Origin of the sequence: Variovorax sp. 22077 (genome assembly GCF_052044195.1) — a bacterium.
GTDB classification, from domain to species: Bacteria; Pseudomonadota; Gammaproteobacteria; order Burkholderiales; family Burkholderiaceae_C; genus Variovorax; species Variovorax atrisoli.
Genome location: NZ_JBQEQC010000034.1, coordinates 1 through 52,722, shown reverse-complemented (window position 1 = coordinate 52,722; position 52,722 = coordinate 1). Strand labels below are relative to the sequence as shown.

General features: G+C 68.7%; 54 protein-coding genes and 1 pseudogene. 33 read left to right on the top strand and 22 right to left on the bottom strand.

Features of this window, described 5'->3' with window-relative positions; all coding sequences use genetic code 11:
• Window positions 1-77: 77 nt before the first annotated feature.
• Window positions 78-986 carry a DUF808 domain-containing protein gene (locus tag ACTJLF_RS32110; protein ID WP_019654946.1) on the top strand — a complete coding sequence of 303 codons (909 nt, stop codon included), beginning with the start codon at window positions 78-80 and terminating at the stop codon, window positions 984-986.
• A 49-nt stretch (window positions 987-1,035) separates the two neighbouring features.
• Here the strand turns inward: ACTJLF_RS32110 and ACTJLF_RS32105 are convergent, their stop codons facing one another.
• Entirely contained in the window at window positions 1,036-1,248 is a 213-nt protein-coding gene (locus tag ACTJLF_RS32105) for a hypothetical protein (RefSeq protein WP_126186024.1), read from the bottom strand.
• A 33-nt stretch (window positions 1,249-1,281) separates the two neighbouring features.
• Window positions 1,282-2,469: a YncE family protein gene (locus ACTJLF_RS32100; RefSeq protein WP_354326285.1), complete on the bottom strand. Its 1,188-nt coding sequence runs from the start codon at window positions 2,467-2,469 to the stop codon at window positions 1,282-1,284.
• Between the two features lie 93 nt (window positions 2,470-2,562).
• On the opposite strand from ACTJLF_RS32100, the gene ACTJLF_RS32095 reads away from it, so the two are divergent.
• The 3 genes from ACTJLF_RS32095 (at window position 2,563) to ACTJLF_RS32085 (ending at window position 4,171) form a co-directional block, all read left to right on the top strand.
• On the top strand, window positions 2,563-2,835 hold the full coding sequence (locus ACTJLF_RS32095; protein WP_019654949.1) for a DUF2164 domain-containing protein: 273 nt from the start codon (window positions 2,563-2,565) through the stop codon (window positions 2,833-2,835).
• A 75-nt stretch (window positions 2,836-2,910) separates the two neighbouring features.
• On the top strand, window positions 2,911-3,333 hold the full coding sequence (locus tag ACTJLF_RS32090; protein WP_019654950.1) for a hypothetical protein: 423 nt from the start codon (window positions 2,911-2,913) through the stop codon (window positions 3,331-3,333).
• Between the two features lie 40 nt (window positions 3,334-3,373).
• Window positions 3,374-4,171 carry an enoyl-CoA hydratase/isomerase family protein gene (locus ACTJLF_RS32085; protein WP_132755387.1) on the top strand — a complete coding sequence of 266 codons (798 nt, stop codon included), beginning with the start codon at window positions 3,374-3,376 and terminating at the stop codon, window positions 4,169-4,171.
• A gap of 108 nt (window positions 4,172-4,279) precedes the next feature.
• Here the strand turns inward: ACTJLF_RS32085 and ACTJLF_RS32080 are convergent, their stop codons facing one another.
• Both ACTJLF_RS32080 and ACTJLF_RS32075 read right to left on the bottom strand, forming a co-directional pair.
• Window positions 4,280-5,383, bottom strand: a complete 1,104-nt coding sequence (locus ACTJLF_RS32080; protein ID WP_440884684.1) for a M14 family metallopeptidase — start codon at window positions 5,381-5,383, stop codon at window positions 4,280-4,282.
• Between the two features lie 37 nt (window positions 5,384-5,420).
• Window positions 5,421-6,761: an MFS transporter gene (locus ACTJLF_RS32075; RefSeq protein ID WP_440884683.1), complete on the bottom strand. Its 1,341-nt coding sequence runs from the start codon at window positions 6,759-6,761 to the stop codon at window positions 5,421-5,423.
• Between the two features lie 147 nt (window positions 6,762-6,908).
• Here ACTJLF_RS32075 and ACTJLF_RS32070 point away from each other — a divergent pair, with 147 nt between their 5' ends.
• Entirely contained in the window at window positions 6,909-7,811 is a 903-nt protein-coding gene (locus tag ACTJLF_RS32070) for a LysR family transcriptional regulator (protein ID WP_019654954.1), read from the top strand.
• Here the strand turns inward: ACTJLF_RS32070 and ACTJLF_RS32065 are convergent.
• On the bottom strand, window positions 7,808-8,464 hold the full coding sequence (locus ACTJLF_RS32065; RefSeq protein ID WP_440884682.1) for a glutathione S-transferase: 657 nt from the start codon (window positions 8,462-8,464) through the stop codon (window positions 7,808-7,810). The two genes, ACTJLF_RS32070 and ACTJLF_RS32065, sit on opposite strands and share 4 nt — an antisense overlap.
• A 69-nt stretch (window positions 8,465-8,533) precedes the next feature.
• Here ACTJLF_RS32065 and ACTJLF_RS32060 point away from each other — a divergent pair, with 69 nt between their 5' ends.
• On the top strand, window positions 8,534-9,403 hold the full coding sequence (locus ACTJLF_RS32060; RefSeq protein ID WP_440884681.1) for a helix-turn-helix domain-containing protein: 870 nt from the start codon (window positions 8,534-8,536) through the stop codon (window positions 9,401-9,403).
• A gap of 53 nt (window positions 9,404-9,456) precedes the next feature.
• Window positions 9,457-10,359, top strand: coding sequence for an SDR family oxidoreductase (locus ACTJLF_RS32055; protein WP_440884680.1), 903 nt, complete (start codon window positions 9,457-9,459; stop codon window positions 10,357-10,359).
• Between the two features lie 36 nt (window positions 10,360-10,395).
• Here ACTJLF_RS32055 and ACTJLF_RS32050 read toward each other — a convergent pair whose 3' ends face one another.
• Window positions 10,396-10,839, bottom strand: a complete 444-nt coding sequence (locus ACTJLF_RS32050) for a hypothetical protein (protein WP_440884679.1) — start codon at window positions 10,837-10,839, stop codon at window positions 10,396-10,398.
• Window positions 10,840-10,939: 100 nt separating this feature from the next.
• On the opposite strand from ACTJLF_RS32050, the gene zigA reads away from it, so the two are divergent.
• A complete protein-coding gene (gene zigA / locus ACTJLF_RS32045; RefSeq protein ID WP_440884678.1) occupies window positions 10,940-12,133 on the top strand; it encodes a zinc metallochaperone GTPase ZigA in 1,194 nt (397 codons plus the stop codon).
• 216 nt (window positions 12,134-12,349) lie between these two features.
• Here zigA and ACTJLF_RS32040 read toward each other — a convergent pair whose 3' ends face one another.
• Window positions 12,350-12,823, bottom strand: a complete 474-nt coding sequence (locus ACTJLF_RS32040) for a Fur family transcriptional regulator (protein WP_020723089.1) — start codon at window positions 12,821-12,823, stop codon at window positions 12,350-12,352.
• A gap of 203 nt (window positions 12,824-13,026) precedes the next feature.
• On the opposite strand from ACTJLF_RS32040, the gene ACTJLF_RS32035 reads away from it, so the two are divergent.
• The 7 genes from ACTJLF_RS32035 to ACTJLF_RS32005 all read left to right on the top strand — a co-directional run bounded on the left by ACTJLF_RS32035 (window position 13,027) and on the right by ACTJLF_RS32005 (window position 18,943).
• Window positions 13,027-14,037: a Bug family tripartite tricarboxylate transporter substrate binding protein gene (locus tag ACTJLF_RS32035; RefSeq protein WP_354421374.1), complete on the top strand. Its 1,011-nt coding sequence runs from the start codon at window positions 13,027-13,029 to the stop codon at window positions 14,035-14,037.
• A gap of 135 nt (window positions 14,038-14,172) precedes the next feature.
• Window positions 14,173-14,835 (top strand): alpha/beta hydrolase, encoded by a 663-nt coding sequence (locus ACTJLF_RS32030; protein WP_132755368.1) that lies wholly within the window; start codon window positions 14,173-14,175, stop codon window positions 14,833-14,835.
• 30 nt (window positions 14,836-14,865) lie between these two features.
• Window positions 14,866-15,183, top strand: coding sequence for a putative quinol monooxygenase (locus ACTJLF_RS32025; RefSeq protein WP_440884677.1), 318 nt, complete (start codon window positions 14,866-14,868; stop codon window positions 15,181-15,183).
• Between the two features lie 137 nt (window positions 15,184-15,320).
• Window positions 15,321-16,880, top strand: coding sequence for a glutamate--cysteine ligase (gene gshA / locus ACTJLF_RS32020; RefSeq protein WP_126186012.1), 1,560 nt, complete (start codon window positions 15,321-15,323; stop codon window positions 16,878-16,880).
• A 150-nt stretch (window positions 16,881-17,030) separates the two neighbouring features.
• The gene (locus ACTJLF_RS32015) at window positions 17,031-17,957 is read left to right on the top strand and encodes an SDR family NAD(P)-dependent oxidoreductase (RefSeq protein ID WP_019654965.1); all 927 of its coding nucleotides are present in this window, start codon (window positions 17,031-17,033) and stop codon (window positions 17,955-17,957) included.
• Window positions 17,958-18,057: 100 nt separating this feature from the next.
• Window positions 18,058-18,477, top strand: coding sequence for a nuclear transport factor 2 family protein (locus ACTJLF_RS32010; RefSeq protein WP_132755362.1), 420 nt, complete (start codon window positions 18,058-18,060; stop codon window positions 18,475-18,477).
• Window positions 18,467-18,943, top strand: coding sequence for a MerR family transcriptional regulator (locus ACTJLF_RS32005; protein ID WP_440884676.1), 477 nt, complete (start codon window positions 18,467-18,469; stop codon window positions 18,941-18,943). The genes ACTJLF_RS32010 and ACTJLF_RS32005 overlap by 11 nt, the downstream gene beginning before the upstream one ends.
• Here the strand turns inward: ACTJLF_RS32005 and ACTJLF_RS32000 are convergent.
• The 3 genes from ACTJLF_RS32000 to ACTJLF_RS31990 form a co-directional block, all read right to left on the bottom strand.
• Complete coding sequence (locus ACTJLF_RS32000; RefSeq protein WP_019654968.1) at window positions 18,930-19,289, bottom strand: HPF/RaiA family ribosome-associated protein; 360 nt, start codon at window positions 19,287-19,289, stop codon at window positions 18,930-18,932. The genes ACTJLF_RS32005 and ACTJLF_RS32000 overlap by 14 nt on opposite strands.
• 103 nt (window positions 19,290-19,392) lie before the next feature.
• Window positions 19,393-19,821: a CBS domain-containing protein gene (locus tag ACTJLF_RS31995; protein ID WP_019654969.1), complete on the bottom strand. Its 429-nt coding sequence runs from the start codon at window positions 19,819-19,821 to the stop codon at window positions 19,393-19,395.
• 144 nt (window positions 19,822-19,965) lie between these two features.
• Window positions 19,966-20,589, bottom strand: coding sequence for a cell envelope protein SmpA (locus tag ACTJLF_RS31990; RefSeq protein WP_440884675.1), 624 nt, complete (start codon window positions 20,587-20,589; stop codon window positions 19,966-19,968).
• A gap of 226 nt (window positions 20,590-20,815) precedes the next feature.
• Between ACTJLF_RS31990 and ylqF the strand changes: the two genes are divergently transcribed.
• From ylqF to ACTJLF_RS31975, 3 genes are all read left to right on the top strand, one after another.
• Window positions 20,816-21,772, top strand: a complete 957-nt coding sequence (gene ylqF, locus ACTJLF_RS31985) for a ribosome biogenesis GTPase YlqF (RefSeq protein WP_440884674.1) — start codon at window positions 20,816-20,818, stop codon at window positions 21,770-21,772.
• A gap of 46 nt (window positions 21,773-21,818) precedes the next feature.
• A complete protein-coding gene (locus ACTJLF_RS31980) occupies window positions 21,819-22,400 on the top strand; it encodes a Crp/Fnr family transcriptional regulator (protein WP_440884673.1) in 582 nt (193 codons plus the stop codon).
• 64 nt (window positions 22,401-22,464) lie between these two features.
• Window positions 22,465-23,067: an anthrone oxygenase family protein gene (locus ACTJLF_RS31975; RefSeq protein WP_440884672.1), complete on the top strand. Its 603-nt coding sequence runs from the start codon at window positions 22,465-22,467 to the stop codon at window positions 23,065-23,067.
• Here ACTJLF_RS31975 and ACTJLF_RS31970 read toward each other — a convergent pair.
• Window positions 22,974-23,795, bottom strand: coding sequence for a hypothetical protein (locus ACTJLF_RS31970; RefSeq protein ID WP_440884671.1), 822 nt, complete (start codon window positions 23,793-23,795; stop codon window positions 22,974-22,976). The genes ACTJLF_RS31975 and ACTJLF_RS31970 overlap by 94 nt on opposite strands.
• Window positions 23,796-24,013: 218 nt before the next feature.
• On the opposite strand from ACTJLF_RS31970, the gene ACTJLF_RS31965 reads away from it, so the two are divergent.
• The 6 genes from ACTJLF_RS31965 to ACTJLF_RS31940 all read left to right on the top strand — a co-directional run bounded on the left by ACTJLF_RS31965 (window position 24,014) and on the right by ACTJLF_RS31940 (window position 30,866).
• Complete coding sequence (locus ACTJLF_RS31965) at window positions 24,014-24,469, top strand: Fur family transcriptional regulator (protein WP_132755351.1); 456 nt, start codon at window positions 24,014-24,016, stop codon at window positions 24,467-24,469.
• Window positions 24,470-24,561: 92 nt separating this feature from the next.
• A complete protein-coding gene (ykgO, locus tag ACTJLF_RS31960; RefSeq protein WP_019654976.1) occupies window positions 24,562-24,711 on the top strand; it encodes a type B 50S ribosomal protein L36 in 150 nt (49 codons plus the stop codon).
• Window positions 24,712-24,845: 134 nt separating this feature from the next.
• The gene (locus ACTJLF_RS31955; protein WP_440884670.1) at window positions 24,846-25,553 is read left to right on the top strand and encodes an ABC transporter ATP-binding protein; all 708 of its coding nucleotides are present in this window, start codon (window positions 24,846-24,848) and stop codon (window positions 25,551-25,553) included.
• Window positions 25,554-25,717: 164 nt separating this feature from the next.
• Entirely contained in the window at window positions 25,718-27,118 is a 1,401-nt protein-coding gene (locus ACTJLF_RS31950) for an ABC transporter permease subunit (RefSeq protein WP_440884669.1), read from the top strand.
• Between the two features lie 12 nt (window positions 27,119-27,130).
• Window positions 27,131-28,636, top strand: a complete 1,506-nt coding sequence (locus ACTJLF_RS31945; RefSeq protein WP_206169210.1) for an ABC transporter permease subunit — start codon at window positions 27,131-27,133, stop codon at window positions 28,634-28,636.
• A 49-nt stretch (window positions 28,637-28,685) separates the two neighbouring features.
• Window positions 28,686-30,866, top strand: coding sequence for a TonB-dependent receptor (locus ACTJLF_RS31940; protein WP_440884668.1), 2,181 nt, complete (start codon window positions 28,686-28,688; stop codon window positions 30,864-30,866).
• A 10-nt stretch (window positions 30,867-30,876) separates the two neighbouring features.
• On the opposite strand, the gene ACTJLF_RS31935 is transcribed toward ACTJLF_RS31940, so the two are convergent.
• The gene (locus ACTJLF_RS31935) at window positions 30,877-32,520 is read right to left on the bottom strand and encodes a DUF4139 domain-containing protein (RefSeq protein ID WP_416491725.1); all 1,644 of its coding nucleotides are present in this window, start codon (window positions 32,518-32,520) and stop codon (window positions 30,877-30,879) included.
• Between the two features lie 224 nt (window positions 32,521-32,744).
• Here ACTJLF_RS31935 and ACTJLF_RS31930 point away from each other — a divergent pair, with 224 nt between their 5' ends.
• Window positions 32,745-33,200 carry a PaaI family thioesterase gene (locus ACTJLF_RS31930; protein WP_019654982.1) on the top strand — a complete coding sequence of 152 codons (456 nt, stop codon included), beginning with the start codon at window positions 32,745-32,747 and terminating at the stop codon, window positions 33,198-33,200.
• Here ACTJLF_RS31930 and ACTJLF_RS31925 read toward each other — a convergent pair.
• Window positions 33,103-34,359 (bottom strand): acyltransferase family protein, encoded by a 1,257-nt coding sequence (locus tag ACTJLF_RS31925; protein ID WP_440884667.1) that lies wholly within the window; start codon window positions 34,357-34,359, stop codon window positions 33,103-33,105. The genes ACTJLF_RS31930 and ACTJLF_RS31925 overlap by 98 nt on opposite strands.
• 164 nt (window positions 34,360-34,523) lie before the next feature.
• Here ACTJLF_RS31925 and ACTJLF_RS31920 point away from each other — a divergent pair, with 164 nt between their 5' ends.
• The 4 genes from ACTJLF_RS31920 to ACTJLF_RS31905 all read left to right on the top strand — a co-directional run bounded on the left by ACTJLF_RS31920 (window position 34,524) and on the right by ACTJLF_RS31905 (window position 38,923).
• The gene (locus ACTJLF_RS31920) at window positions 34,524-35,477 is read left to right on the top strand and encodes a LytTR family DNA-binding domain-containing protein (protein WP_132755337.1); all 954 of its coding nucleotides are present in this window, start codon (window positions 34,524-34,526) and stop codon (window positions 35,475-35,477) included.
• A gap of 151 nt (window positions 35,478-35,628) precedes the next feature.
• Window positions 35,629-36,831, top strand: coding sequence for an ammonium transporter (locus ACTJLF_RS31915; protein WP_019654985.1), 1,203 nt, complete (start codon window positions 35,629-35,631; stop codon window positions 36,829-36,831).
• 67 nt (window positions 36,832-36,898) lie between these two features.
• On the top strand, window positions 36,899-37,876 hold the full coding sequence (locus ACTJLF_RS31910) for an MBL fold metallo-hydrolase (RefSeq protein WP_126186000.1): 978 nt from the start codon (window positions 36,899-36,901) through the stop codon (window positions 37,874-37,876).
• 111 nt (window positions 37,877-37,987) lie between these two features.
• Window positions 37,988-38,923, top strand: a complete 936-nt coding sequence (locus tag ACTJLF_RS31905; protein WP_440884666.1) for a succinylglutamate desuccinylase — start codon at window positions 37,988-37,990, stop codon at window positions 38,921-38,923.
• A 10-nt stretch (window positions 38,924-38,933) separates the two neighbouring features.
• Here ACTJLF_RS31905 and ACTJLF_RS31900 read toward each other — a convergent pair whose 3' ends face one another.
• The 3 genes from ACTJLF_RS31900 to ACTJLF_RS31890 are packed head-to-tail and all read right to left on the bottom strand — an operon-like array spanning window position 38,934 to window position 40,823.
• Window positions 38,934-39,257 (bottom strand): hypothetical protein, encoded by a 324-nt coding sequence (locus tag ACTJLF_RS31900; protein ID WP_440884665.1) that lies wholly within the window; start codon window positions 39,255-39,257, stop codon window positions 38,934-38,936.
• An 18-nt stretch (window positions 39,258-39,275) separates the two neighbouring features.
• A complete protein-coding gene (locus tag ACTJLF_RS31895; protein WP_440884664.1) occupies window positions 39,276-40,187 on the bottom strand; it encodes a peptidoglycan DD-metalloendopeptidase family protein in 912 nt (303 codons plus the stop codon).
• 60 nt (window positions 40,188-40,247) lie between these two features.
• Entirely contained in the window at window positions 40,248-40,823 is a 576-nt protein-coding gene (locus tag ACTJLF_RS31890; protein ID WP_019654991.1) for a pseudouridine synthase, read from the bottom strand.
• A 92-nt stretch (window positions 40,824-40,915) separates the two neighbouring features.
• Between ACTJLF_RS31890 and ACTJLF_RS31885 the strand changes: the two genes are divergently transcribed.
• Entirely contained in the window at window positions 40,916-41,224 is a 309-nt protein-coding gene (locus ACTJLF_RS31885) for a hypothetical protein (RefSeq protein ID WP_019654992.1), read from the top strand.
• A gap of 23 nt (window positions 41,225-41,247) precedes the next feature.
• Here ACTJLF_RS31885 and ACTJLF_RS31880 read toward each other — a convergent pair whose 3' ends face one another.
• Window positions 41,248-43,065 (bottom strand): glutamine--tRNA ligase/YqeY domain fusion protein, encoded by a 1,818-nt coding sequence (locus ACTJLF_RS31880; RefSeq protein WP_132755327.1) that lies wholly within the window; start codon window positions 43,063-43,065, stop codon window positions 41,248-41,250.
• 151 nt (window positions 43,066-43,216) lie between these two features.
• On the opposite strand from ACTJLF_RS31880, the gene ACTJLF_RS31875 reads away from it, so the two are divergent.
• The gene (locus ACTJLF_RS31875) at window positions 43,217-43,564 is read left to right on the top strand and encodes a hypothetical protein (RefSeq protein ID WP_019654994.1); all 348 of its coding nucleotides are present in this window, start codon (window positions 43,217-43,219) and stop codon (window positions 43,562-43,564) included.
• Window positions 43,565-43,656: 92 nt separating this feature from the next.
• On the opposite strand, the gene ACTJLF_RS31870 is transcribed toward ACTJLF_RS31875, so the two are convergent.
• The 5 genes and pseudogenes from ACTJLF_RS31870 to ACTJLF_RS31850 form a co-directional block, all read right to left on the bottom strand.
• On the bottom strand, window positions 43,657-44,496 hold the full coding sequence (locus tag ACTJLF_RS31870) for a LytR/AlgR family response regulator transcription factor (protein ID WP_440884663.1): 840 nt from the start codon (window positions 44,494-44,496) through the stop codon (window positions 43,657-43,659).
• Window positions 44,497-44,529: 33 nt separating this feature from the next.
• Complete coding sequence (locus ACTJLF_RS31865) at window positions 44,530-45,600, bottom strand: sensor histidine kinase (protein WP_354421348.1); 1,071 nt, start codon at window positions 45,598-45,600, stop codon at window positions 44,530-44,532.
• Window positions 45,597-45,896 carry a 2TM domain-containing protein gene (locus ACTJLF_RS31860; RefSeq protein ID WP_019654997.1) on the bottom strand — a complete coding sequence of 100 codons (300 nt, stop codon included), beginning with the start codon at window positions 45,894-45,896 and terminating at the stop codon, window positions 45,597-45,599. The genes ACTJLF_RS31865 and ACTJLF_RS31860 overlap by 4 nt, the downstream gene beginning before the upstream one ends.
• Window positions 45,893-46,843: pseudogene (locus ACTJLF_RS31855) on the bottom strand (sterol desaturase family protein). The gene ACTJLF_RS31860 and the pseudogene ACTJLF_RS31855 overlap by 4 nt, the downstream one beginning before the upstream one ends.
• 50 nt (window positions 46,844-46,893) lie before the next feature.
• Window positions 46,894-47,415, bottom strand: coding sequence for a DUF6622 family protein (locus ACTJLF_RS31850; RefSeq protein WP_440884662.1), 522 nt, complete (start codon window positions 47,413-47,415; stop codon window positions 46,894-46,896).
• Between the two features lie 402 nt (window positions 47,416-47,817).
• Between ACTJLF_RS31850 and ACTJLF_RS31845 the strand changes: the two genes are divergently transcribed.
• Both ACTJLF_RS31845 and ACTJLF_RS31840 read left to right on the top strand, forming a co-directional pair.
• Complete coding sequence (locus tag ACTJLF_RS31845; protein WP_440884661.1) at window positions 47,818-49,434, top strand: efflux RND transporter periplasmic adaptor subunit; 1,617 nt, start codon at window positions 47,818-47,820, stop codon at window positions 49,432-49,434.
• A gap of 73 nt (window positions 49,435-49,507) precedes the next feature.
• Window positions 49,508-52,627 (top strand): efflux RND transporter permease subunit, encoded by a 3,120-nt coding sequence (locus ACTJLF_RS31840; protein ID WP_019655001.1) that lies wholly within the window; start codon window positions 49,508-49,510, stop codon window positions 52,625-52,627.
• Window positions 52,628-52,722 lie beyond the last annotated feature (95 nt).

The window sequence follows — 52,722 nt, the reverse complement described above, 5'->3', positions numbered from 1 at the left end:
GCCTGCGTACGGGTATTGCCGGGGCGCGACACGGCTGCGGATAAGCTCGCCGCTTCCCTTACAGCCCCAATCTGCCCATGGCCTCCAGCCTGCTCCTGCTGCTCGACGACATCGCCACCGTTCTCGACGACGTATCGGTCCTCACCAAGGTGGCCGCCAAGAAGACGGCCGGCGTCCTCGGCGACGACCTCGCGCTCAACGCGCAGCAGGTCACCGGCGTCAAGGCCGACCGCGAGATTCCGGTGGTGTGGGCCGTGTGCAAGGGCTCCTTCGTCAACAAGGCCATCCTCGTGCCGGCCGCGCTGGCCATCGGCACCTGGCTGCCCTGGCTGGTGACGCCGCTGCTGATGATCGGCGGTGCATTCCTCTGCTTCGAAGGCGCCGAGAAGCTGGCGCACAAGTTCCTGCACAAGGACGAACACGACACCGACACGCAGCGCCACGAGAAGGCCATGGCCGAAGCCTCGGTCGACGTGGTCGCGATGGAGAAGGACAAGATCAAGGGCGCGGTGCGCACCGACTTCATCCTCTCGGCCGAGATCATCGCCATCACGCTGGGCACCGTGCAGGGCCAGCCCTTCACCACGCAACTGACCGTGCTGGTGGGCATCGCCCTGATCATGACCATCGGCGTCTACGGCCTGGTGGCCGGCATCGTGAAGCTCGACGACGCGGGCCTCTACCTGAGCCAGCGCGCGAGCGCGGGCGCGCAGGCCCTGGGCCGCGGCATCCTGGCTGCGGCGCCGTGGCTCATGAAGGCGCTGTCGGTGGCCGGCACGGCCGCGATGTTCCTCGTGGGCGGCGGCATCCTCGTGCACGGCGTGCCGGCACTGGGCCACGCGGTCGAAGACTGGGCCAAGGCCACGGGCGGCGTGTTCGGCACGCTGGGTTCGATGGGCGTGAACGCCGGCGTGGGCCTCGTGGCCGGCGCGATCGTGCTGGCGGTCGTGGAACTGGTCGGCAAGATGCGCGGCAAGAAGCACTGAGGCGCCGCCACTTCGATGGACGAAACCCGCCACGAGGCGGGTTTTCTTTTTACTGGCGCTTCCTGCCGAGCTTCAACAGCTCGACCACGATCAGCACCACCCCCAGCACCAGCGCGAACCAGCCCACCAGATAGGCCCCCGCCACCATCTCGAACCAGCGCGTGCCCTGCAGGAAGCGCGGCCCCAGCAGGACGGCGGCGCCGATCACGAGGCAGAGGATGCCGCGCTCGAGGGTGCGGAGTTGTCGTTTGGGCTGGGCCATGGGTCTTCGTTCTTTCGGGGAAATGCTGATTCGTCAGTGCGTCATTTTCCCGCGCATCGCCGCCGGATGGCCCTGCAGCTGGAACGATTTGCCCGTCGGTACCAGCGTATCCCCATCCAGCCGCAGGATCGTGACATCCTGGTCGATGAAGTTGCCCACGTACAGGTACTTCCCATCGGCGCTCCACACCGCGCCCTCGGGCAGCCCGCGCACCACCACCTCGTTGGCACGCGTGACCTTCTTGCCGTCGATCTTCAGCAGTACCACCGAGCCGTTGCGGTTGTAGAAGTAGGCGTTCTTCGCTGCGTTGCTGCCGCGCAGGATCACGGCCACCGCATGCTTGCCGGTCGGGCTCACGGCCAGGCCCTCGGGGCCGTCGCCGACGACCACCTTGTCGACCACGCGCGGCGGCGCCGCTTCCATGTCGATCACGCTGACCGTGTCGACCTGGCCGTCGGAAGCGCCCGAGTTGCCGTTGTCGGCGGTGAGCGCGAGCTTGCCGTCGGGCGTCACGTCGACGTTGTAGGGCCACAGGCCGGCGGCGAGGTCGACCTTGTTGTAGCTGACCTTCTCGCCGTTCACGTCCAGCAACGCGATCTTGTGGCTCGGGAACTTGGCCGCGAGCGCGCGCCTGCCGTCGGGCGTGAAGCGCACATGCGCCACCGAGTCGCCCATGGCCACCGTGTCGACGAGCGTGACCTTCTTGCCCGCGATGCGCAGCACGCTCACCGAGTTGTCGGCGCGGTTGGCCACCAGGGCGAGATCGCCCGTGCGGTTGATCGAAAGGCCCGAAGGCTGCTTGCCCACCTGCAGTGTGTCGAGCAGCTTGGGCGGCGTGGTGGTCAGGTCGATCACGAAGAGCCGGTTGTCCGGCACCTGCTTGCGTGCGCCGTTCTCCTCGACTACGTTGAGCGAGTTGGCGACCAGCGCCAGCGTCTCGCCGGGCGTGATCGCGAGGTTGGTGGGCGGGCCGGCGATGGTGTTGTCCAGCTGCAGCGTGCCGAGCACCTTGGGCGCGAGCGGATCGGTGCCGATGTCCAGAACCTGCACCGTGTCGCGGCCCATCGGGCCGAGGATCACCGCGCCGGCGTCGTTCCACGACTGCTTTTCGTCGTTGGCCACCAGCATCAGCTGGCGTTGGGGCACGGTGGGGGTGAGGTTCGTGCAGCCAGCGAGGAACGCGAGGGCAAGGGCCCCGAGCGCGGTGGAACGCAACTTCATGGGTGTCTCCGGTATGTGTTGTTGTGACGGCGCATGGTAGCGAAGGAGGCGGGCGGCACAATCGGCCGACCGATCCAACCGCCCGAAAAGCCCATGACCATCGAGATCCCGAAAGAAGCCCGCCAGCAGGCCATCACCTCCATCGAGCGCTACTTCCGCGAGAACATGGACGAGCCCATCGGCAACGTCGCTGCCGGTGCGCTGCTCGGCTTCTTTCTGGAGGAGATCGGGCCGCTGGTCTACAACCGGGCGGTGGCCGAGGTGCAGGAGCGGCTGCAGGCGCGCATCTCCGAGATCGACCTCGAGGTGCACGAGGACGAGTTCCAGTACTGGCGCAAGTTCGACAGGCAGAAGAAGGGCCGCTGACGAAGTCTTCGGGCGTGGTGCCCGCGCATCGCGGCGGGTTCAGAAATGCTTCAAAACGTTGCAGAATTCGGGGCCATGCCCTTCCACCGCACTTCCCGACACCGCGCAGCTTCCCTGGTTCTGCGCACCCTTTCGGCCCTGCCGCTCGTGCTCGCCGCCTCCCTCGCCACCGCGCAGCAGGACCCTTCCGGCTTTCCGCTCGATTCGGTCGGCTACCTCAACGAGGAGCTGCCCCGCATGGAGGCCGCCATCGCCGCGAAGGACCGCAGCTTCTTCCACGGCGCAATGGTCCGCACGGTGGCGTTCTCGGAGCGCTGGGGCTTCAAGAGCAAGGCAAATCCCGAGCTTGCTGCTTACTCGATGTGCACCGCGGCCGTGATGGACTACGCTGTGGTCGGCATGTGCAGGCTCGCGCCGTCCGAGGAGTGCGAGCCCGGGCTGGCCTCGCGCTTCGACGCGAACGTGCAGCGCTGCCGCGAAGTGGCCGCCAGGAAATAGACACCCGGAAGACGGAAGACCAACGAGAGAGACATCCGCCATGGACTACGCCCGCTACAAGACCCTCGCCATCGAGCGCCGCGGCGCGAACGGCGCGGTGCTCGACATCCGCATGCTGGCGGCCAACGGCAAGCTGCCCACGGCGGGCCATGACGGCCACCGCGAACTCGCCGAGATATGGCGCGACGTGTCCGCCGACGAAAGCGTGCGCTGCGCCGTGCTGCGCGGCGAGGGGCTGGGCTTCTCGGGCGGCGGCGACCTGGGCATGGTGCAGGACATGACCACCGACGACGCGGTGCGCCAGCGCGTGTGGCGCGAGGCGAGAGACCTGGTCTACAACATCGTCAACTGCGACAAGCCGATCGTGAGCGCGATGCACGGCCCCGCGGTGGGCGCGGGCCTGGTGGCCGGGCTGCTGGCCGACATCTCCATCGCCGCGAAGAACGCGAAGATCGTCGATGGCCACACCCGCCTGGGCGTGGCGGCCGGCGACCACGCGGCCATCGTCTGGCCGCTTCTGTGCGGCATGGCCAAGGCCAAGTACCACCTGCTGCTGTGCGAGCCGGTGAGCGGCGAGGAGGCAGAGCGCATCGGCCTTGTATCGCTCGCGGTGGAAGAGGCCGACCTGCTGCCGCGCGCCTACGAGGTGGCCGACCGCCTCGCAGCCGGCAGCCAGAGCGCCATCCGCCTCACCAAGTACGCGCTGAACAACTGGCTGCGCCAGGCCGGTCCGACCTTCGATGCCTCCCTGGCGCTCGAATTCATGGGCTTCGCGGGAGCGGACGTGCGCGAGGGTGTCGCTTCACTGCGCGAGAAGCGGGCGCCGAACTTCGGCTGAGGTTTCGATTTTTCGCGAGACACCGGGGAACCGGCTTTGCCGGGCCGCAGGTGTCGTCCCCTGAAAGGGGGGTGGCGAAGCGACACGAAGGCGCGCGAAGACTGGAGGTCAGCTCGCCTTCAACCCCTGCAGCGTCTGCAACAGCACCACGCGCGTCTGCCCCAGGATCATTCCCTTCCACTCGTCGTTGTCGCAGTAGAAGGCGTCGCGCAGCCGCGTGCGGATCTCACGCTTCTGCGCCTCGGGGGCCTCGGGATGGCGGCGCAGCCAGGTGTCGGCGCGCAGGCGGTCCAGCACCTCGCCGTCGGGCAGGGTGCCGAACTCCAGGCCCATGGGCGCGATCTTCGCGTTCGGGCATTCGTCGTACGCGGTGGAGATCACAGGGCCTGATACATCGGCCGAGGCGGAGTCGCCTGCGAAGGGGGCGAACACGTCGGCGCCCCACCATGCGTGGGCGCGCGCCAGGTCGTCGGGGGTGTTGCGGCCGGGGTAGATCTTCTCGCCGTGGCCGTAGGGACCCAGGCCGGTGTGCACGTCGATCCAGCCCAGGTGCGTGGCCGAGGCGGCGTACTTGCGCAGGATCTTGCGGATGGTCCCGTTGCTCCACGAAGGCGCGGTGCCGCCGTAGAACAGGCCGTCGGGCGAGGTGTACTGGCCGCGCGTCACGGCGGCGCGGAAGGCGCGCATGCCGTGCTTCGCCACGTATGCGGCCACGGCCGCCTCGTCGGCGGGCGTCGGCGGCCAGGTGGCTGGCAGCACCAGGGGCTCGACCTCGGCGTACTCGGCGTTCACCGGAAGCGGCGCATTGAAGTCGATGTGGTTGCGGTTCAGGTCGATGTTGTCTTCGTTCGTGCGATGCAGGTGCGAGAAGCCGTGCGGGTTGATCGCGTGCACCAGCAGCAGCGAGACGCCGGCCTGCTCCAGCCGCGAGAGCAGGTCCGCGTCGTTGAGCGTGGCGATCTGCGTGCCCGAGCCGCAGAAGCCTTCGGGGCCGTGCGTGCCGGAGCTCACGAGCAGCACTTTCTTCGCGTCGATGGCGCCGACCAGCGCGACGTCGGTGGCCAGCTCTTCGCCGAGCGCGCCCTTGTGAGCCTCCATCACGAACGACTCGACGGCGGCGCCGCGCTGCGCGGCGGCCTCGAGGAACTTGGCGCGGGCCTCGACGTAGGTGCCCGAGAAGAACCGCGCGGCGGCAGTGGGTTGTGCTTGCATGGGGTGGGAACTCCTGTGCTTGGAATGATGAAGGCCGTCAGGTGTTTGCGTTCGCGTGGGCGCCGGCGGCGTCGATGTCGCGGCCCGTATGGTCGCGCAGCCAGAGCAGGCCCAGCAGCGAGACCACCGTCATCGCCACCAGGTACCACGCCGGCGCGAGCTTGCTGCCCGTGGCGTTGAGCAGCCAGGTGCTGATGAAGGGTGCGAAGCCGCCGAAGAGGGCCACGCCCACGCTGTAGACCAGCGACATGCCGCTGGCGCGCACCGCCTTAGGGAACATCTCGGGCAGCATCGTGATGCCCGGCACCGTCTGCACCACCAGCCCGAAGCTGAACACGCCGAGCACCACGAACAGCACCGTGGGCGTCGGCGAGGCATTGAGCCACAGGAAGCCGGGGTAGATCAGCAGCGCCAGCGCGACGCGGCTCCAGACGATCAGCGTCTTGCGGCCCACCACGTCCGACAGCTTGCCGACGAAGGGTGCGAAGGCGAACGAGATCAGGCCGGTGGTCGCCGCGCCGAAGAGCGCCACCGATGGCGTGAAGCCGAGTTCGCGCACGGCGTAGGTCGGCATGTAGAAGGTCACGACATACGCAGCCGTGGTGCCGCCGACCAGCGAAAGAATCGCCGCGAGCACCGTCCTGCCGTGCCGCGTGCAGACGATCTTCAGGCTGCTCTCGCGCGGCGCGGCGGCCTCCTGGGGCGAGATGTGCAGCGATTCCTCCAGGTGGCGGCGGATGTACATGCCCACGGGCGCGATCAGCATGCCGATGACGAAGGGAATGCGCCAGCCCCAGCTCTGCATCGATTCGGCCGACAGCGTGAAGGTCAGGAGGCCCACCACGACGGCTCCGAGCATCACGCCCAGGCCCTGGCTCGCGAACTGCCAGCTCGCCATGTAGCCGCGGTTGGCCGGGGTGGCGTGCTCCACCAGCAGCGTGGTCGATGCGCCCACTTCGCCGCCGGCCGAGAAGCCCTGGATGAGCCGCGCCAGCACGATGACGATGGGCGCCGCGACGCCGATCGACGCGTAGGTGGGCGTGAAGGCGATCATGGCGCAGCCCAGCGCCATCAGGAAGATGGTGAGCGTCATGGCCTTCTTGCGGCCCGCGCGGTCGGCATAAGCGCCGATGACGATGCCGCCCAGCGGCCGCATGATGAAGCCGACGCCGAAGCTGGCCACCGTCAGCAGCAGCTGGCCGTAGGAGCTGAACGTGGGGAAGAACAGCTTGCCGATCACGAGCGCCAGGAAGCCGTAGACGGTGAAGTCGAAGAATTCCAGCCCGTTGCCGATGGTGGTGGCCACGATGGTCTGGCGGCGGCGCGCAGGGGAGGAGGGGGACGAGGAGGGCGCGGGCCGGTTGCTTGGGGTGCTCATGTGTCTCCAGTGGTGGATTGGCTTTTTTGGAATGGGTCTTCGCGGGTGTCGGTCGAAGGTCTGCGGGCCTGGCCGCGCCGGATGCTAGAGACTCACTGCTGTCATGAAAAGACAATAATTGGGCGTCGAAGATAACTTTTGGTTTTCATGAAACCCAACCAGCTGCATGCCTTCGTGGCCGTGGTCGAGCAGTTGAGCATCCGCGCCGCCGCGCGCGTGCTGGGCATATCGCAGCCGGCCGTCACCAAGATCGTGCGCGAGCTGGAGCGCGAGGTCGGCGCGCCACTGGTGGAGCGCAGCGTCAAGGGCGTGCAGCTCACCGAGTTCGGCAAGGCCTTCGCGCCGCGCGCCCGGCTGCTGCTGGCCGACATGCAGCGCGCCCGCGACGAGATCGCGCAGATCCGCGACGGGCTCACCGGCAAGGTGGCGCTGGCCGTCAGCACCTCCTTCGCGCTCACGGTGCTGCCGGCGGCCTTCAAGGACTTCCATGCGCGCTTGCCCGCCGTCGACGTGCAGTTCAGCGAGACCGTGCTGCCCTGGATGCTGGCGCGCCTGCGCGAGGGCTCGCTCGATTTCGCGGTGGCGCACGTGGTGCCGGGGCGGCTCGATCCGCAATTCGAGGCGATGGAGCTCTTCCCGGTGAAGCTGGTGGTGGGCATGCGCGAGCGCCATCCGCTGCGCGGCAGCCGCTCGATCCGCGAGCTCTACAAGGCCGAATGGATTCTTCCGGGTGACGACCACTTCAGCGGCCGCGAGGCCGTGTCGCCCTTGCTGCCGCTGGGGCTGCCGCCGCCGGCGCGAGTGATCCAGGGGCAGTCGGTCACGGTGGCGCTGGCGCTGGTCGGGCAGATGGACCTGGTCGGCCTGTTCGTCGAGCCGCTGGCCACGCTGACTTTCAAGCGCCACGGCATCCGCCGCGTCGAGATAGAGGAAGAGCTGCCTGTGCTGAACGTCTGCGTCATCAAGCGGCGCGGACAGCTGCTGACGCCGGCCGCGCAGCATTTCGTCGAATGCATCCAGCGGGCCTCGGCGGCGGCGATGGCTGGCTAGCGCGGCGGAGGGAAGTCGACGCCGGCCTGGCCCGGCTTCCAGGGCTCGTACTTGTGCATGGCGCGCTCGAAGAGCTCGCAGGCGATCCAGCTCGACAACCAGGCCCGCAGGCGCGGCCAGGGCTGCGAGTCGAACCATGCCTGATCGACCATCGCGAACTGGCGCACGAAGGGCATGACGGCTGCATCGGCCAGCGTCGCGTGCGAGGCGGCCAGCTGCGGCGATGCGCTCAGCCTGGCTTCCAGGTCGCGCAGGAAGGCGGAGCCGCGCTCGCGTGCGGTCTCGCCGCCGTCCGCGTGGCGCTCGGGATACTTGTAACGGTCGAGCTGGGGCTTGAACTCGTCGTCGCACCTCGCGACCAGCGCGAGCATGTCCTGCAGCGTGCCCGTGCCGGGCTGAAGCCAGCGCAGCGGGTCGCCGCGGCGCAGGGCCCACAGCATCACGTCGAGGCTCTGCTCCAGCACCGATCCGTCTTGCGCGATCAACACCGGCACCGTGCCCTTGGGCGAGGCCGCGAGCATCTCGGCCGGCTTGTTCCGAAGCACCACCTCGCGCAGCTCGCAGCGCTGCCCTGCGGCGACCAGCGCGAGGCGCGCCCGCATCGCATAGGGGCAGCGGCGGAACGAGTAGAGAACGGGCAGGGCGAAAGGCATTCGGTTCTGAGGGGCGGAGCTGGGGATTTTCGGGCATGCCAGGACCGGTTTTCCCGACAATCGGACCCCATGGCCGATCGCCTCTTCCTCCGGCTCGACGACGACCCGCTGCACGGGCCGGAATCGGGCGCGCCTGCCGGCACGCTGCGCGCATTTCCGGTGGCGGCAGCGCTGCGCGGGCATGTCTCGCACCTCATGCTGTGCCGCGAGAACCTTGCCGAGGGCCACGAGGTGCGCGAGCGCGTGTTGCCTGACGGCGCCGTGCGGCTGATCTTCAACTTCGGCGATGCCCCCTTCGTCGGGGACGAGCAGGGGCAGGCGGTGGAGGCCGTCGGTGCCTCGACCACGCCGGTCGTGTTGTGCATGCGGCGGAAGGTGGAGGGCCTCTCCGTCACCCTCCGCCCTGGTACCGCCGCCGCGCTGCTGGGACTGCCGGCCGGAGAGATCGGCGGTACGGCGGTGCATCTCGACGAGCTCTGGCAGGGCGAAGGCGTGGAACTGCTCGAACGCATGACCGAAGCGCGTGACGACGCGGCGCGGGTGGCACTGCTGCAGGCCGTGCTGCTGCGCAGGCTCCGCGATGGCGATGCCGGGGGCAACGCTGCCGCCATGCGAGCGGCGCAGCTCATCGCAGACGCCGATGGGCGGCGTCCGTTGCGCGAGGTGGCTGCCGCCGTCGGCGTGGGTGAGCGGCGCCTGCAGCAGCTCTTCCATGCCCACGTGGGGCTTTCGCCGCGCGCATGGAGCCGGCTTGCGCGCCTGCACGGCTGCCTGCGCGCACTGCGCCAGCAGCCCTCGCCGGCCTGGGCCCAGGTGGCGCTGGAGGGTGGCTTCTACGACCAGTCGCACCTGGTCAATGAGTTCCGCGCGTTGTGCGGCGTCACGCCGACCGAGTTCCTCGACCAGGCGGCTTCGGGTTCTTCCAAGACGGCGGGTTGAGTGCTGGCTATCTTCATCCGCTCTCAGGCAAAAGGATCGAAGGAGCCATCAGGATGAACGACGAAGAAAAGACGCCAGGCCGACCACTGAAGGACTGCGTGGCGGTCGTGACCGGCGCGAGCCGCGGCGCGGGGCGCGGCATCGCGGTGGAGCTAGGCGCGGCCGGCGCCACCGTGTACGTCACAGGCCGCAGCACGCGTGAGCGGCCCGCCGACACCTACGGCCAGCTGATGGCCCTGTCGGACCTGGCGGCGCTGCCCGGCAGCATCGACGACACGGCGGACGAGGTCACGCGCATGGGCGGGCGCGGCATTGCGGTGCGCTGCGACCACACCAGGGAGGACGACGTGGCCGCGCTCTTCGCCCGCGTTGAGCGCGAGGCAGGCCACATCGACCTGCTCGTGAACAACGCCTGGGGTGGCCACGAGACCTTCAACGGCGTGTTCGAGGCGCCGTTCTGGGAGCACCCGCTGTCGAACTGGGACTCGATGTTCGACCGCGGCGTGCGCAACCACCTTCTGGCCAGCCGCTGCGCCGCACCGCTGATGGTGCGGCAGAAGAAGGGCCTGATCGCCACCACCACCTTCTGGGACCGCGGCCGCTACGTGCGCGGCAGCCTCTTCTACGACCTGGCCAAGGCGTCGATGACGCGGCTGGCCTTCGGCATGGCGCAGGACCTGAAGCCGCACGGCGTGGCCTCAGTGGCGGTGTCGCCCGGCTGGATGCGCACGGAGTTCGTGCTGGCCGCCTACAAGACCGACGAGGCCCGCTGGCAGGAACGCTCCGAGCTTGCTCGCACCGAGTCGCCGCACTATCTCGGGCGGGCGATCGCTGCGCTGGCCGGCGACCCGCACGTGATCGACAAGAGCGGCGAGGTGCTGCGCGTGGCCGACCTTGCGCGCGAATACGGCTTCACCGACATCGACGGGAGGCAGGTGGCGGCGTTCGAGATGTAGCGCCACCGGCTCCGGCCGGCCGGGCGAATACTGCGCTCAGTACGAACGCAGGGCGATTCCCCATCGCCCGTCGATGCGCAGCACGATCCACAGGTTGACGTGCGTGCTGAGCACCGCGCCCGCCGCGTCGCGCCGGGTATAGGTGACGACGAAGTGAACCTTGTCGTTGGCGATCAGCACCGGCTCCTTCTTCTCGTACCGGGTGAGGGCCCAGCCAGTGGCTTTCAGCTTCTCGAAGAAGTCGTGCGGATGTCGGCCCGGCTCGGCCCACTCGAGCCGCTGCGCGCCCGACAGCATCACGTGCGGGAAGTGCAGCTCGGCATCCATGCCGCTGGTGTCCGATGCGTTGAAGGCGGCGGTGAATCGGTCGAGGCAGGCCGAGGCGGCATCCACCTGCGCGGCACGGGGTTCGCCGGAGGGCGGTGGGGCGACGAAGGCGGAGAAGTCGGAGAAGTCGGAGAAGTCGGAGCGGCCGGTCATGCCGCCGATGGTAGGCCAGGGCGCTGGCGCCCCGATAAACGCAACGCAGTTGCATTGGATTCATATAATGCAATTCTGTTGCATATATGGAGCCCGCCCCATGGCCGACCGCCTCCCCGTTACCGTGCTTTCCGGCTTTCTCGGCGCCGGCAAGACCACGTTGCTGAACCACATCCTCAACAACCGCGAAGGCCGGCGTGTGGCCGTCATCGTCAACGACATGAGCGAGGTCAACATCGACGCCGCCCTGGTGCGCGAGGGCGGGGCCGCGCTCTCCCGCACCGACGAGAAGCTGGTGGAGATGAGCAACGGCTGCATCTGCTGCACGCTGCGCGAAGACCTGCTGCTTGAGGTGAGGCGCCTTGCGAAGGAGAAGCGCTTCGACCAGCTAGTGATCGAATCGACCGGCATCTCCGAGCCGCTGCCCGTGGCCGAGACCTTCACCTTCGCGGGGGAGGACGGCAAGAGCCTGTCCGACGTCGCGCGGCTCGACACCATGGTGACGGTGGTCGATGCCTTCAACTTCCTGCACGACTACGGCTCGCCCGACAGCCTGGGCCAGCGCGGCCAGTCGCTGGGCGACGAGGACACGCGCACCGTGGTCGACCTGCTGATCGAGCAGATCGAGTTCTGCGACGTGCTGGTGGTCAACAAGACCGACCTCGTCACGCCCGAGGAGCGCGAGCGGCTGATGGCGATCTTGCGCAGCCTGAACCCGCGTGCGCGCATCGAGGTGTCGGAGTTCGGCCGCGTCGCGCTCGACCGCGTGCTCGACACCGGCCTCTTCGACTTCGAGCAGGCCGAGCAGGCGCCCGGCTGGCTGGCCGAGCTGCGCGGCGAGCACGTGCCCGAGAGCGAGGAATACGGCATCCGCAGCTTCGTCTACCGCTCGCGACTGCCTTTCCACCCCATGCGCTTCTGGAAGCTGGTGCAGAGCGAATGGGAGGGCGTGGTGCGCTCCAAGGGCTTCTTCTGGCTTGCCAGCCGCGCGACGCGCGCCGGCTCGTGGTCGCAGGCCGGCGGCGCCTGCCGCTACGGCGCGGCGGGCTTCTGGTGGGCGGCGGTGCCGCGCGAGCACTGGCCGACCGATCCGCAGGCCCTGGAGATCATCCACAGGAACTGGGACCCTGCCACCGGCGACGCCCGCCAGGAACTGGTGCTGATCGGCATCGGCATGGACGAGGATGCCCTGCGCGCCCGGCTGGACGCCTGCCTGCTCACTGAGCAGGAGATGCGCTTCGGCGCCTCGTGGTGGCAGAACTTCCCGGATCCGTTCCCGTCCTGGAACCAGTGAGCTGATATCTCTGCGGTAATGCCGCGGAACCGGCTTTGCCGGGCCGCAGGCATTGCCCCCTGCCAGGGGGTTGGCGAAGCGACACGAAGTGCGCGCAGCCTGGGGGTGAGGCCAAGGTTTCCGCGGAACCGGCTTTGCCGGGCCGCAGGCATTGCCCCCCTGCAAGGCGGTTGGCGAAGCGACACGCAGCGCGCGCAGCCTTGGGGGGCTGCCTTGTTACCTCGCGCAGTCGCCGCAGGTGCCGTGAAGGGTGAGGGCGGTGTGGCGCGTGTCGATGCCCTGCTTGCGCAGCGCCCGGCCCAGCCGCCCCATCACCTTCGGCAGTTCCGGGTCGGAGGGCAGGGCCAGCACCTTGTGGCACTGGTCGCATTCGAAGGTGTTGCCCGACTCGGCCTCCACGTGGCGCGAGAAGCGGTTGACGCGGTCGGCGCCCACGCGGCGGTCGCACAGGCCGGCCTCGACGAGGCGGTCGAGCACGCGGTAGACCGTCACCCGGTCGGGCGCCTCGCCGGCGGCGGCGGTGTAGGCGGCGGCCACTTCCTCGTGCGTCAGGGGCTGCGAGCTGTGCTCCAGCAGCTCTAGCACGGTCTGGGCGGCGCGCGTCACGCGCAGGCCGCTCTCGCGCAGCAGGGTTTCGCTGTCGAACGGGGCTGCGCGCTGGGGCTTCGGATGCGAGGTCGGGGTCTTCATGCGGTCTTCTTGCGAAACGCCATTGTGTTGCATCCCGGGGCGGCGAGGGTAGGGGCGGAGGAAATGACCTGCCTGGCGAAGTTCCGCCCGGCCCGGGCGCATATGCCGGAATGCGCCTAAGCATCTGACGAATGGGTCGTTCGCCTGCGCGCCGCGGCGCGACAGAATCGCGCCCTTTGTCTTCTGCGATCGAAAGTCCCCCCATGCGTGCCCCCCTGCGTGCCCATTCTTTCCTGTCGAAGCTGCTCAAGCCGGTCCTGCTGCTGGGAGCCTGTGCTTCCCTGGCGGCGGCGGTGCAGGCGCAACCGGCGGGGGCGGCCTATCCGTCGAAGCCCGTGCACATCACCGTGGCGAACACGCCCGGCAGCTCGCCCGACGTGCTGGCGCGCTACCTGGGACAACGGCTGTCGGAGCAGTGGAAGCAGCCGGTGGTCGTCGACAACCGCGCGGGCGCGGGCGGCATCCTGGCGGCCGACGGGCTGGCCAAGGCGCAGCCCGACGGCTATTCGCTGCTGGTGGGCGCCGACGGGCCGATCACCATCCTCCCGAACCTCCAGCCCGGCCTTCCCTATGACGCGCGGCGCGACCTGGTGCCGGTGGTGTCGCTCGGGCAGATCGACTTCGTGCTGGTCGCCAATCCGAAGACGGGCTTCCGCACCGTGGCCGACTTCGTGCGTGCGGCCAAGGCCAGGCCGGGGCACATCAACTACGCCTCCGCCGGTAACGGCAGCCCGCAGCAGCTGAGCATGGAGCTGCTCAAGCAGAAGGCGGGCATCTATGTCACCCACATCCCGTACCGCGGCGGCCCGCTGGGCATGCAGGACGTGATCGCGGGGCAGGTCGACGTGATGTTCATCGCGGTCGGGCCGGCGCTGCCGCACATCCGCAGCGGCCGGCTGGTGGCGCTGGGCACCAGCGGCGAGAAGCGCCATGCGCTGCTGCCCGAGGTGCCGACCGTGGCCGAGAGCTACAAGGGCTATCGCTCGGGCACGTGGTTCGGCCTGTTCGCGCCGGCGCGCACGCCGCAGCCGGTGCTCGACGCCATCGCCTCCGAGGCCGGGCGCATCGTGCAGGCCCCGGCCGCGCGCGCCGAACTCGCTGCGCAGGGCATCGAGGCCACGGGCTATGCGCAGCGCCAGTTCCAGACGCAGGTGGCAGCCGAGTACGAGCGCTACGCGCAGATCGTCAAGGCCGTCGGCATCAAGGCCGAATAGCAACGTTTCGCGCCCGGAGGTAACGGCGTGGCCGCACATCGAAACGATGTGCAAGTCGGCCTACCGCCCGTTTCGGAGCGCCGGACCGGGATGCGCTAAGGTCCGGGCATCCGTTCCCGAATACCCTTGCCGACCATGTCACGTCCTCCCATCGAGATCGAAACCGCCCCCAACCCCACCGCCACGGTGATCGTGATGCACGGCCTCGGCGCCGACGGCAACGACTTCGTGCCCATCGCCGGTGAACTCGACCTCTCGGCCGTGGGGCCGGTGCGCTTCGTGTTCCCCAACGCGCCCGTCATGCCCGTGACCATCAACGGCGGCTATCAGATGCCGGCCTGGTACGACATCTCGGTGGCCGACCTCCAGGTGCAGGAGGACGAAGCCGGCCTTCGCCGCTCGCAGGCGACCATCGAGGCCATCATCGCCAACGAGAAGGCCCGTGGCATCGCCGCCGGCCGCATCGTGGTGGCCGGGTTCTCGCAGGGCTGCGCGATGGCCCTGATGACCGGCCTGCGCCACACCGAGCGGCTCGCCGGCATCGTCGGCCTCTCGGGATACCTGCCGATCGCGGCCACCACCGCGGCCGAGCGGCATGCAGCCAACCACGAGACGCCGGTGTTCCTCGCCCATGGCCGGCAGGACCCGGTGGTGCCCTACGCGGCCGCCGTGCGCACGCGCGAGGCGCTCTCTGCGCTGGGCTACGCCGTCGAGTGGCACGAATACGCCATGGCGCACTCGGTATGCATGGAAGAAATCGCCGACCTCAACCGCTTCCTGCTGCGGGTGCTCGGCTGAGCCCGAACGAGTACGAACAAGGAGCCAGCGATGATCCTCGTCATCGGCCACGCCGTGGCCAAGCCCGACACCCTGCAGGCCATGCTCGCCATCAGCACCGAACACGTGCGGCGCTCGCGTGCGGAGCCCGGCTGCATCTCGCATGAAGTCTCGACCGACGCGCAGGAGCCGCTGCGCCTGACTTTCGTGGAGCGCTGGAGCGACATGGACGCGCTGCAGGCGCATTTCCGGGTCGAGGCCTCGCGCGCCTTCGCCAAGGCGCTCTCGGCGATGGCCGAGGGCACGCCGCAGATGTACGTCTATCGCGCGGACGAGATCGACCTGTCGGCCGGCCAGGCCAGGGCCTGAATCGCGCCCGCGACGCCCGCTGCTATCAAAAAAATAGCGCCCGACAGGGTAGCCAGCCCAGGGATTCCCTGCACGAGCAGTGCCCGCTTGCCCGTGCTACCTTCCAGCCCCTCAGAAGATTGATGGGTCATAACAATATGAGCAACAGATTGCAGGAGAGGTTGGGTGCACTTTCAGCCACACGACTGAAGGGCATGCGACGTGGAATCGAGAAGGAGAGCCTGCGAGCGCTGCCCGACGGCAAGCTCGCGCTGACGCCGCATCCGCTGGCGCTGGGCTCCGCGCTCACGCATCCGCACATCACCACCGACTTCAGCGAATCGCAGCTCGAACTCATCACGGGCGTGCACGCCGACGTCGATTCGGCCCTCGAGGAGCTCACGCGGGTGCACCAGTTCACCTACCGCGTGCTCGACGGCCTCGGCGACGAGCGCCTCTGGGTGTCGAGCATGCCCTGCGGCCTGCCGACCGACGAGACCATTCCGATCGGCCGCTACGGCTCCTCGAACGTGGGCCGCGCCAAGAGCGTCTACCGCATGGGCCTGAGCCACCGCTACGGCCGCCGCATGCAGACGATTTCGGGCATCCACTACAACTGGTCGCTGCCCGAGGTGTCGAGCGAAGAGTATTTCGCGCTGATCCGCAATTTCCGCCGCCACGCCTTCCTGCTGCTGTACCTGTTCGGCGCCTCGCCGGCGCTGTGTTCGAGCTTCGTGGCGGGCCGCCCGCACGAGCTGCAGCCGCTGGGCGACGGCAGCATGTTCATGCCGCACGGCACCTCGCTGCGCATGGGTCGCCTGGGTTACCAGAGCGACGCCCAGGCCTCGCTGGCCGTGAGCTACAACAGCCTCGAAGGCTATGCCGCCTCGCTGCAGGACGCGCTCACGCGCCCGTGGCCGGCCTACGAGGCCATCGGCATCCGCAACCTGGGCGGCGACTACAACCAGCTAGGCACCAGCCTGCTGCAGATCGAGAACGAGTTCTACGGCACCATCCGTCCCAAGCGGGTGATCAATCCCGGTGAGCGCCCGCTGCATGCGCTGCGCGAGCGCGGCGTGGAGTACGTCGAGGTGCGCCTGATGGACCTCGACCCCTTCGAGGCCGTCGGCATCAACGCGCAGACCATGCGCTTCATCGACGTGTTCCTGCTGCACTGCCTGCTGAGCGACAGCCCCGACGACACGCCGCAGGAAATCGCCGACCTCGCCCAGAACCAGCACCTCACCGCCGCGCGCGGCCGCGAGCCGGGCCTGAAGCTGCGGCGCAACGGAACGGAAGTGACCCTTGCCGACTGGGGCCTGGAGCTGGTCGAGCAGTGCCTGCCCATCGCCGCCGCGCTCGACGCGGCCCAGGGCAGTGGCACGGCGCATGCCGACGCGGTGCGCGCCGCCGTGGCTGCGCTGCGCAACCCCGACAGCCTGCCTTCGGCCCGCGTGCTCGCCGCCATCGAGAACGAGCATGCCAACTCCTTCATCGGCTTCGTGCGCGACCGCTCCGAGCAGACCCGCGCGACGCTGCTGGGCCTGCCGTTCTCGGCGGCGCTGCAGGCCGAGTTCGAGCGGATGACGGCCGAGTCCATCCAGGAGCAGAAGCGCATCGAGGCGGCCGACACCATGCCGTTCGAGATCTACCGCGAGCAGTACGTCTCGCCCGCGCGCCTGGGCGTGCCGCGCAGCCGCACGGCGGTCGCTGCCTGAGCCGCCGCTGACACGCTGGTGACTGGCGCCGGCGCGCCGATGCTGCGCCGGGTCCGCTTTCTGGGGTAAAACGCCTCGCTGTCGCCCGGGTGAGGCTCGCCCGGCGCGGCATCGAACAACGGCAACTCCCATGGAAGGCGACACAGAGACATGAGCAACGGCAGCAATCTCGATTTCAAGGGCCGCGTGGCCATCGTGACCGGTGCGGGCGGCGGCCTGGGCCGCCAGCATGCGCTGGCACTGGCGGCGCGCGGCGCCAAGGTGGTGGTCAACGACCTGGGCGGCGCACGCGACGGCTCCGGCGGCTCGGTGAGCGCCGCGCAGGCGGTGGTCGACGAGATCAAGGCCGCGGGCGGCGAGGCGATCGCCAACGGCGCCTCGGTCACCGACTTCGAGGCGGTGCAGGCCATGGTCAAGGAGGCGGTCGACGCCTGGGGTCGCGTCGACATCCTCGTCAACAACGCCGGCATCCTGCGCGACAAGAGCTTCGCCAAGATGGACCTTGCCGATTTCAGGCTGGTGGTCGACGTGCACCTGATGGGCGCCGTGAACTGCACCAAGGCCGTCTGGGCGCTCATGAACGAGCAGAAGTACGGCCGCATCGTGATGACCACCTCGTCGTCGGGCCTGTACGGCAACTTCGGCCAGAGCAACTACGGCGCGGCCAAGCTCGCGCTGGTGGGCCTGATGCAGACGCTGAGCATCGAGGGCGCGAAGAACGACATCCGCGTGAACTGCCTGGCGCCCACGGCCGCCACCCGCATGACCGAGGACCTGTTCCCCAAGGAAATGCTCGAGGCCTTCCGCCCCGAGGCGGTGGTGCCGGCGATGCTGGTGCTGGCCGCGCAGGACGCGCCCAACCGCACCATCCTCTGCGCGGGCGCCGGCACCTTCGAGGCCGCGCACATCACGCTGACGCAGGGCGCCTGGCTGGGCATCGAGGCCGACACGCCCGAGCAGCTGGCGGCGCGCCTGTCCGAAGTGACCGATCGCGAAGGCGAGGCGGTGCCGCAAAGCGGCGCTGCGCAGGGCGCCAACGAAGTCGCCAAGGGCATGGCCAACGCCAAGAGGAACTGATCCCCGGCATCGTGTTCATGGCGCTTGACCTAGAGCGCACTCGAGCATTTCCAATGAATTCACCGGATATCCGGTTGATTCAAAAGAAGGAAATGAAGCCATGAACACGATCGAGAACAAGGCCATCGTCCAGCACATCCACGACGAGCTGGACAAGGGCAACGGCCAGCCCTTCGTCGACAGCCTCGCCGACGACGCGAGCTGGAAGCTGGAGGGCAGCACCGCGTGGTCGCGTACCTACCAGGGCAAGAAGGCGATCCGCGAGGAACTGCTGAATCCGCTCTTCGCCCAGTTCGCGGCGCCCTACAGGAGCAAGACCGAGCGCGTCATCGCCGAGGACGACCGGGTGGTGGTGCTCTTCAGCGGCGACGTGCCCACCAAGGCCGGCAAGCGCTACAACAACCGCTACTGCTATGTCTACCGACTCGAAGGAGGCAAGGTGAAAGAGCTGACCGAGTACTTCGACACCGCCCTCGTGCAGGAGGCGCTGCAGCCTCCTGCCGCCCTCCATGCGGGCTGAGAAAGCCGTCGAGAGGGGCGCTCCCTTCCACATCGGCGAGCTGGCGGCGCGAACCGGCCGCACGGTGCACGCCATCCGGTGGTACGAGACGCAGGGCCTCGTGCCCGGCGTGGCGCGCGACGAGGGCGGCCGGCGCCTCTACGTCGAGCTGCACGTCGGCTGGCTGGACCTGATGGAGCGCCTGCGCAGCACGGGCATGTCCATCGCCGAGATGCGCGAATACACCGCGCTCGCCATGCAGGGCAAAACCACGCTGCGCGAGCGGCGCGACATGCTGGCCGCGCACCGCGAGCGGGTGAACGAGACCATCGCCGGGTGGAAGAGGGCGCTCTCGCTGGTCGAGCGCAAGATCGATTTCTACGACGAGTGGATGGCCAGCGGCCACCGCCCGCCGCTCGTCGACGCCAGGCCTTCGCCCGCACCAGCGCCGGCCAGGCGTGGGAGCCGCGCCGCTACTCGGCGATGAAGTTCGGATCGGTGCGGATCGAGTCCCGGTCCCGGTGGTTGTGAAGCCGGCCCAGGGTGTTCTCGATCAGGCGCTTGAGCTTGTCGGACGCACCCCGGAAGGCCTCGTCGAGGCTGCCCGCGTGCTGCGTCACCGCCAGTGGCTGGTGATGCGCGAGGCGCGCCTCCATCACGCAGCACTTGTCGCTGCCGCCGGCCTTGTCGTGGTTCTCGTCGCTCAGGTGCACTTCCACGCGCGTCACGTCGTCGACGAAACGGCTCAGGTTCTGCTTGATCTCCGCGTCGGCCCAGCGCTCCAGCGCGTCCTTGTTGGTGATGCCGTTGCTCGTGTTGACCTGGATCTGCATGCAATTTCCTCCGCTGGATGGATGAACGAAGGGTCACTTTGCACCCCGCGGCGCCCGCCAGGGCGTAGGCCTGTTCCCTGCATGTGCGCCGGGCAGGGCCTGCTCAGCTCTGGATGTAGGTGGTGAGCTGCTCGATGGTGGCTTCCTGGTCGGAGATGATGTCGTCCATCAGGTCCTGGATGGAGATCATGCCGACCACCTTGCTGCCGTCGACCACCGGCAGGTGGCGGAACTTGCGCTGGCTCATGAGTGCCATGCACTCACGGGTGCGGGTCTGCGGGGTCACGGTCATCACGTCGGGCGTCATGATCTCGCGGACCTTCATTTCCTTGGAGTTCTTGCCCTGCAGCGCCACCTTGCGGGTGTAGTCGCGTTCGGAGAGAAAGCCCACCAGCTTCTCGCCGTCCATCACCATCAGCGCGCCCACCTCGAAGCGCGCCAGGATGGAAAGCGCGTCGAACACGCTGGTGTCGGGGGAGGTGCGCCATGCTGCGGAATCATGGCGCTTGAGCAGTTCGGAGACGGGTTTCATCGTTGGCAACTCCATGAAGGGTTTCGATTCGACCGACGCTCGGGCGCCGCACTCGAACAAATCATAGAGGCGATGGATGACCGCGCGGCGCAAAAACTCTAAGGGAATGCGCGTGTGTGCAAGACACGCGCAATGCGCGAGAACTTAAGGCTGCGCAGGCGCCGCCGCAGGGGTGGCGACGAACACGCGGCTCAGCGAGATCGCGTCGCCCACCACCGTCTTCACCAGGCCCTTGTCGTCGAACTGCACCTGGAACTCCGACCAGCTGTCGCGCCAGTAGCGCCACACGGGCGCGTCGAGGCTGGGGTTCTCGCTGGCCACGGGGTAGGCGATGGCCATCAGCACCTGTTCGCGCGTCATGCCGGGCATCACCTTGCCGGCGAGGATGGCCTCGCGCACCGGCGCGGGGAAGGTGGCCATCTTCTGCTTCGGGTCCGCGGTCACCACGTAGCGCTGCGCGAAGGTGGGCAGCGGGATGTTGCGGCTGTAGTCGTTCTTGATGCGCTGCTGCTTGCCGGCGAGCTCCACGCCGAACCAGCGGAAGTCGTAGGTGGTGATGCGCGCCGGCGTGCCCACCGCGACGATGCTCGTGCCCTGTTCGTCGTAGTTGATGTCGCTGATCGAGTCGCCGTAGGTGCGCATGTTGCAGCACAGGTAGCCGCTGATCAGCGGGCCGGGTGGCGGGGAGGGCCGCTGGGCATGGGCGACGGTCACGGTCGCGGGCATGACGATGGCTGCCAGCAAGGCGGCGGCAAGGCGCTTGGACATGTGTGGATTTCCCTCGGAGTTGTTGGTGTCGCTGCGGGAGCGCTGTCCTCGGCAGCGAAGGGATTCTAGGAGCGAACAATCCCGCACCGAAGGCAGAATGCGCGCCTGCAGCTATGGAAAACGTAGCAACCAGCTTGCGTTCAGGTTGCCGGTTCACAATGCGCATCGGCCCTGCACGGGCCCCATTCCCCCACAGAGACAGCGCGAAAGAAAGAAGAGCCCACCGATGGCGATCCAGTGGTTCCCCGGTCACATGTATTCGACCCAGAAGGCCATCACCGAAAGAGTGAAGGACATCGACGTGGTCATCGAGCTGCTCGACGCACGCCTGCCCGGCTCCAGTGCCAACCCGATGCTGGCCGAGCTCACGGCGGGCCGGCCCACGCTCAAGGTGCTCAACAAGCAGGACCTGGCCGACCCCGAGCGCACCGTGCTCTGGCTGGCGCACTACAACGCGCTGCCGGCCACCCGCGCCATTCCGCTCGACGCGAGCCAGACCACGCCGGCCCAGCAGATCGTGAAGGCCTGCCACGAGCTTTCGCCCAACCGCGGCGGGCTGGCCAAGCCGATGCGGGTGCTGATCTGCGGCATTCCCAACGTGGGCAAGTCCACCCTCATCAACACCCTCACCGGCAGCCGCAAGGCCAAGACCGGCGACGAGGCCGGCATCACCAAGCTCGAACAGCGAATCACCCTGGCCGACGACTTCTACCTGTGGGACACGCCCGGCATGCTGTGGCCCCGCATCATCGTGCCCAAGAGCGGCTACAACCTCGCGGCCAGCGGTGCCGTCGGGCGCAACGCCTTCGACGAGGAGGAAGTGGCGCTCGAACTGCTCGGCTACCTCAAGTCGAACTACGCCGCCGGCATCGCCGCGCGCTTCAAGCTGGTGGAGCTCGACGCCGAGACCATGGCCGGCATGAAGGACGAGGCCCTGCTCGACACCATCGGCCGCAAGCGCGGCGCCCTGCTGGGCAAGGGCCGCGTCAACCTGCAGAAGGCCGCGGAGATCGTGATGCACGAGTTCCGCGCCGGCAACCTCGGGCGAATCACGCTCGAGACGCCCGAGGAGTTCGCCGCGTGGCTGGCCGAGGGCCAGCGTGCGGACGCCGAACGCGCCGCGAAGAAGGCCGCGCGCAAGCAGAAGGGCAAGCCGAAGCCCGAGGCCGGGCAGGACGACTGAGGCGGCCGCGATGCCTGCCGGGCGTGACGACGATACTTCGGCCGCCATGGCTTGGCACCAGGCGCTGGCGAGGCGCTTTCCCGAACTGGCGCCGGCGTCCCTGACGACACTCGCCGTGCAGGCGCGCCGCGAGACATCGGCTGCGCAGGCGACGCTGTTGGCGGCTGGCGACGTGTGGCGGCACGCCTTCTGGGTCGAGCGCGGCATGCTGCGGCTCTGCTACATCGACAGCGAAGGGCGTGAGTCGAACAAGAACTTCCACGCCGAGGACGCATTCATCTGGCCCGTGACCGAGGCAATGCAGCGCGAGCCCGCGGCCTTCTTCATCGCCGCACTGAACCCGGCCACTGTCTGGCGCCTGCCGTACGCCGCGCTGCAGGCCGAGGTGGGCGAGCTGCCTTCGTGGACGGCGCTGCGGCTGCAGGCGCTCGCCGGCCTGCTCGACGACAAGATGCGGCGCGAGCAGACTTTTCTGCAGTGCACGGCACGCCAGCGCTACGAGGCCCTGCTGCGCGAACGCCCCGAATGGACCGGCCGTATCCCGCTGCGCCACCTGGCTTCGTACCTGGGCATGACGGACGTGTCGCTGTCGCGGCTGCGCGCGGAGATGGGACTTATCGAGGGTTAAGGCGCCGAACGCGCAGCGGCGGGACAGTGCAGGCTTTTCCTTTCCCGCAGGAGGAGCCCCCGCAATGTTCTCTCGCCGACCGGCCATGTCGCCCTCGTTAGCCTGCCACGCGCTCGCCATCTTCTGGTTGGGCGTGATGGCCGGCTTCTTCTGGACCTACAGCGCCAACGTGAATTTCGCGACCCTGGAGATGGACGGCGCCACCTACGCGCGCGTGCAGTCGGGTCTGAACCGCAACGTGCGGCACGCGATGTTCTTCGGCTTCTTCTTCGGGCCGCCGCTGCTGTGTGCGCTGGCATTGGCCACGGCCTGGAGTGCGCGCCACAGGGGCTGGTGGCGCTGCCTGCTGCTGGCCGGCGTGCTCTACGGCCTGGGCATCGTGGTGTTCACGGCGCAGGTCAACCTGCCGCTCAACGCGTACACCGAATCGTGGGATCCGCGGGCCTTGCCGTCAGACTGGGCGCGCACGCGCGAGCGCTGGAACGCAGCGAACCTCTGGCGCACGATAGCCGGTGCGCTGGCTTTCGGGCTGGCGCTCGCGGCCCTGTGCGCTCGGGCAGTGGCGGCAGCGGCTCAATCCAGCGCGAACAGCGCCGCGGCAGCCTCGTCGAGCGCGGCGACCCTGCGCGAGTCGGAGCTCGGGCCCGCCGCCTGTAGCGCGCGCTGATACATGGCCACGCGCGTGGCCGACACCGGCCTGCACAGGGGCCTGCCGCGCGTCTGCGCAATGCTCCGTCCGGGCACCACGTAGCGCCCCGGGTTGAGCCGCGCGAAGCGGATGTACGCCTGCAGCGTGGGCAGGATGTCGCCGTGCAGCGAGTTCATGCGCCTTTCCGTATCCATGCCGATCTGTGCTCGGCCCTTCGCGTCCCTGGTGATCGGCAAGCCCAGGATGTCGGCCATGTCGATCTGGAAGTGCGTGAAGTCGCCGTAGGGGCGCTTGCAGTCGATGACGAAGCTGTTCCAGTTGGCGTGCTGCAGCAGGCGGATGTGCTCGGCCGTCACGTCGAAGGCGTTGCGCTTCTCGAAGGGCGGCTGGAAGGCGTAGTGGCCGGCCACGAAGCTCGCGTGCAGGAAGAAGGCGGCGGCCACGTTCACGAAGCGCTCGAAGACCGGCGAGTTGCCGCCGTCGAGTACCTCGCCGAACTGCTCCAGCGTCATGTCGGGCGGCACGATGGCGGGCGCGCCGGATTCGCAGCCGACCCACTCGGCATGGCTGCGGCGGAACCAGTCGATGTCGGCCTGCGTGATCTCTATGCTGCCCGGCTGGGGCGAAGCCGCCGGTGCGGCCGCAGGCGTGTCCGGCGACCGGCCGCATCCCGACGCGGCCAGCAGGGCGGCTGCGGTGCATGCGGCGGAAAGTGCCAGCGCATCCCGCCGATGGAACCATCTCACGTTGTTCTCTCCACTGAAAAAGCTGTCCATCTCTGTCTTTGCAGCGCAGGACGATGCCATGCGGGCCTGACAGCTGCCTGAGGACGGCCGGGCCGTGCGCCGGAACGCGTGGCAGAAGACAATGGGGAACCCTCAGGAAAAACGGGGCTCCCACGGCGGGCCTGCACCAGCCCGAAGCCTCCATCCAGCCAGCAAGCCAGCCAGCGACCCGAATCCAGATGCAACGTCTCACGCGTCAACGCAACGCCGTCTTCTCCGCCTTCAGCGACGCAGGCCGCGTCCTCACCGCCCCGCAGATCCTGGCGCACGCGCGCGAGATCGTTCCGGAGATCAGCCTCTCCACCGTCTACCGCCAGGTTTCGCTGCTCTTGGCCGATGGCGAGATCGCCAAGGTCGAGCTGCCCGGCGAGCCCGCCCGCTACGAGGTGGCGTGCAAGCCCGCGGCACATGGCCAGCCGGGCCACGGCGACAGCCACGCCGACCACCACCATCACTACTTCCACTGCTCCAGCTGCGGGCAGGTGTACCTGCTGCATTCCTGCCCCGGTCCGATGGACGACCTGGCGCCGAAGGGCTTCCAGGTGAAGAGCCACGAGGTGACGCTGCACGGGATCTGCGCCTCGTGCGCCGGTGCGGAAACGGCCGGCAAGGCGCGCGCAGGCAAGTCGCACTGAGCGGCGGCTTTCATCGGGCTTTCAATTTATTGAGAATGAATTCTCAATAACGTATAGTCGCGGGTCCGAATCCTCCGGCTCCGATCCCGACCATGCAAGTCCTGTCCTCGCTCAAAGAAGCAAAGAAACGCCACCGCGACTGCCAGGTGGTGACGCGGCGCGGCCGCACCTACGTCATCTGCAAGTCCAACCCGCGCTTCAAGGCAAGGCAGGGCGGCGCCAAGAACAGGCACAAGCGCTGAGCGTAGGCACCGGGCGGCGCCGCGGCTGAATCGCCGGCGTCGCGGGCTTTCCCATCACTGAACGACCGCTTCGGCGCGCATGCGCCGGCGCGCGGCTGCGCTCGTCTTTTTTTCCTTCTCACCGGGTTCCTTCCATGCTCCGAGCCATCGGCCTCACCAAGCTGTACGGCGCGCACACAGCGCTCGACAGCCTCGACCTCGACATCCGCGCCGGCGACATCTACTGCCTGCTGGGCGCGAACGGCGCCGGCAAGACCACGACCATCAACCTGTTCCTGAACTTCGTCGAGCCGACCTCCGGCACGGTCGAGATCAACGGCATCGACGTCGTGCGCCACCCGGTGGCCACCAAGCAGCACGTGGCCTACATCCCCGAGCAGGTCACGCTGTACGGATCGCTCTCGGGGCTGGAGAACCTGCGCTTCTTCGCCGGGCTCGCGCTGGGCCGCGAGCTGCCGCGCGATCGGCTGCTTCGACTGATGACCGAGGCGGGACTGGATCACGCCGTGGCCGACAGGCGCGTGTCGGCCTACTCCAAGGGCATGCGCCAGAAGGTGTGGATCGCCGTGGCGCTGGCCAAGCAGGCGAGGGCGCTGCTGCTCGACGAGCCCACCTCCGGGCTCGACCCCCAAGCCGCCAGCGAGTTCTCGGGCCTGCTGCGCCGCGCCGCCGACAGCGGCGTGGCCGTGCTCACCACCACGCACGACCTGTTCCACGCGCAGCAGACCGCCACGCGCGTCGGAATCATGAAGCGCGGCCGGCTCGTCGAGAGCCTGGACGGCGAAGCGCAGATCGCGCGCACCGACCTGCAGTCCCTCTACCTGCAGCACATGAGGACATAGGATGAAACTCACCCCCAGTCTTCGCGCACTTCGTGTCGCTTCGCCAACCCCCTTTCAGGGGGCGACACCGGCAGCCCGGCAAAGCCGGTTCCGCGGTGTCTCCCGAATGGATCGCGCCACTTTCTTGCGTTGTGTGTCGCGCGCAGAGCGGTGGAGCAACTGACATGCTTCCTTGCTGGATCGCACGCCGCGAATTCCTCGAACGCCTGCGCGACGGGCGCCTCTACTGGGCAGGCGGACTGGTCGCCGTGCTGCTGCTGACCGCGCTGGCCGTGGGCTGGGCGCACCAGCGTGCCGCGCAGGCGGAGCAGCGCGCCGCACAGGCCATGGACTACCACGACTGGCTGCGGCAGGACCGGCGCCATCCGCACGACGCCGCGCACCAGGGCATGCACGCCTTCAAGCCAGAGGCGGCGCTGTCGATGATCGATCCGGGCATCAACCCCTTCATCGGCAGCACCGTGTGGCTGCAGGCGCACCGCCAGAGCGAGGTGAAGTTCAACGCAGCGCAGGATGCGACCGGCCTGCAGCGCTTCGGCAATCTCTCGGTCGGCTGGATCCTGCAGGTGCTGGGGCCGCTGCTGGTGATCGTGCTGGGCTTCAACGCCTTCGCCGGCGAGCGCGAGCAGGGCATCCTGCGGCAGACGCTGAGCCTGGGCGTGTCGCCGCTGCGCCTTTTGGGCGGCAAGGCGCTCGCACTGGCCGGCTCGCTGGCCGCGCTGCTGGTGCCGGCCGCGCTCATCGCCGCCGTGGCGGTGGCCGCCGGCGCGGAAGAGGGGGCGTGTCTCGACGCGCTGCTCAGGCTGGGCGCCTGGTCGCTCGGCTATGCCGTGTACCTGGGCATCTTCGTCTTCGTGGTGCTCGGCGTGTCGGCGCTCTCGTCGACCTCGCGCATGGCGATCACGCTGCTGCTGGCGCTGTGGATCGCGCAGGCAGTGATGGCGCCGCGCGTGTTGTCGGAGCTCTCGCGCGCGTGGTTTCCCAGCCCGACGCGTCTCGAGTTCAACCAGGCGCTGGGGGCCGAGCTCAAGACCGTGTCCGACGGCGTCTGGCAGAAGAATTTCGGCTCCACCGAGCGCTGGGGCCGCGACGTGCCGCTGAGCAAGTGGGGCATCGCGCTGCGCCTGGACGACCAGGCTTCCTACCCGGTGTACGACCGCCACTACGGCCGCCTGTGGGACACCTGGGAGCGCCAGCAGGCAGTGCAGGAATGGAGCGGCCTGCTGCTGCCCATCCTCGCGGTGCGCAGCTTCTCGATGGGCATGGCGGGAACCGACTTCGCGCACCACCGCAGTTTCACGACCGCGGCCGAACTGCATCGCCGCCACATCCAGGACCTGATGAGCGCAGACCTGGTGGCGCATGCCGATCCGCTTGGAGGCCAGCATTTCGCCTACCAGGCCGAGCCCGATCTGTGGGCGACCGTGCCGCCCTTCGACTACCAGCCGCCAAGCGCGGCCTGGGCGCTGACGCACCAGGGGCGCAGCTTCGCCGTGCTGTGCGCCGGCCTGCTGCTGGCCGCCGCCTTCGCGGCCTTCACCGCCTCGCGCCAGCGCGCGCTCTGAGGTAAGCAGCAGATGACGACGTCACCTTCCTCCTCCGTTTCCGCTTCCTTCGTCGATCCTCCACAGGGCCGCCGCCTGCTGGCGGTGATGCGCCAGGAATGCCGCCTGATGCTCGCCGAGCGCACCCTCTGGGCCGCCGGTGCGCTGTTCCTGCTGCTCGTGGCCTATGCCCTCGGCAACGGGCTGCTGCAGACCGCGAGCCGCGACCGCGCGCAGGCCGCAGTGGCGCAGGCCGACCGCGAAGCCCGCGCGGCGCAGCGCGTCTTGCTGGAGAACATCCTCGCCGGCACCGCGCAGCCCACGCCCTTCGAGAACCCGGCCGATCCTTCGCGCATGGCCAGCGGCTATGGCGGCCACCACGCGATCCTGCCGACCGCGCCGCTGGGCCCGGTTGCGCTGGGGCAGAGCGACCTGTTCCCGAGCCAGTTCAAGGTCACCGGCCAGAGCCGCGTGGTGTTCATGAACCCGAGCGACATCGAGAGCCCCTGGCACCTGCTGAGCGGGCATTTCGACCTGGCCTTCGTCATCGTCTACCTGCTGCCGCTCCTGATCTTCGCGCTGGGCTACAACCTGCTGTCGGCCGAGCGCGAGAACGGCACGCTGAGGCTGCTGCTGTCGCAGCCGCTGCGGCTGCGCACGCTGCTCGCTGGCAAGCTCACGGTGCGCGCCGCGGTGCTGCTGGGGCCTGCCGTGCTTCTGCCGGTGGCGGTGCTCGTGGTGGCGCGCCAGGCCGGGCTGACAGGCTCGCCGGGCGCCGCGCTGTGGTGGTGGGCGCTGCTGGTGGGGGCGTACGCGCTCTTCTGGTTCGCGCTGGTGGTGGCGGTGAATGCCTTCGGGGCCTCGTCGGCGACGAACGCGATGGTGCTCGTCATCGCCTGGGTGCTGCTGGTGCTGGTGGCGCCGGTGCTGCTGAACCTCGTCGTGACGCAGGCCAGCCCCGCGCCTTCGCGCACCGAGCTGGCCACGCGCCAGCGCATCGTGACGGCAGAGGCGATGAAGCGCCACGCCGACCTGATGAGCACCGACTACCAGCACGTCGGCCGCGGCGCCATCCTCGTGCCGCGCGAGGGCAAGATCGAGATCGCCGGCCGGCTGCTGGGCAACTACCTGATCGAGAAGGAAGTCGACGAGGCCATCAGGCCGGAGCTCGACCGCTTCGATGCGCAGCAGGCCGGGCAGCAGGCGCTGCTGGCGCGCTTCAGCGCGGTGTCCCCGGCGGCCGTGGCCTACGAGGGCATGACGGCGCTGGCCGGCACCGGCACGCGGCGGCAGGCGCGCTTCGAGGCGCAGACCGTCGCCTATCACGAGGCGTGGAAAGGCTTCTTCTTCCCGCGCATCGACGCGCGCGATGCGCTTTCGCCCTCCGACTTCGACCGAATTCCCGCGTTCGCCTGGCAGGAGGAGCCCGCCAGCCTCGTGCGCGGACAGGCCGCGCTTGCCGTGCTGCAGCTGCTGGTGCCTGGCCTGCTGCTGTTCGGGCTGGCCGCATGGCGGCTGCGCCGCTTCTCGGTCGCGTAGGCGCCGCCCCAGGTTTTCCTTTCCTTATTGCATTCAAGCAAGCAATCCAATGACCATCTTCATCCGCACGGCCATGGCGGCGGCCGCCGTCACCGCATTCCAGGCCTCGTACGCGCAGGAAGGCGCGGAACTCGGCACCATCACCGTCGAGGGCAGCCGCGAGGCCGACGGCCTGCATCTCAGGGAGTCGAGCGGCACCGCATCGCGCCTGGGGCTCTCGGTGCGCGAGACGCCGGCCTCGGTCGAGATCCTCACGCAGGACGCCATCCAGCAGCGCGGCGCGCGCACCTTCAGCGAGGCGTTGCGCGGCATGACGGGCCTCACCGGCGGCGGCCCGCCGTCGTCGCCGACCACGCTGTCCACGCGCGGGTTCAGCAGCCTCATGTACCTGTACGACGGCGTGCGCAGCTCCGGCGCGGGCGTGACCAACCGCGTGCAGGACACCTGGAACTACGAGCGCATCGAGGTGCTGAAGGGCCCGGCCTCGGTGATCGACGGCGAGGGCGCCATCGGCGGCGTCGTCAACTTCGTGACCAAGCGTCCCGACCGCAGCAACCCGAACAAGGAGGCGCTGCTCTCGTACGGCAGCTACGGCTCGACCCGCGCCGCGTTCGGCTTCGGCGGTGCGCTCGGCGACGCCAGCGCCTACAGGCTGGACTACAGCCGCAACGACACCAAAGTGGGCACGATCGCCCGCAACGGCGAGCGCATCGACCACTTCACCAGCGGCCTGATGGTCGACTTCGGCGGCTCGGTGAAGCTCGACCTTTCCTTCGACTACCTGCGCGACGACAACCAGGCCTACTGGGGCACGCCGCTGGTGCCGGCGAGCTTCGCCACGCAGCCCACGAACGTGGTCAGCACGCCGGACGGCCGCGTGATCGACCGCCGCCTGACGCGCAGCAACTACAACGTGCCCGACGACAGGAACTCGTCCGAAACCTACTGGCTGCGCGCGCGCCTCACGGGCCGGCTCGACGGCGGCTGGTCTTGGCGCAACGAGCTATCGGCCAACAAGGCGGACCGGGTGTTCCGCAACTCCGAGAGCGCGGTGTTCGTGGCGCCCGCCAGCATCGCGCGCGACCAGACGCTGATCACGCACGACCAGGACTTCTGGCTCGACCGCTTCGACCTGACGCACAAGGGCAGGCTCGGCGGCATGGACAATCGCTTCGTCGTCGGCGGCGAGTACAGCGAGACGCGCTTCGGCAGCCGGCGCCGCTTCTCCGACAGCAGCGCCGCCACCGCCAGCCTGCTGCGCGTGCCGGTGTTCGATCCGTACCTTGCGCCCTTCGACGAGAACCCCGCGCTCAGCACCGGCGCGGGCAACCGCACCAACACCAGCTTGAAGGTGAAGGTGAGCTCGGTCTTCGTGGAAGACGCGCTGAAGCCCTTGAGCAACCTCACGCTGGTGGGCGGCCTGCGCCACGACCGCACCGAGGTCGACCGCGGCATCGCCGACCTGAACCTGGGCAGCTACACGCGCTTCGGCGCCAGCTACCGCGCCACCTCGGGCCGCATCGGCGCGGTGTACGACATCACGCCGCAGTCGAGCGTGTACGCGCAGTACACCAATGCCACGCTGCCGGTGAATTCGCTCTTCCTGCTGTCGGCGTCGAACGCGGCCTTTCCGATGTCGCGCGGCAAGCAGACCGAGGTGGGCTTCAAGCAGAGCATTCCCGAGGCGAAGCTGGAGTGGACGGCCGCGCTCTACAAGATCGCGCTCGACAACGTGCTTTCGCGCGACCCCAACGACGCCCGCAACACGGTGAACAACGGGCGCCAGTCGTCGCGCGGCATCGAGCTGTCGACCGTGTGGCGCCCGACGCGCGAATGGACGCTGGCCGGCAACCTCGCCGCGCTCGACGCGCGCTACGACACGCTGATCGAGGCCGGCGGCGTCTCGCGCGTGGGCAAGACGCCGCCCAACGTGCCCGAGCGCGTGGCCAACCTGTTCGCCACCTACCGGCCCGATGGATCGAAGTTCGAGTATTTCGCCTCGATCAACCACACGGGCCGCATGTACACCGACAACGCCAACCAGATCCGCATCAACGGCTTCACTACGCTCGATGCGGCGGTGAGCTACCGCATGCAGAACGTGCTGCTGAGCTTGCGCGTGCGCAACCTGACCGACAAGCTCTACGCCACCTGGGCGGGCCGCGCGACGAGCCAGGTGCTGCTGGCGCCGCGGCGTACCTTCGAGCTGTCGGCCAAGTTCGACTTCTGACAGGGCGCGTTCAGCGCATCTGCAGCCGCGCGTCCTTCGGGTAGCCGATGGTGTAGTCGGCCGTCACGCGCGCGGTCTGGCCGGCCGCAAGGTCGAGCTGCCACATCGCCAGGCCGGGCTGCCTGTTCCAGGCCAGCTCGGCGGGCTGCGGCGAGAACTCCGAGGCCACGCGTACCTTCTCGTCGACCGACACCGGTGCGGCCTCGAGCACCTGCACCGCGATCGGCGTGCGGTGGCGGTTCTCGACGACGTAGGCGCGCTGCACCTTGCGCTCGGCGCGCGAGCCGGCGAAGCCGCCAGAGCCCTGGTTGTCGCGCTCGGGCTCGGCCTGCACGCGCACCAATTCGTCGCGGCCGAAGGAGAGCGTCAGGCGCGCGTCGCTCGGTGCATTCCAGCGTCCGCTGCCCACGAAGGCGCCGTCGCGGTACAGCTGCATCGGGCCGGCCGGCCACACGCCCGCGGGCTGGTCGAGTTCGGCGACGAGGAAGGCGCTGGCGTCGACGCGCGGGCTGGTGCGGGCTGCCAGCCTGGCCGTGTCTTCGTGCTGTCCCAGCGCCATGGTCACGCGCTGGCCGTTGGAGGGCACGTCGATGGGCTGCGCTACGGAGAATTCGGTGGCGAAGCTGTTGTCGAACACGCTCACGTCGAAGAGCGGCTCCTGGCGTTCGCGGCCGTCCGTCGCCTTGCGCGCCATCAGCGGCGCGGGGGCGATGGCTGCCGCCGGCGCGGCGGGGTAGGCCATCTCGGCCTGCGGGCGCGGCGGCGGCTCGATGCCGATGCGCCACGCTGAGGGCAGGCGGCCGGTGGTCTCGCGGCGCGGCTGGCCGGTGGACAGCACCAGCTTCACGCCGCGCCAGTCCTCACCCGTGGCCTGCGCCACCAGGGCCTGGCGCTCGATGCGGACCTTGCGCGTGGCGGTGTCGAGCAGCGCGCGGTAGGTGGGCGTCCAGCCCGGGCCGTTGACCTGGTAGCTCAGCTTCACGTCGGCATCGGCGCCAGCGGCCAGCGTCACCGTGACGGCCGTCACCTGGCCGCCGTTGCCCTGGGTGCGGGTGCGTTCGGCCAGCAGCGGGTTGAGCTGGCGGTCGATCTCGGCCTGTCTGCGCTGGATCTGGTGCTGCTTGAGCAGCGAGTCCTGCCCGGTGCGGCGCATGGCCTCGGTCATCGCGGCGAGGTTGCGCGCGTCCATCGGTGCGCGGGCGCCTGAAGTGTTGTCGCTCCCGCCGGCCAGCCCCTTGAGGTAGCCGGTGACCATGCCGAGTGCATCGGTCTCCGCCTGCAGGGCGGCCTTCTGGTCCTCGAGCTCGCGGATGCGGCCGTCGAGCGGGCTGGTCGAACAGCGTGCCGAGAGCTCGCGCTGCTCGCTGAGCACCGAGGTCTCTCCGATGCGCACCGAGGCATCGGCCGATACCTGCAGGCTCTGTACATCAAGCCCGGCCGGCAGGCAGGCGAAGGTGACCGAGCGCGCGCCGGCCGCGACGCGCGCCACGCGCTCCACGGTGGCGCTGCCCGGGTAGACCTTGACCTGCGTGATGCGCGAGTCGGCCGCCATGGCCGGCGGCGTTGCAGCCTGCCCCTGGGCGCTGATGCTCAGGACCAGAAGCAAGGCGGCGCCTGCGGTGGCGCGGAGGAGGGCGGAAGTCGATGCTTTCATGGGATGCCTTTGGAGCGGAAGTGATGAATGACCCCGGCTCATACGGACGGCCCCGGCGAACGGGGTTAAGGCATCGTCGAAAAATTTCTGCGCAGCCCGGCGGCGCTGTCGCCAATGCAACCGCCGCGGCGTTTCCGGTCGCACGCGCGACGGCCGATGTCCGGGCTGCTTCCTAGAGTGGGTGCACCGTCTTTCCACCCAACCCCGGACAAGGACCCACCACCATGCTCGACACCATCCAGGCCATCAACAGGACCGCCGCCTTCAACCGCTGGGCCGGCTTCGAAGTGACCAGCGCCGGCAATGGCGAAGCCGAACTGCGCATGGACTGGCGCGAGGAGGACATGGGCCAGTACGCCGGCTTCCTGCACGCCGGAATGATCGGCGCGATGCTCGATACCGTGAGCGGCTACGCGGCCGCCACCGTGGCGGGCCGCGTGCTGGCCTCGCATTTCTCGGTCAACTGCATCTCGCCCGCCGTCGGCCGCGCCTTCATCGCACGCGGTCGGGTGGTGAAAGCCGGCCGCAAGCAGGTGTTCGCGGCGGCCGAACTCTATGCGCAGGGCGACAGTGCCGATTCGCTCAAGCTCGTGGCGACGGGGAACGCCATCCTGGTTCCCGTCGAAGAGCCTCCTCCCGCACCGCAGGAGACGCGGAAGAAGTCGCAGCCCGCCGCCTGAGCTTCAGTCCGAAGAGCGGCCGCAGCAGGTTGGTGCGGCGGATCAGCCCGTCCGTCAGGAGCCAGCAGCCGAGCAGCGTCAGCGCGATGAGCAGCGCGGGCTCGACGACCGGGCCGAGCGCTAGCGGTGCCAGCAGGGTCACGCCGACGATGATCAGCGTCTGGTGAAGCACGTACCACGGGTATACCGACTCGTTCGCCCAGCGCAGCCAGGGCCAGGGGCGGTTCAGGTAGCGGTGGCCGTGGCCGAGGATGGCCGCGACGGCCAGCCAGAGGTAGAGCATGCGCAGGGTGTCCACCAGCAGCCCCGGAAGCGGGCTCTTCATGCCGGCGCGCAGCAAGATGAAGGTGCCGATCACGGCGACGGCCAGCGCGAGCGACACGCGGCGCAGCCGCTCCAGTTCCTTCCAGACGCCGGTGTCCACGCCCATCCAGTAGCCGTAGAGGAACATCGTGAAGTAGATGCTGTGCAGGTGGAAGTCGCGCACCAGGTTGTGCGTGGCCGGGAAGCGCGAGGCCAGCAGCATCGTGAATATCAGCAGCGGCACCACCGGCAACAGCAGCAGCCTCCAGCCGCGCAAGCCGTTGAAGGCGCCGCGCATCCACTGGCCGGCGGCCGACCGCCACAGCGGCAGCGTCAGGGCGATCAGCGCCGTGTAGGTGAACAGGTAGGGCAGGTACCAGAGGTGGTTCCAGGTGATGCCGAACTCCGCGCCGTCGAAAGCCTGCTTCGGCCACGGCTGCGCCATCGACAGGTAGCGCAGCAGGAAGGTGCCGAAGCCCGGTGCCACCAGGCCGTTGGCCACGCCCTGGGCGTAGGCCTGGTAGGGCACGACCACCGCCATGCCGAAGGCCAGCGGCAGCATCAGCCGCAGGCCCCGGCTGCGCAGCAGGGCCCAGGTGCCCTGGCCCCGGCTCAGGAAGCCGAGCGACACGCCCGAGATCAGAAAGACAAGGTCCATGCGCCACAGGTTCAGGATGCGCATCGGCCACTGCAGCCATTCGGCCGCGTCCGGGCTCTTGAGGTGCCAGGGCCAGTCGGCCACGTAGTACATGCCCACGTGGTAGAGGATGACGAAGAGGAAGGCCAGCGCGCGCAGGGCGTCGATGTCGTGGCGGCGGTGGTCGGGCGGTGTTGCGGCAATGGGGTCGGCGGTCATGGAAGGTTCCTCGGAGCGGAAAGGCCGCCATGCTCGGCCGGGCCGCTTCCGCGAGGTGCGGCCGGGGGACGGATCACCCCCGCTTTGTGACGAGCGGTGGCCGGCAGGGACGAAATCCGGCCCAGACCGGCCGTCCCTGCGGCCTTTTCGCGAGAATTCCCCGCATGGGAGACCCCCGCAGGAACCTCTACGAACGCTACGCGCCGATCCGCCGTCCGCTGGAGGTGGCCTTCTGGATCGTGCTGCTGACGCTGCAGGCCGTGTTCAGCACCATGGTGGCGATCGTCGACATGCGCACGCGCGCCGTGCCCCGGCCCCACTGGGAGGTCGCGACCTGGGAGGTGTCCAGCCACCTGATGCTGCTGTTCCTGGTGCCGGCGCTGGTGATGGTGGAGCGCCGGCTGTCGCCGCTGGTGCGCAGCCATCTGCTGCGCTTCCTGGCCTGGCATGCGGTGGCGAGCGCGGCGTTCAGCCTGGTCCACGTGGTGGGCATGTTCGGGCTGCGGGCGCTGGTCTATGCCATGGCGGGCGAGCACTACGACTTTGGCGGCTGGGTGAGCCAGTGGGGCTACGAGTACCTCAAGGACGTGCGGGTGTACGTCAGCATCGTCTTCGGCATCTGGGCGTACCGGCTGTTCCTGCTGCGGCTGCAGGGGGAGGCGCGGGTGCTGGATGTGCCGGAGGAGGGAGCGGTGGCCGCGCCGGTTGTTGCCCCGAGCCCGGATTCGGCAGGGGCGGGGGGATTTGAACCCCCGGCTGCAGACGCGCTCCCGCCGCCTCCCGCCCGCCCCGAGCGCTTCCTGGTCCGCAAGCTGCGCCGCGAATTCCTCATCGCCGCCACCGACATCGACTGGCTCCAGGCCGAGGGCAACTACGTCGGCCTGCACGTCAATGGCCACGACTACCTGCTGCGCTCCACCCTGACCGACTTCCTGACCCAGCTCGACCCCGCGCTCTTCGTGCGCGTGCACCGCAGCCACGCGGTGAATCTCGCGCGCATCAAGGAAATCGAGCCGCTGGACGGCGGCGACGCCCGGCTGCACATGCATGACGGCACCACCGTGCCCTGCAGCCGGCGCTACCGTGACGCGCTGCGGGCGGGCGCCGGTCCGGGCTGAAGCGGTGCGTGGCGGGCTTGATCAGCCCGTTATTGGTTCATCTCGCACCATCGAAGAGCTTGTAGGCACCATTTTTGCTTCATTGGCCGGCCTCGCTGGTTGATTCCGGTGCGGCGCACCAATTCAAACCAAAAATCCGCAAGAAGCTCCAATGGACGCACTCAAACAGGGCGCAGACGCGCTGTTCATCCTTCTCGGCGCCATCATGGTCCTGGCCATGCACGCCGGCTTTGCCTTTCTCGAGCTGGGCACCGTGCGCAAGAAGAACCAGGTCAATGCGCTGGTGAAGATCCTGGTCGACTTCTCGGTCTCGACCATCGTGTATTTCCTGGTGGGCTACGGCGTGGCCTACGGCACGCATTTCTTCGTGAGCGCCACCGAACTGTCGGCGAAGAGCGGCTACGAGCTGGTGAAGTTCTTCTTCCTGCTGACCTTCGCGGCGGCCATTCCGGCCATCATCTCGGGCGGCATCGCCGAGCGGGCCAAGTTCTGGCCGCAGCTCATCGCCACGGCGGTGATCGTCGGCTTCGTCTATCCGCTCTTCGAGGGCATCGCCTGGAACAAGCACTTCGGCATCCAGGAATGGATCGCCTCGCTCACCGGCCACGAGTTCCATGACTTCGCCGGCTCGGTGGTGGTGCATGCGGTGGGCGGCTGGCTCGCGCTGCCGGCAGTGCTGCTGCTGGGTGCGCGGCGCAACCGCTACCGCGGCGACGGGTCGCTGAGCGCGCATCCGCCGTCGAACATCCCCTTCCTGGCCCTTGGTGCCTGGGTGCTGTGCGTAGGCTGGTTCGGCTTCAACGTGATGAGCGCGCAGAGCATCGACAAGATCTCGGGCCTGGTGGCCGTGAACTCGCTGATGGCGATGGTGGGCGGCACGCTGGTGGCGCTGGCCATGGGCAAGAACGACCCCGGCTTCGTCTACAACGGCCCGCTCGCCGGCCTGGTGGCGGTGTGCGCCGGCTCCGACCTGATGCATCCGCTGGGCGCGCTGGTGGTGGGCGGCGTGGCGGGCGGCATCTTCGTCAAGCTGTTCACGCTCACGCAGAACAAGTGGAAGATCGACGACGTGCTGGGCGTGTGGCCGCTGCACGGCCTGTGCGGCACCTGGGGCGGCATCGCGGCCGGCATCTTCGGCACGCAGGCGCTCGGCGGCATCGGCGGCGTGAACGTGTGGGCGCAGCTCATCGGCACGGTGATGGGCGTGGCCTGGGCCGCGCTGGCGGGTGCGGCGGTGTACGGCGCGCTCAAGGCAGTGGCGGGACTGCGGCTCTCGCAGGAAGAGGAGTACGACGGTGCCGACCTGTCGATCCACCACATCTCGGCGACGCCCGAGCGCGAGGTCAACTGGTAGGCAGGCTGCAGGGCCGGCCTGCCTCGGCTATTCTCGGCGCCCCTTCAAACCACCGAGGAGCCGAACCATGACAACAACACCCGCTCGCTGGCTTCGCCAGGGCATGGCCGCGCTGGCCGGCAGCCTGCTGATGCTTTCGTTTTCTCCGATGGCGCAAGCCGCCGCGCCGCAGGTCAAGACCCAGGCGCCGGGCTTCTACCGGATGATGCTCGGCGACTTCGAGGTGACGGCGCTCTTCGACGGCACCCTCGACCTCGAGCCCAAGAAGCTGCTCACCAACACCACCCAGGAGCAGGTCGGCAAGCTGCTCGACCGGGGCTTCGAGAAAGACGCCGTGCCCACCTCGGTGAACGGCTACCTCATCAACACCGGCAGCAAGCTGGTGCTGGTCGACACCGGCGCCGGCGGCCTCTTCGGCCCCACGCTCGGCAACCTGCAGGCCAACCTCAAGGCAGCGGGCTACCAGCCCGAGCAGGTCGACGACGTGCTCATCACCCACATGCACGGCGACCACGTCGGCGGCCTCGTGCAGGACGGCAAGCTGGTCTTTCCCAACGCCACCATCCACGCCGGGCAGGAGGATGCCGACTTCTGGCTGAACAAGGCCAACCTCGAGAAGGCCTCGGCCGAGATGAAGGGCTTCTTCCAGGGGGCGATGGCCTCGCTGAACCCGTACGTGGAAGCCGGCAAGTTCAAGGGCATGAAGGGCGGCACCGAGCTGGCGCCCGGCATCAAGGCCGTGCCCGCCCACGGCCACACGCCCGGCCACAACATCTACGTCGTCGAGTCCAAGGGCCAGAAGCTGGTGCTGTGGGGCGACCTGATGCACGTGGCCGCGGTGCAGTTCGCGCAGCCGCAGGTCACCATCTCCTTCGACGTCGACTCGAAGCCGGCGGCGGTGGAGCGCAAGAAGGCCTACGCCGACGCGGCCAAGGGCCGCTACCTCGTGGGCAGCGCGCACCTGCCGTTCCCGGGGCTGGGCCACGTGCGGGCCGAGGGCAAGGGCTACGTCTGGGTGCCGGTCGACTACCAGCAGGTGCGATGAGCGACCGATGAAGGTTGAGCGGCGCGGGCCGGTGTCGCGGCGCCCGCGGGCACGAATGCGCGCTCTGTAGCAAACTGGCCGGCCGCTTCGCTTTCATCATCCATCCGCCCCATGACCCAAGCTCCACCCGCCCTCGAAGTCCTCCCCCGCGACCTCTCCGCCTACCGCAAGGGCAACGTCGGCGTCGACTACGTGCACCGCTTCGAGTCCGGCAAGCCCGGCCCGCACGTGCTGATCAATGCGCTCACGCACGGCAACGAGATCTGCGGGATGACGGCCGCCACGCACCTGCTCGACAACAACGTGCGCCCGAAGATCGGCACGCTCACCGTGAGCTTCGCCAACGTGGCCGCGTACGAATCCTTCAACGAGGCGCTGCCCTTCGACAGCCGGCAGCTCGTGCACAACCTCAACCGCATCTGGTCGCCCGAATGGCTCGACGGCACCGAAGACAGCCCCGAGCTGAGCCGCGCGCGCATCCTGCGCCCGGTGGTGGATGCGGCCGACCACATCCTCGACATCCACTCGACCAGCCAGCCCGTCGTGCCGTTCTGGGTGTACCCGGGCTTCGAGCGCAACGCCAAGGTCGCGCAGGCCATCGGCCGCCCCTCGGTGCACCTCATGATGCCCGACGGCCTGGGCTCGGGCACGCCGCTCATCCAGTACGGCAGCCACGGCGGCCCCGACGGCAAGGGCGTGGCGATGGTGGTCGAGTGCGGCCAGCACTTCCTGCGCTCGGCCTCCGACCTCGCCACCGCCGTCACCTACGACTTCCTCGCCTACTTCGGCCTCGTCGACAAGGACCCGGCGAGCCCGCCGCCCGAGCCGCAGCGCCGCTTCCAGCTGCTGCAGACCTACGTCATCAAGTCGCCCGACTTCGCCTTCGTGCGCCCGCTCATCGGCTTCGAGACCTTCGCCAAGGGCGAGCTGATCGCCACCAACGGCGACGAGGAAATCCGCGCGCTGTGCGACGACTGCACGATCTTCATGCCCGCCCAGCGCGCGATCGTGGGGCGCGAGGCGGTGTACCTGACCAAGCCGATCTGAAGCTGGACGCTCAGCAGATCAGCAGGTGCCGCGGCTTCTCCGCGGTGCTGTAGTCCGCATGCCAGTAGTGCGGGTCGTCGCAGGGGCTGAAGACGACCTCGGCGCCGGCATGGCGGTTGTCGAAGTGCCTGTCGAGCGTGACGTGCACGGAACCGGTGTCGGGCCAGTCGGTGCCTGCATCGCAGACGCGGCTGCCCGAGGCGACCTCGGCCGCGACGATAGCCCGCAGCGCCGGGTGAAGGCGCTCGTTGAGCAGGGCGAGGATGTCTCGCCGGCTGCCGGGACGGACCGAGGCGGCGAGGCAGGCTTCGGTGAAGGCGGGTGCGTCGTGCATCGTGGCAGCGGTGCCCGCTCAGCCCGCAATGAACAAAGCCGGGTCCACCATCGCCCGGTTCAGCATCACCGACCAGTGCAGGTGCGGCCCCGTCACCCGCCCCGTCGCGCCCACGGCGGCCAGTTGCTCGCCGGTCTTCATCACGTCGCCGACCTTCACGTCGATGCGGCTGAGGTGGCAGTACATGGTCAGCAGGCCGCCGCCGTGGTCGAGCCAGACGGTGCCGCCGTTGAAGAAATAGTCGCCCGTGTCGATCACCTTGCCGGGCAGTGGCGCGAGGACCGGGGTGCCGGTGCCGGCTGCGATGTCCATGCCACTGTGCGGGTTGCGCGACTGGCCGTTGAACACGCGGCGCAGGCCGAAGGAGCTCGAGCGGCGGCCGGGCACCGGCACGCGCATCTTCAGCACGGTGTCGGGACGCATGTCGCTGAGGGTGGCCGTCACGCCGGCGAGGTGGTCGCGCTCCTTGACGTAGCGGGCCTCGTCCTCGGGCGAGAGGTCGACGGTGCGAGGGGCCACGGTGAGGCGCTGCTCGCGGTATTGCTTAGGGGCGATGGTGTAGGCGATCTGGCGCTCGGGCTTGCCTTCGGCGCGCACCGTGATGCTGGCTTCGCCGGGTTCGGCCGCCAGAGGGATGCCGACGACGGCGGTCCATTCGATGGTGTCGCCGAGCACCAGCACGGGGATGTCGCCCGAGAAGGCCTGGGGCCGCTTGGCGGACGGGCCCAGCGACAGGCGGGCCACGCCGCCCGGCACCTGCGATGCGTGGGGCCACACCTCGGGTGCCGACGCCGCTTGCTTCTTCGCCTTGGCCTGGGTCGCGGCGGCGGCATGCATCGCGGCGAGGAGGCCGACGGTGCCGAGGACGGCGCTGCGGCGGTTCAGTGCGAAAGGGGCGAGGTCGAGTGGAGCAATGGGTGTGTGCTTCATTGAGAAAAAGGCAAGGTTTCGTTTGGATGAGGGGAGGGCGCCGGCTTGTTCGATGCGGCGCTAGTCGCTCCAGGTTCCCGGCGCCAGTCCTTCGAGCGTGTGCGGCCCGATCGCGGCGCGGATCAGCCGCAGCGTCGGCAGCCCCACGGCCGCCGTCATGCGCCGCACCTGCCGGTTGCGGCCCTCGCGGATGGCCAGTTCGATCCACGCGGTGGGAATGCTCTTGCGCTCGCGGATCGGCGGCGTGCGCTCCCACACCTCGGGCGGCGGGTCGAGCAGGCGCGCGCGCGCGGGGCGGGTGGGGCCGTCGTTGAGCATCACGCCGTTGCGCAGCGCGGCGAGCGCCTCTTCGCCGGGCACGCCTTCGACCTGCACCCAGTAGACCTTCTCCATCTTGAAGCGCGGATCGGCGATGCGCGCCTGCAGCCTGCCGTCGTCGGTGAGCAGCAGAAGGCCCTCGCTGTCGGCATCGAGCCGGCCGGCGACGTAGACACCGGGGATGTCGATGAATTCCTTCAGTCCCCGCCAGCGGCCCTCGGGCGTGAACTGGCTGAGCACCCCATAGGGCTTGTTGAAGCGGATCAGCCGGGAGGACGAGGACGATGAGCGGGAAGAAGAAGGGCTCGAACGATTCATGTGCCGACAGGATAGCCCGGGTCCGTCCTGCAACCTCCGGCGGCCGGCACGGCTCCAATGGGCTTGTTCATTCGAGACACAGGGAATCCGGTATGACGACCAAGATGCGAAGCTCCATCCCGCTCGCCTGCACGGCGATGGCCGGCCTGCTGCTGGCGGCGTGCAACAGCACGGCCATCCGCGTGGGCGGCGCGCCCGAGGCAAGCGTCAAGAACTGCGTGGCCGCGGCTGCGCGCGAACTCAGGGTGCCGCCGGCCAGCATCGCGGCCGACAAGGGCAGCACGCCGCGCGACGGCGTCTACACGGTCAACCTGAAGGTCGGGCCGCAGGGAAGATCCGCCGTGTGCACCACCGACGAGAACAGCGCGGTGATCGGCGTGGTCTACAAGCGGCCCGAGTAGCGACGGGCCGCTTGCCTGCCTGCTTACTTGCCCCAGCTGTCCCGCATTCCGGCCGCGCGGTTGAACACCGGCTTGCCGGCGATGCCGCTGGCCTTCGCGTCGAGCACGAAGTAGCCGTGCCGCTCGAACTGGATGCCGACGCCCGGCTCGGCCTTGGCCAGCGAAGGCTCGACGAAGGCCGAGCACACTTCCAGGCTGTTCTTGTTCAGTTCTTCCAGCAGCTCTCCGCTGCCCGGGTGCGCCGCGGCGAAGAGGCGCTCGTAGAGCCGCACCTCGGCCTGCACCGCGTCGGCGGCGGCCACCCAGGTGATGTTGCCCTTCACCTTGATCGCGTCGGCGCCGGGCGTTCCGCTCTTGGTGTCGGGCACCAGCTTCGCCTGCACTTCGACGAGCCTGCCGTCGGCGTCCTTCGTGCCGCCGATGCACTCGATGACGTGGCCGTACTTCAGTCGCACCTTGTTGCCGGGGAACAGGCGGAAGAAGCCCTTGGGCTGCACTTCCTCATAGTCGGTGCGCTCGATCCAGACCTCGCGGCCCAGCTTGAATTCGCGCTGGCCCATCTCGGGATGGTGCGGGTGCACGGGGGCCGAGCAAGCGTCCAGAGCGTCGTCGCCGCCCATCAGCTCGCCCCAGTTGGTGATGACCAGCTTGACCGGGTCGAGCACGGCCATGGCGCGTGGTGCGACGGGGTCTAGCGTGTCGCGCAACGCGGCCTCGAGGCTGGCGTAGTCGATCCAGCCGCCCGACTTGGTGGTGCCGCTGCGTTCGCAGAACAGGCGCAGCGCCTCGGGCGTGTAGCCGCGGCGGCGCAGGCCGGCGATGGTGGGCATGCGGGGGTCGTCCCAGCCGTCGACGTACTTCTCTTCGACCAGCTGACGCAGCTTGCGCTTGCTGGTGAGCACGTGGGTCACGTTGAGGCGGGCGAATTCGTACTGGCGCGGGTGCGGGCTGGCGACGAGGCCGCCCTCGGCGAGGCGGTCGAGCAGCCAGTCGTAGAAGGGGCGCTGGTCTTCGAATTCCAGCGTGCAGATGCTGTGGGTGATCTGCTCCAGCGCGTCCTCGATGGGGTGCGCGTAGGTGTACATCGGGTAGATGCACCACTTGTCGCCGGTGTTGTGGTGGTGGGCCCGGCGCACGCGGTACAGCGCGGGGTCGCGCATGTTGATGTTGGTGCTGGCCATGTCGATCTTGGCGCGCAGGATGGCGGCGCCGTCGGCCACCTGGCCGTCGCGCATGGCGCGGAATCGTGCGAGGTTCTCCTCGGGCGTGCGGGTGCGGAAGGGGCTGTCGGTGCCGGGCGTGTTGAAGTCGCCGCGGTTCGCCCGCACTTCATCGGCGGTCTGCTCGTCCACGTAGGCGAGGCCGGCGCCGATCAGGTATTCGGCGGCCTCGTACATGAAGTCGAAGTAGTCGCTCGCGAAATACTCGTGCGGCTGCATCGTGCCGGGCGCGCCGGGGCGGTCGGCGAGATAGGTCTCGTAGCCCAGCCACTTCACGGCGTCGCGGATGGAGTCGACGTATTCCTGGTCTTCCTTCTCGGGGTTGGTGTCGTCGAAGCGCAGGTGGCTCACGCCGCCGTATTCCTTGGCCAGCTCGAAGTTGAGCCAGATGCTCTTGGCGTGGCCGATGTGCAGGTAGCCGTTGGGCTCGGGCGGAAAGCGCATGCGCACCTTGGCCGGATCGGCCATGCCCTGTGCATGATGAGCGGCGTTGCCGGGCGAACCGCCCCACTTGCGGCCAGAATAGGCACCCTGTGCGAGGTCGTTCTCGATCACGTGGCGCAGGAAATTGCTCGGTGCAGCTGTCGTCTTGGTGCCGCTTTTGTCGGTCGGGGAGGTCATTGCGGCATTTTAGGGGGCACCCCCTATGGGTTACCTTTGGCAACGTTCTTCACATTGGCCCGTGCACCCCGTTTGCATTTGCCGCGTTCAATACACCACATGGGCGGTCCCGATCCGGACAGTGCCCACCCCAAACAAGGAGAGCAGGATCATGAGCTTCACACGTTCAACCTTTTTCAAGTGGGCCGCCGCGGGCGTCGTGGCAGCCGGTGCATTGTTCGCCGCCACCTCGGCCAGCGCCCGCAGCGACGTGAGCTGGTCGATCGGCGTCGGCGTACCAGGCGTGGCGGTGGGGGTGGGCAGCCCGGCCTACTACCCGGCTCCGGCCCCGGTCTATGTGCCGCCGGCACCCGTCTACTACGCGCCGCCGCCGCCGGTCTACTACCGCCCGCCGCCGGTGTATTACCGTCCGGCCCCGGTCTATTACGGCCCGCCGGCCTATTACGGTCCGCGCTACTACGGTCGCGGCTACTACCGCGGCCACGGCCACTGGCGCTAAAAAGCCACGGCAATCGTGACTGAATGAAAAAAGCCGGCTCCGAAAGGGCCGGCTTTTTCTTTGGGCGTTTCCGGGCTCTTGTTCGCCCAGTTTCACATCGCGCGAAAGAGATGGGCGTACAGCCGGCTGACCGGGATCTTCTCGGCCCGCCCGCGCAACATCAGGTGCAGCTTGCCGGCCTCGTCGCGGTGAACCGATTCGATGGCCGAGCTGCGCACCACCACCGCCCGGTGCACCTGCCAGAAGGTGTCGGCATCGAGCTGCGGCAGCAGCTGCTTGAGGGGCGTGCGGATCAGGTATTCGTGCGTGGCGGTCAGCACGCGCAGGTATTTGTCGGCCGCCTCGAAGTAGAGAACCTCGTCGATCGGCACCATGCGCACGGTGCTTCCGCCCGCGTCGCTGGCGGCGATCATGCGAAGCGGGGCGGGAGCCGGCGTGGTGGCCGCGACCCCGGCTGCCCCCAGCACCTGCCGCCACTGGGCGAGCGTCTGCTCCAGCGCCGCATCCGCCAGTGCGGGCGTGGCCGCCGGCTGCCTTGCGGCCAGCGCCTGCTGCAGCCGGCCGACGGTCTTGCGCAGGCGGTCGGGCTGCACCGGCTTGAGCACGTAGTCGATGGCCTGCGCCTCGAAGGCGCGGGCGGCGTATTCGTCGTAGGCCGTCACGAACACCAGCTGGGGCATGGGCGTCTCGTCGGCGGGCCAGCTGTCGGCCAGCTCGGCAGCAGCCCCGAGGCCGTCGAGGCCGGGCATGCGGATGTCGAATAAAAGCACCTGCGGCAGCAGCCGCAGCGCCTCGCGCACGGCGCTGCGGCCGTCGCCGGCGGTGGCGACGATCTCCAGCTCGGGCCATGCGGCGGCCAGTTCGGCCTTGAGCGCCTGCGCGAGAAGGGGTTCGTCCTCAGCGATGAGTGCGGTGGGGGATGCAGTGGTCATCTTGTCGTTGTTGTCCTGTCGTGTGGCGTGCGTTCAGGCCGGCGCCGGAATGCTCAGCGTCGCCAGCGTGCCGCCCGAAGGGGAGGGCGCCATGCTCATGGTGCCGCGCTCGCCGTACACCGTGGCCAGCCGCTCGCGCACCTGCTCGAGCCCGAAGCCGCTGCCCTGCGACGGCGGCGCCGCACCCAGGCCCACGCCGGTGTCGCTGACCTCGATCACGAGCGAGCCGCCTTGCTCGTCCCTGCGGGCGCGCACCACGATCTCGCCGCCTTCCACCTTGGGCTCCAGGCCGTGGCGGATGCTGTTCTCCACCAGCGGCTGCAGCAGCAGCGGCGGCACCGGCGCGTCGCGCAGGTCCTGCGGCAGGTCGAGGGTGTAGCGCAGCCGGTCGCCCATGCGCACCGACATCAGCTCCAGGTAGTCGCCCAGCCGCTCGAACTCGGCCGACAGCGGATGCGAGAGCGCGCGCGAGCCGCTCAGCGTCATGCGCAGGTAGCTGTTGAGCCGGTCGAGCATGGCCACGGCGCGCGGCGGATCGACCGTGATCAGCACCCGCAGGTTGGCCAGCGTGTTGAACAGCATGTGCGGCTCCAGCTGCGTCTCCAGCAGCTTCAGCCGGGCCTCGGTGGCGTTGCGCTGGGCCAGCTCGATCTGGCTCTGCATGTGCTTGCTCTTGCCGAGGCTGTAGAAGAAGAAGCACATGCCGACCGTCGCGATGATGGTGATCGTGACGCCGGTGGCCAGCTTGTGGCCCCTGATGTCGAGAAAGTCGAACCGCGGCGCGTCGAACACGGCGTCGCCGATGACGTTGCCCACGAAGAAGCCGACCGCCACGCCCAGCGCGACGAGTGCGAAGCCCCAGGGCCAGTTCGGCCAGTGCGTCTCGCGGTGCCCGCTGAGCAGCAGCCGCCCGGTGTCGATGAACAGCCAGCTGACCATGCCGATCGCCAGCGAATAGACGAGGTGGCCCGCCCAGTTGTCCCCGCCGGTGATGGTCATCGCGATGGCGATGAGGCAGCAGAAGACGGCCGTGATCAGGCCATGCCGAAGCATGTCCCGGAAGTTCTCCGCGCGGAAGCGGCTCTGCGGCGCGGTGCTGCTCATCCGCGGTCCCGGCCTCCCAGGGCGCGGCGCTCGCGCTCGACCAGCCTGTCGTAGAAGCCGCCGCCGGGCGCGACGAACCAGACCACGGCGCCATGGATCAGCAGCCCCAGCCCCCAGCCCATGAGCGGATACATCGCCCAGTTGCGGCCGTTGGCGGCCGAGATGGCGACCAGCCCCAGGTTGACCAGCACGTAGACGAAGGCGTGGACGTACCAGCCCATCTTGGCGCCGGCGCGGCGGCGGGCGAGGCGCTCGATCTCGGAGCGGGAGGAATCGGAGGAGGCGTAGGAAGTCATGACAGCTCCTTGTATTGGACAGGAATGAAATCGGCCGCCATTGCGGTCTGCGGCGACGGCTGCAGGGCCGCGCGCTGGCGCAGCTCCTCGGTGGTGTCGCCGGGGCCCTCGGGCTTTCAGCCGGGCGGCTTCACGAGGTAGCCGACGAAGGCGCGCACGGAACGGGCCGAGGCGAGGTCGCGAAAGAGCGCGCGCCACTGGCCGAACTCGATTTCCAGGATGTTGTGGGTGGTGACCGGGTTGACGAGGCCGTAGCGGCAGGGCACGTCGGCGCGCTCGGAGATGTAGGTCCCGAACAGGCGGTCGAACACGATCAGCACGCCGCCGTAGTTGCCGTCCAGGTATTCCAGGTTCGAGGCGTGGTGCACGCGGTGGGCCGAGGGGGTGTTGAGCACCCATTCCAGCGGGCCGAGGCGCGGAATCCAGGTCGCGTGGATCCAGAACTGGTACAGCAGGTTCAGCGTGAGCATCAGCAGGACCACCCGCGGCGGCATGCCCAGCAGCGGTGCCAGCATGAAGAAGGCCAGGGTGCCGGTGAGGCGGCCGGTCCAGCCGAAGCGGTAGGCGGCCGACAGGTTCAGCTGGTTCGGCGAATGGTGGATGGCGTGGGTGCACCAGAACCAGCGCACCCGGTGCGCCGCGCGGTGGTACCAGTAGTAGCAGAACTCCTGGCCGATGAAGCAGGCCGCCCAGCCGGTCCAGTGGTCCATCGGCAGGGTGAAGAGGCGGTGGGCGTAGAACCAGTCCATCGCGCCGGTCCAGAAGGCCAGGGGCAGCAGCCAGCGCAGGGGGTATTCGCGCACCAGGAAGTCGAACACGGAGACGCCGGCGGCCTTCCAGTCGTAGCTGCGCCAGCCGTTGCGCCAAGAGAGCACCAGGGCCTCGGCGATGGAGGCGGCCAGCACCACCGTGACGGAGATCTTGAGGATCAGCAGGAGCGCGTTCATGGCGGCGTTTCTTCCGTGAGTGGTTGCCCGGGAATCGAGGCCCGGGAATATTAGGCCGCGCGGGCCGCGGCGGCCATGGCGTCGGTACGGATGGCCAGCTTCCAAAGGCGCACGGCGCGGGCAGCGAACACCCCGGTGAAGGCGCCGTACAGCACGGGCACGACGATGGCGAGGGTCGGCTGATGGCGCAGTTCGGGGTGCATGGCCAGGGCGGCGCCCACCGCGTACTTGGTCAGGAAGATGCCCATCATGAGCATCAGCGGCACCGGGCTGCCGGCCACTTCGAACTGGCGCGCGGCTGCGTCGTAGCGGGTGGCGGCGTGCAGCGGGCACTGCAGCACCAGCGCCGCCATCACGGCCGCGGCGGCGGCCCAGCCCAGCAGGGCGCCGAAGGAATCGCCGAACACCGAAACCACGCCGTAGATCGACAGGCCGCCCATGGCGACGGGCATCAGCGTGACGCGGGTCAGGCTCACCTGGTTGGCCAGCAGCTGCCGGGCGCCGAGCCACAGCAGCACGAAGAACACGGCGAACACCCACTTGGGCGTGTGAAGGACGATCTGCATCAGCATGGCGGCACTCCGTGGAAGGTGAAGGTTGAAGAAAAGCTGAAAAAAGCGGTGCAAGGAAATCGATGGGTTGGACTGTGCCGATGCCCGCGCGCCCCGGCCACCGCCGTGCGACGGAATGCGCGCAGGCGGCGCGAATTGCAGCCTGGCCGCGCGAATTGCAGGGTTCCGGGGGGGCAATCCGGGAGACATGGAGGAGGTTTTGAGGAAGCTTGTAGGAGGCTCCCGCGAGCTTTACCGACGCTTTACGGCCCAGCAAAGAGCCGGACTACCATCCGCGCTGTACTACGCTGGTCCGCACCCTCGCACCTTTCGCACGCACCGTCCATGGAACAAGAAAAACCAACCGAGCCTCTGCCTTCCGCCGTTTCTCCCAACCATCCGACGGTCCGCAGGCGCCGTTGGATGGGCAGCCTTCTGGCCCTGCTGCTGCTGGCGGTGCTGGGCGGTGGCGCGTGGTACCTGGTCCAGCGCTCGAAGACGCCGGTGGCCGGCCCAGGCGCCGGCCCGGGACCGGGCGCGGGCAGGCAGGGTGGACCCGGCGGCCCTGGCGGCCCCGGGCGCGGAGGCGGTGGCGGCCCGGCCTCCAGCACGGTCGGCATCGCGACCGCCAGGCAGGCCGACATTCCGGTGCAGCTGGAAGCCCTGGGCACGGTCACGCCGCTGGCCAACGTGATCGTGCAGCCGCAGGTTTCGGGCGTGCTCACGGCGGTGCTCTTCCAGGAAGGGCAGATGGTCAAGAAGGGCGACGTGCTCGCCACCATCGATCCGCAGCCGTTCCAGAACGCCCTGGCGCAGGCCACCGGCGCCCGCCAGCGCGACGAGGCGCAGCTCGCGGCGGCGCGGGTCACGCTGCAGCGCTACCAGACCCTGCTGGGCCAGGATTCCATTGCCCGCCAGGACGTCGACACCCAGGCCGCGCTGGTCAAGCAGCTCGAAGGCACGGTGGCCATCGACCGCGCCAACGAGAACACCGCCAAGCTCAACCTCGCCTGGAGCCGCATCACCGCGCCGGTGAGCGGGCGCATCGGCCTGCGGCCGGTGGACGCGGGCAACTACATCTCCACCGGCACCACCAACGGCATCGCGACCATCACGCAGATTGCGCCGATCGACGTCGAATTCGCCATTCCGCAGGACCGCGTGCCCGAAGTGCAGGAGCGCCTCGCCCAGGGGGCGAAGCTCGACGCCACCGCCTTCGACCGCACCCGCACGCGCCGGCTCGCGAACGGCAGCTTCTCCACGCTGGACAACCTGGTCGACACAGCCACCGGCACCGTCAAGGCCAAGGCCCGCTTCGCCAACGCCGACAACGCGCTCTTCCCGAACCAGTTCGTCAACCTGCGGCTGCTGCTGCGCACCGTGAACAGCGCGGTGGTGGTGCCCGTCACGGCGCTGCGCCACGGCCCCAACGGCGACTACGTGTATGTGCTGAACGAAGACAACACCGTGTCGCAGCGCACGGTGACGCGCGGCGAATCGAGCGTGGACAACGTGGCGATCACCTCGGGCCTGCAGGCCGGCGAGCAGGTCGTGACCGAAGGCGGCGACCGTCTGAAGGACGGCGCGCGCGTGCAGACCCAGGCCGACCGGCCCGCGGGCGCCGCATCGGCTCCGGCAGGTGGCACGCATCGCAGCCGCCGGCAGGGCGGCGGCGCAGGCGGTCCCGGCGCGGCCAGGGGCGCCGAGGGCGCACCGGCAGCCGGGGCTTCCGCGGCGCCGGCCACCTCGACCGCCCCCGGCGCTGCGGCAGCCCCTGCCGCGGCCTCCCCCGCGCCCTCCACGCCTTCCGCGCCCTCCGCGGAGACGGCCCCCGCCACGCCGGCGACGCCGGCCAAGCTCCCGACCGCCGAGCAGCGCCAGCGCATGCTCGATTCCGTCAAGGACAACCCCGAGCAGCTCGAGCGCCGCAAGCGTTTCCTCGAGGCGCTGGACCGCGGCGATCCGGCCGCGCTGGAGCGCTGGCAGCGCATGTCCGAACGCGGCGGCGAAGGCGGGCAGGGCGGCAGGCGCGGCCAATGACGAACGGTCTTCGCATCACCAGCTGCTGCCGTCGCAGCAGTGACAGCAGTAGCAGCAGCACGGAGGCCTGCCAGTGAGTCCGTCCCGTCCGTTCATCCTGCGGCCAGTGGCGACCTCGCTGCTGATGGTCGCGATCGTGCTGGCCGGCCTGGTGGCATTCCGCTTCCTGCCGCTGTCGGCGCTGCCGCAGGTCGACTACCCGACCATCCAGGTGCAGACGCTCTACCCCGGTGCCAGCCCCGAGGTGATGAGCAACACCGTCACTGCGCCGCTGGAGCGCCAGTTCGGCCAGATGTCGGGGCTCGACCGCATGAGCTCGACCAGCGCCGCGGGCGTGTCGATCATCACGCTGCAGTTCTCGCTCGGCCAGACGCTGGACGTGGCCGAGCAGGAAGTGCAGGCCGCCATCAACGCCGGCGGCTCGCTGCTGCCGGCCGACCTGCCGGCGCCGCCTGTGTACGCCAAGGTCAACCCGGCCGACGCGCCGGTGCTCACGCTGTCCATCACCTCCGACACGCTGCCGCTGACCGACGTGCAGAACCTGGTCAACACCCGGCTCGCGCAGAAGATCAGCCAGGTCTCGGGCGTGGGGCTGGTGTCGCTCAGCGGCGGGCAGCGCCCCGCGATGCGCATCCAGGCCAACACCCAGGCGCTGGCGGCCAACGGCATCGGGCTGGACACGCTGCGCACGGCGATCTCGGCGGCCAACTCCAACGGCGCCAAGGGCAGTTTCGACGGGCCCAAGCGCGCCTACACGATCAATTCGAACGACCAGCTGATGACGGTCGACGACTACAAGAACCTGATCGTCTCGTACAAGAACGGCGCGCCCATCCGAATGGTCGACGTGGCGCAGGTGGTCAGCAGCGCCGAGAACAACCAGCTCGCCGCCTGGGCCGGCAACAAGGTCGACGGCACCAGCAGGCTCTCGCCCGCGATCATCATGAACGTGCAGCGCCAGCCCGGCGCGAACGTGATCGCCACCGTCGACGCCATCAAGAAGCAGCTGCCCGAGCTGCAGGCCGGCATGCCTGCCGGCCTGAAGATCGAGGTGCTCAGCGACCGCACGGCCGGCATTCGCGCCTCGGTGCAGCACGTCGAGATGGAGCTGGTGCTGGCCGTGGTGCTCGTGGTGCTGGTGATCTTCGCCTTCCTGGGCAGCCTGCGCGCCACCGTCATCGCCAGCATCGCGGTGCCCATCTCGCTGATCGGCACCTTCGGGCTGATGTACCTGCTGGGCTACAGCCTCAACAACCTCAGCCTCATGGCGCTGACCATCGCCACCGGCTTCGTGGTGGACGACGCGATCGTCATGATCGAGAACATCGCGCGCTACATCGAGGAGGGCGAGAAGCCCCTGCAGGCCGCGTTCAAGGGCGCCACGCAGATCGGCTTCACCATCATCTCGCTGACCGTTTCGCTCATCGCGGTGCTGATCCCGCTGCTGTTCATGGGCGACGTGGTGGGCCGCCTGTTCCGCGAGTTCGCGGTGACGCTGGCCATCACCATCCTGATCTCCGCCGTGGTGTCGCTCACGCTGGTGCCGATGATGTCGGCGCGCTGGCTCAGGCACGAGCAGAAGAAGGAGGCCTCGAACAAGGGCTTCGGCGCGCGCGCACAGCGATTCTTCGACGGCGTGATGGTGCGCTACGACCGCTCGCTGCACTGGGTGATCGAGCACCAGGCGCTCACGCTGCTGGTCGCGCTGCTGACCATGGTGCTGACGGTGCTGCTCTACCTCACCATTCCCAAGGGCCTGTTCCCCACGCAGGACACCGGCCAGCTGCAGGCCCGCGTTCAGGCCGCGCAGGACGTGTCGTTCGAGCGCATGTCGCAGCTGCAGATGCAGGCGGCGCAGGCGATCCTCGAAGACCCGGCGGTCGAGAATCTCAGCTCCTTCGTCGGCGTCGATGCCGCCAATAACACCATGCTGCACACCGGCAGCATGCTCATCAACCTGGTGAAGGACCGCGACAGCCAGCAGGTCGTGATGGACCGCCTGCGCGAGCGCGTGCGGCAGGTGGCTGGCGTCACGCTCTACCTGCAGCCCACGCAGGACCTCACCATCGACGCCGAGACCGGCCCGACCGAATACCGCATGTCGCTCGAAGGCGTGGACAGCACCGCCATCACCGAGTGGATGAAGAAGCTCGTCGCCAAGCTGCAGGAATCGGACAAGGTGCGCAACGTCAGCAGCGACGCCGGTGCCCAGGGCCTCGCGGCTTTCGTGAACGTCAACCGCGACACCGCGGCGCGGCTGTCGATCACCGCGAGCACCGTGGACGACGCCCTCTACAGCGCCTTCGGCCAGCGCATCGTCTCGACCATCTTCACCGAGACGAATCAGTACCGCGTGATCCTCGAGGCCCAGCCCGGCATGGTGAACACGCCGCAGACGCTGGGGCAACTGAGCCTGATCGCGGGCTCGGGCACCGCCACGCCGCTGTCGGCGATCGCGCAGATCTCCGAGCAGCAGGCGCCGCTGCAGATCACGCACGTGGCGCAGTACCCGGCGAGCACGCTGAACTTCGACACCGCACCCGGCGTTTCGCTCGGCGCCTCGGTCGACGCCATTCGAGCGGCCGCGAAGGAGATCGGGCTGCCGAGCAGCGTGACGATGACCTTCCTCGGAGCTTCAGGGGCTTACGAGAAGTCGCTGTCGAACCAGCTGTGGCTGATCCTTGCCGCCGTGGTGTGCGTGTACATCGTGCTGGGGGTGCTGTACGAGAGCTATGTGCATCCGCTGACCATCCTGTCCACGCTGCCTTCGGCCGGGGTTGGGGCGCTGCTGGCGCTGATGATCACGGGCAACGACCTGGGAGTGATCGGCATCATCGGGATCATCCTGCTGATCGGCATCGTGAAGAAGAACGCGATCATGATGATCGACTTCGCCATCGATGCCGAGAGAACACAGGGGAAGTCTCCTCGGGAGGCCATTCACCAGGCTGCCTTGTTGCGGTTTAGGCCCATCTTGATGACGACGCTGGCGGCTTTGTTTGCTGCTGTGCCGTTGATGTTCAGCTTCGGGGATGGGGCTGAATTGCGGCGGCCGCTGGGGTTGGCGATCTTTGGGGGGTTGATCGTCAGTCAGTTGCTTACCCTGTTCACTACGCCTGTTATTTATCTGGCGTTTGATCGGTTGGGTGGGGGGAGTGCCCGGAGGGTTGAGATTGAGGAGGAGGCGGTTTGACTTTGTTCGCCTCTTCTTGTTTTGGGTTTCGGAGCCGGGTCTCGCCCCGGCGGGCGACCTACTTTCTTTTGCTTCGCCAAAAGAAAGTAGGCAAA

Bases quoted from the DNA above. Each gene is read 5' to 3' on its own strand.
- ACTJLF_RS32110 (WP_019654946.1), top strand. From the start codon at position 78: ATGGCCTCCAGCCTGCTCCTGCTGCTCGACGACATCGCCACCGTTCTC.
- ACTJLF_RS32105 (WP_126186024.1), bottom strand. From the start codon at position 1,248: ATGGCCCAGCCCAAACGACAACTCCGCACCCTCGAGCGCGGCATCCTC.
- ACTJLF_RS32100 (WP_354326285.1), bottom strand. From the start codon at position 2,469: ATGAAGTTGCGTTCCACCGCGCTCGGGGCCCTTGCCCTCGCGTTCCTC.
- ACTJLF_RS32095 (WP_019654949.1), top strand. From the start codon at position 2,563: ATGACCATCGAGATCCCGAAAGAAGCCCGCCAGCAGGCCATCACCTCC.
- ACTJLF_RS32090 (WP_019654950.1), top strand. From the start codon at position 2,911: ATGCCCTTCCACCGCACTTCCCGACACCGCGCAGCTTCCCTGGTTCTG.
- ACTJLF_RS32085 (WP_132755387.1), top strand. From the start codon at position 3,374: ATGGACTACGCCCGCTACAAGACCCTCGCCATCGAGCGCCGCGGCGCG.
- ACTJLF_RS32080 (WP_440884684.1), bottom strand. From the start codon at position 5,383: ATGCAAGCACAACCCACTGCCGCCGCGCGGTTCTTCTCGGGCACCTAC.
- ACTJLF_RS32075 (WP_440884683.1), bottom strand. From the start codon at position 6,761: ATGAGCACCCCAAGCAACCGGCCCGCGCCCTCCTCGTCCCCCTCCTCC.
- ACTJLF_RS32070 (WP_019654954.1), top strand. From the start codon at position 6,909: ATGAAACCCAACCAGCTGCATGCCTTCGTGGCCGTGGTCGAGCAGTTG.
- ACTJLF_RS32065 (WP_440884682.1), bottom strand. From the start codon at position 8,464: ATGCCTTTCGCCCTGCCCGTTCTCTACTCGTTCCGCCGCTGCCCCTAT.
- ACTJLF_RS32060 (WP_440884681.1), top strand. From the start codon at position 8,534: ATGGCCGATCGCCTCTTCCTCCGGCTCGACGACGACCCGCTGCACGGG.
- ACTJLF_RS32055 (WP_440884680.1), top strand. From the start codon at position 9,457: ATGAACGACGAAGAAAAGACGCCAGGCCGACCACTGAAGGACTGCGTG.
- ACTJLF_RS32050 (WP_440884679.1), bottom strand. From the start codon at position 10,839: ATGACCGGCCGCTCCGACTTCTCCGACTTCTCCGACTTCTCCGCCTTC.
- zigA (WP_440884678.1), top strand. From the start codon at position 10,940: ATGGCCGACCGCCTCCCCGTTACCGTGCTTTCCGGCTTTCTCGGCGCC.
- ACTJLF_RS32040 (WP_020723089.1), bottom strand. From the start codon at position 12,823: ATGAAGACCCCGACCTCGCATCCGAAGCCCCAGCGCGCAGCCCCGTTC.
- ACTJLF_RS32035 (WP_354421374.1), top strand. From the start codon at position 13,027: ATGCGTGCCCCCCTGCGTGCCCATTCTTTCCTGTCGAAGCTGCTCAAG.
- ACTJLF_RS32030 (WP_132755368.1), top strand. From the start codon at position 14,173: ATGTCACGTCCTCCCATCGAGATCGAAACCGCCCCCAACCCCACCGCC.
- ACTJLF_RS32025 (WP_440884677.1), top strand. From the start codon at position 14,866: ATGATCCTCGTCATCGGCCACGCCGTGGCCAAGCCCGACACCCTGCAG.
- gshA (WP_126186012.1), top strand. From the start codon at position 15,321: ATGAGCAACAGATTGCAGGAGAGGTTGGGTGCACTTTCAGCCACACGA.
- ACTJLF_RS32015 (WP_019654965.1), top strand. From the start codon at position 17,031: ATGAGCAACGGCAGCAATCTCGATTTCAAGGGCCGCGTGGCCATCGTG.
- ACTJLF_RS32010 (WP_132755362.1), top strand. From the start codon at position 18,058: ATGAACACGATCGAGAACAAGGCCATCGTCCAGCACATCCACGACGAG.
- ACTJLF_RS32005 (WP_440884676.1), top strand. From the start codon at position 18,467: ATGCGGGCTGAGAAAGCCGTCGAGAGGGGCGCTCCCTTCCACATCGGC.
- ACTJLF_RS32000 (WP_019654968.1), bottom strand. From the start codon at position 19,289: ATGCAGATCCAGGTCAACACGAGCAACGGCATCACCAACAAGGACGCG.
- ACTJLF_RS31995 (WP_019654969.1), bottom strand. From the start codon at position 19,821: ATGAAACCCGTCTCCGAACTGCTCAAGCGCCATGATTCCGCAGCATGG.
- ACTJLF_RS31990 (WP_440884675.1), bottom strand. From the start codon at position 20,589: ATGTCCAAGCGCCTTGCCGCCGCCTTGCTGGCAGCCATCGTCATGCCC.
- ylqF (WP_440884674.1), top strand. From the start codon at position 20,816: ATGGCGATCCAGTGGTTCCCCGGTCACATGTATTCGACCCAGAAGGCC.
- ACTJLF_RS31980 (WP_440884673.1), top strand. From the start codon at position 21,819: ATGGCTTGGCACCAGGCGCTGGCGAGGCGCTTTCCCGAACTGGCGCCG.
- ACTJLF_RS31975 (WP_440884672.1), top strand. From the start codon at position 22,465: ATGTTCTCTCGCCGACCGGCCATGTCGCCCTCGTTAGCCTGCCACGCG.
- ACTJLF_RS31965 (WP_132755351.1), top strand. From the start codon at position 24,014: ATGCAACGTCTCACGCGTCAACGCAACGCCGTCTTCTCCGCCTTCAGC.
- ykgO (WP_019654976.1), top strand. From the start codon at position 24,562: ATGCAAGTCCTGTCCTCGCTCAAAGAAGCAAAGAAACGCCACCGCGAC.
- ACTJLF_RS31955 (WP_440884670.1), top strand. From the start codon at position 24,846: ATGCTCCGAGCCATCGGCCTCACCAAGCTGTACGGCGCGCACACAGCG.
- ACTJLF_RS31950 (WP_440884669.1), top strand. From the start codon at position 25,718: ATGCTTCCTTGCTGGATCGCACGCCGCGAATTCCTCGAACGCCTGCGC.
- ACTJLF_RS31945 (WP_206169210.1), top strand. From the start codon at position 27,131: ATGACGACGTCACCTTCCTCCTCCGTTTCCGCTTCCTTCGTCGATCCT.
- ACTJLF_RS31940 (WP_440884668.1), top strand. From the start codon at position 28,686: ATGACCATCTTCATCCGCACGGCCATGGCGGCGGCCGCCGTCACCGCA.
- ACTJLF_RS31935 (WP_416491725.1), bottom strand. From the start codon at position 32,520: ATGAAAGCATCGACTTCCGCCCTCCTCCGCGCCACCGCAGGCGCCGCC.
- ACTJLF_RS31930 (WP_019654982.1), top strand. From the start codon at position 32,745: ATGCTCGACACCATCCAGGCCATCAACAGGACCGCCGCCTTCAACCGC.
- ACTJLF_RS31925 (WP_440884667.1), bottom strand. From the start codon at position 34,359: ATGACCGCCGACCCCATTGCCGCAACACCGCCCGACCACCGCCGCCAC.
- ACTJLF_RS31920 (WP_132755337.1), top strand. From the start codon at position 34,524: ATGGGAGACCCCCGCAGGAACCTCTACGAACGCTACGCGCCGATCCGC.
- ACTJLF_RS31915 (WP_019654985.1), top strand. From the start codon at position 35,629: ATGGACGCACTCAAACAGGGCGCAGACGCGCTGTTCATCCTTCTCGGC.
- ACTJLF_RS31910 (WP_126186000.1), top strand. From the start codon at position 36,899: ATGACAACAACACCCGCTCGCTGGCTTCGCCAGGGCATGGCCGCGCTG.
- ACTJLF_RS31905 (WP_440884666.1), top strand. From the start codon at position 37,988: ATGACCCAAGCTCCACCCGCCCTCGAAGTCCTCCCCCGCGACCTCTCC.
- ACTJLF_RS31900 (WP_440884665.1), bottom strand. From the start codon at position 39,257: ATGCACGACGCACCCGCCTTCACCGAAGCCTGCCTCGCCGCCTCGGTC.
- ACTJLF_RS31895 (WP_440884664.1), bottom strand. From the start codon at position 40,187: ATGAAGCACACACCCATTGCTCCACTCGACCTCGCCCCTTTCGCACTG.
- ACTJLF_RS31890 (WP_019654991.1), bottom strand. From the start codon at position 40,823: ATGAATCGTTCGAGCCCTTCTTCTTCCCGCTCATCGTCCTCGTCCTCC.
- ACTJLF_RS31885 (WP_019654992.1), top strand. From the start codon at position 40,916: ATGACGACCAAGATGCGAAGCTCCATCCCGCTCGCCTGCACGGCGATG.
- ACTJLF_RS31880 (WP_132755327.1), bottom strand. From the start codon at position 43,065: ATGACCTCCCCGACCGACAAAAGCGGCACCAAGACGACAGCTGCACCG.
- ACTJLF_RS31875 (WP_019654994.1), top strand. From the start codon at position 43,217: ATGAGCTTCACACGTTCAACCTTTTTCAAGTGGGCCGCCGCGGGCGTC.
- ACTJLF_RS31870 (WP_440884663.1), bottom strand. From the start codon at position 44,496: ATGACCACTGCATCCCCCACCGCACTCATCGCTGAGGACGAACCCCTT.
- ACTJLF_RS31865 (WP_354421348.1), bottom strand. From the start codon at position 45,600: ATGAGCAGCACCGCGCCGCAGAGCCGCTTCCGCGCGGAGAACTTCCGG.
- ACTJLF_RS31860 (WP_019654997.1), bottom strand. From the start codon at position 45,896: ATGACTTCCTACGCCTCCTCCGATTCCTCCCGCTCCGAGATCGAGCGC.
- ACTJLF_RS31850 (WP_440884662.1), bottom strand. From the start codon at position 47,415: ATGCTGATGCAGATCGTCCTTCACACGCCCAAGTGGGTGTTCGCCGTG.
- ACTJLF_RS31845 (WP_440884661.1), top strand. From the start codon at position 47,818: ATGGGCAGCCTTCTGGCCCTGCTGCTGCTGGCGGTGCTGGGCGGTGGC.